This is a genomic window from Paenibacillus sp. J31R34, from assembly GCF_059383715.1.
In genome coordinates this window covers 1-51,470 of the sequence record NZ_JBXENU010000021.1, presented here as the reverse complement: position 1 = coordinate 51,470, position 51,470 = coordinate 1, and the positions used below count along the sequence as shown (strand labels likewise).

47 protein-coding genes are annotated in these 51,470 nt (G+C 42.8%); 9 read left to right on the top strand and 38 right to left on the bottom strand.

Annotation, left to right across the window (positions count from 1 at the left end; genetic code table 11):
- Positions 1–6: 6 nt before the first annotated feature.
- The 8 genes from AC50YG_RS31175 to AC50YG_RS31140 form a co-directional block, all read right to left on the bottom strand.
- Positions 7–774 (bottom strand): flagellin N-terminal helical domain-containing protein, encoded by a 768-nt coding sequence (locus tag AC50YG_RS31175; RefSeq protein WP_494832680.1) that lies wholly within the window; start codon positions 772–774, stop codon positions 7–9.
- A gap of 122 nt (positions 775–896) precedes the next feature.
- Positions 897–1,133, bottom strand: a complete 237-nt coding sequence (csrA, locus tag AC50YG_RS31170; protein ID WP_494832678.1) for a carbon storage regulator CsrA — start codon at positions 1,131–1,133, stop codon at positions 897–899.
- Position 1,134: 1 nt separating this feature from the next.
- Complete coding sequence (fliW, locus tag AC50YG_RS31165) at positions 1,135–1,578, bottom strand: flagellar assembly protein FliW (RefSeq protein ID WP_494832676.1); 444 nt, start codon at positions 1,576–1,578, stop codon at positions 1,135–1,137.
- A gap of 116 nt (positions 1,579–1,694) precedes the next feature.
- On the bottom strand, positions 1,695–2,618 hold the full coding sequence (gene flgL / locus AC50YG_RS31160; RefSeq protein ID WP_494832675.1) for a flagellar hook-associated protein FlgL: 924 nt from the start codon (positions 2,616–2,618) through the stop codon (positions 1,695–1,697).
- A 43-nt stretch (positions 2,619–2,661) separates the two neighbouring features.
- Positions 2,662–4,194, bottom strand: coding sequence for a flagellar hook-associated protein FlgK (gene flgK, locus AC50YG_RS31155; RefSeq protein WP_494832673.1), 1,533 nt, complete (start codon positions 4,192–4,194; stop codon positions 2,662–2,664).
- Between the two features lie 15 nt (positions 4,195–4,209).
- Positions 4,210–4,707 carry a flagellar protein FlgN gene (locus AC50YG_RS31150; RefSeq protein ID WP_494832671.1) on the bottom strand — a complete coding sequence of 166 codons (498 nt, stop codon included), beginning with the start codon at positions 4,705–4,707 and terminating at the stop codon, positions 4,210–4,212.
- A 16-nt stretch (positions 4,708–4,723) separates the two neighbouring features.
- Positions 4,724–5,011, bottom strand: coding sequence for a flagellar biosynthesis anti-sigma factor FlgM (flgM, locus tag AC50YG_RS31145; RefSeq protein ID WP_494832669.1), 288 nt, complete (start codon positions 5,009–5,011; stop codon positions 4,724–4,726).
- A gap of 109 nt (positions 5,012–5,120) precedes the next feature.
- Positions 5,121–5,540, bottom strand: a complete 420-nt coding sequence (locus AC50YG_RS31140) for a flagellar protein (RefSeq protein WP_494832682.1) — start codon at positions 5,538–5,540, stop codon at positions 5,121–5,123.
- A 216-nt stretch (positions 5,541–5,756) separates the two neighbouring features.
- Here AC50YG_RS31140 and AC50YG_RS31135 point away from each other — a divergent pair, with 216 nt between their 5' ends.
- From AC50YG_RS31135 to AC50YG_RS31115, 5 genes are all read left to right on the top strand, one after another.
- A complete protein-coding gene (locus tag AC50YG_RS31135; protein ID WP_494832667.1) occupies positions 5,757–6,044 on the top strand; it encodes a hypothetical protein in 288 nt (95 codons plus the stop codon).
- Positions 6,032–6,640, top strand: a complete 609-nt coding sequence (locus tag AC50YG_RS31130) for a lytic transglycosylase domain-containing protein (RefSeq protein WP_494832665.1) — start codon at positions 6,032–6,034, stop codon at positions 6,638–6,640. Before AC50YG_RS31135 ends, AC50YG_RS31130 begins: the two co-directional genes overlap by 13 nt.
- 190 nt (positions 6,641–6,830) lie before the next feature.
- A complete protein-coding gene (locus AC50YG_RS31125; RefSeq protein ID WP_494832663.1) occupies positions 6,831–7,730 on the top strand; it encodes a sigma-70 family RNA polymerase sigma factor in 900 nt (299 codons plus the stop codon).
- A gap of 77 nt (positions 7,731–7,807) precedes the next feature.
- Positions 7,808–8,134, top strand: a complete 327-nt coding sequence (locus AC50YG_RS31120) for a hypothetical protein (RefSeq protein WP_494832661.1) — start codon at positions 7,808–7,810, stop codon at positions 8,132–8,134.
- A gap of 3 nt (positions 8,135–8,137) precedes the next feature.
- On the top strand, positions 8,138–8,434 hold the full coding sequence (locus AC50YG_RS31115; RefSeq protein ID WP_430160398.1) for a YbbN family protein: 297 nt from the start codon (positions 8,138–8,140) through the stop codon (positions 8,432–8,434).
- 77 nt (positions 8,435–8,511) lie between these two features.
- Here AC50YG_RS31115 and AC50YG_RS31110 read toward each other — a convergent pair whose 3' ends face one another.
- The 28 genes from AC50YG_RS31110 to AC50YG_RS30975 all read right to left on the bottom strand — a co-directional run bounded on the left by AC50YG_RS31110 (position 8,512) and on the right by AC50YG_RS30975 (position 45,221).
- A complete protein-coding gene (locus AC50YG_RS31110; RefSeq protein WP_494832659.1) occupies positions 8,512–8,838 on the bottom strand; it encodes a hypothetical protein in 327 nt (108 codons plus the stop codon).
- Positions 8,835–9,857, bottom strand: coding sequence for a peptidoglycan recognition protein family protein (locus tag AC50YG_RS31105; protein WP_494832657.1), 1,023 nt, complete (start codon positions 9,855–9,857; stop codon positions 8,835–8,837). The genes AC50YG_RS31110 and AC50YG_RS31105 overlap by 4 nt, the downstream gene beginning before the upstream one ends.
- Before the next feature lie 15 nt (positions 9,858–9,872).
- Positions 9,873–10,199 carry a hypothetical protein gene (locus AC50YG_RS31100; protein ID WP_494832655.1) on the bottom strand — a complete coding sequence of 109 codons (327 nt, stop codon included), beginning with the start codon at positions 10,197–10,199 and terminating at the stop codon, positions 9,873–9,875.
- A gap of 105 nt (positions 10,200–10,304) precedes the next feature.
- Positions 10,305–14,858 (bottom strand): DNRLRE domain-containing protein, encoded by a 4,554-nt coding sequence (locus AC50YG_RS31095; protein WP_494832653.1) that lies wholly within the window; start codon positions 14,856–14,858, stop codon positions 10,305–10,307.
- A gap of 35 nt (positions 14,859–14,893) precedes the next feature.
- Positions 14,894–16,015 (bottom strand): discoidin/SUN/FTP domain-containing protein, encoded by a 1,122-nt coding sequence (locus AC50YG_RS31090; protein WP_494832652.1) that lies wholly within the window; start codon positions 16,013–16,015, stop codon positions 14,894–14,896.
- A gap of 15 nt (positions 16,016–16,030) precedes the next feature.
- The gene (locus tag AC50YG_RS31085) at positions 16,031–16,822 is read right to left on the bottom strand and encodes a hypothetical protein (RefSeq protein ID WP_494832650.1); all 792 of its coding nucleotides are present in this window, start codon (positions 16,820–16,822) and stop codon (positions 16,031–16,033) included.
- Positions 16,823–16,861: 39 nt separating this feature from the next.
- Positions 16,862–17,458 (bottom strand): hypothetical protein, encoded by a 597-nt coding sequence (locus tag AC50YG_RS31080; RefSeq protein ID WP_494832648.1) that lies wholly within the window; start codon positions 17,456–17,458, stop codon positions 16,862–16,864.
- Positions 17,459–17,515: 57 nt separating this feature from the next.
- On the bottom strand, positions 17,516–17,977 hold the full coding sequence (locus AC50YG_RS31075; RefSeq protein ID WP_494832646.1) for a hypothetical protein: 462 nt from the start codon (positions 17,975–17,977) through the stop codon (positions 17,516–17,518).
- Positions 17,978–18,130: 153 nt separating this feature from the next.
- Positions 18,131–19,225 (bottom strand): hypothetical protein, encoded by a 1,095-nt coding sequence (locus AC50YG_RS31070; RefSeq protein ID WP_494832644.1) that lies wholly within the window; start codon positions 19,223–19,225, stop codon positions 18,131–18,133.
- Positions 19,226–19,302: 77 nt separating this feature from the next.
- Positions 19,303–20,163 (bottom strand): hypothetical protein, encoded by an 861-nt coding sequence (locus AC50YG_RS31065; protein WP_494832642.1) that lies wholly within the window; start codon positions 20,161–20,163, stop codon positions 19,303–19,305.
- A 12-nt stretch (positions 20,164–20,175) separates the two neighbouring features.
- A complete protein-coding gene (locus AC50YG_RS31060; protein ID WP_494832640.1) occupies positions 20,176–21,258 on the bottom strand; it encodes a cell adhesion protein in 1,083 nt (360 codons plus the stop codon).
- Positions 21,259–21,268: 10 nt separating this feature from the next.
- Entirely contained in the window at positions 21,269–24,031 is a 2,763-nt protein-coding gene (locus AC50YG_RS31055; protein WP_494832639.1) for a hypothetical protein, read from the bottom strand.
- A 37-nt stretch (positions 24,032–24,068) separates the two neighbouring features.
- Positions 24,069–25,886: a hypothetical protein gene (locus tag AC50YG_RS31050; RefSeq protein ID WP_494832637.1), complete on the bottom strand. Its 1,818-nt coding sequence runs from the start codon at positions 25,884–25,886 to the stop codon at positions 24,069–24,071.
- A gap of 59 nt (positions 25,887–25,945) precedes the next feature.
- Positions 25,946–27,361 (bottom strand): hypothetical protein, encoded by a 1,416-nt coding sequence (locus tag AC50YG_RS31045; protein ID WP_494832635.1) that lies wholly within the window; start codon positions 27,359–27,361, stop codon positions 25,946–25,948.
- A 53-nt stretch (positions 27,362–27,414) separates the two neighbouring features.
- Positions 27,415–30,072 (bottom strand): PKD domain-containing protein, encoded by a 2,658-nt coding sequence (locus AC50YG_RS31040; RefSeq protein ID WP_494832633.1) that lies wholly within the window; start codon positions 30,070–30,072, stop codon positions 27,415–27,417.
- 15 nt (positions 30,073–30,087) lie between these two features.
- Positions 30,088–30,474, bottom strand: coding sequence for a DUF8551 domain-containing protein (locus tag AC50YG_RS31035; protein ID WP_494832631.1), 387 nt, complete (start codon positions 30,472–30,474; stop codon positions 30,088–30,090).
- A 3-nt stretch (positions 30,475–30,477) separates the two neighbouring features.
- Positions 30,478–30,891 (bottom strand): hypothetical protein, encoded by a 414-nt coding sequence (locus tag AC50YG_RS31030; protein WP_494832630.1) that lies wholly within the window; start codon positions 30,889–30,891, stop codon positions 30,478–30,480.
- Between the two features lie 83 nt (positions 30,892–30,974).
- Positions 30,975–34,439, bottom strand: coding sequence for a peptidoglycan DD-metalloendopeptidase family protein (locus AC50YG_RS31025; protein WP_494832628.1), 3,465 nt, complete (start codon positions 34,437–34,439; stop codon positions 30,975–30,977).
- A gap of 15 nt (positions 34,440–34,454) precedes the next feature.
- Entirely contained in the window at positions 34,455–35,498 is a 1,044-nt protein-coding gene (locus tag AC50YG_RS31020; RefSeq protein WP_494832626.1) for a hypothetical protein, read from the bottom strand.
- Between the two features lie 2 nt (positions 35,499–35,500).
- Positions 35,501–36,121: an S-layer homology domain-containing protein gene (locus AC50YG_RS31015; RefSeq protein WP_494832624.1), complete on the bottom strand. Its 621-nt coding sequence runs from the start codon at positions 36,119–36,121 to the stop codon at positions 35,501–35,503.
- Positions 36,122–36,199: 78 nt separating this feature from the next.
- Positions 36,200–41,374, bottom strand: a complete 5,175-nt coding sequence (locus AC50YG_RS31010; protein ID WP_494832623.1) for a hypothetical protein — start codon at positions 41,372–41,374, stop codon at positions 36,200–36,202.
- Between the two features lie 71 nt (positions 41,375–41,445).
- On the bottom strand, positions 41,446–41,733 hold the full coding sequence (locus tag AC50YG_RS31005) for a hypothetical protein (protein WP_494832621.1): 288 nt from the start codon (positions 41,731–41,733) through the stop codon (positions 41,446–41,448).
- A 41-nt stretch (positions 41,734–41,774) separates the two neighbouring features.
- Positions 41,775–42,248 (bottom strand): DNA polymerase III subunit gamma/tau, encoded by a 474-nt coding sequence (locus AC50YG_RS31000; protein ID WP_494832619.1) that lies wholly within the window; start codon positions 42,246–42,248, stop codon positions 41,775–41,777.
- A gap of 164 nt (positions 42,249–42,412) precedes the next feature.
- Positions 42,413–43,468, bottom strand: coding sequence for a YomU family phage tail tube protein (locus AC50YG_RS30995; RefSeq protein WP_494832617.1), 1,056 nt, complete (start codon positions 43,466–43,468; stop codon positions 42,413–42,415).
- 160 nt (positions 43,469–43,628) lie between these two features.
- The gene (locus tag AC50YG_RS30990) at positions 43,629–43,922 is read right to left on the bottom strand and encodes a hypothetical protein (protein WP_494832615.1); all 294 of its coding nucleotides are present in this window, start codon (positions 43,920–43,922) and stop codon (positions 43,629–43,631) included.
- 26 nt (positions 43,923–43,948) lie between these two features.
- Positions 43,949–44,191 carry a hypothetical protein gene (locus tag AC50YG_RS30985; RefSeq protein ID WP_494832612.1) on the bottom strand — a complete coding sequence of 81 codons (243 nt, stop codon included), beginning with the start codon at positions 44,189–44,191 and terminating at the stop codon, positions 43,949–43,951.
- Positions 44,188–44,481, bottom strand: a complete 294-nt coding sequence (locus AC50YG_RS30980) for a hypothetical protein (protein WP_494832609.1) — start codon at positions 44,479–44,481, stop codon at positions 44,188–44,190. Before AC50YG_RS30980 ends, AC50YG_RS30985 begins: the two co-directional genes overlap by 4 nt.
- A gap of 311 nt (positions 44,482–44,792) precedes the next feature.
- Positions 44,793–45,221 carry a hypothetical protein gene (locus AC50YG_RS30975; protein WP_494832605.1) on the bottom strand — a complete coding sequence of 143 codons (429 nt, stop codon included), beginning with the start codon at positions 45,219–45,221 and terminating at the stop codon, positions 44,793–44,795.
- Between the two features lie 499 nt (positions 45,222–45,720).
- Between AC50YG_RS30975 and AC50YG_RS30970 the strand changes: the two genes are divergently transcribed.
- The 4 genes from AC50YG_RS30970 (at position 45,721) to AC50YG_RS30955 (ending at position 48,180) form a co-directional block, all read left to right on the top strand.
- Positions 45,721–46,254 carry a sigma-70 family RNA polymerase sigma factor gene (locus AC50YG_RS30970; protein ID WP_494832603.1) on the top strand — a complete coding sequence of 178 codons (534 nt, stop codon included), beginning with the start codon at positions 45,721–45,723 and terminating at the stop codon, positions 46,252–46,254.
- Between the two features lie 204 nt (positions 46,255–46,458).
- Positions 46,459–47,568: a DUF8551 domain-containing protein gene (locus AC50YG_RS30965; RefSeq protein WP_494832601.1), complete on the top strand. Its 1,110-nt coding sequence runs from the start codon at positions 46,459–46,461 to the stop codon at positions 47,566–47,568.
- Positions 47,569–47,577: 9 nt separating this feature from the next.
- Positions 47,578–47,796, top strand: a complete 219-nt coding sequence (locus tag AC50YG_RS30960) for a hypothetical protein (RefSeq protein ID WP_494832599.1) — start codon at positions 47,578–47,580, stop codon at positions 47,794–47,796.
- A gap of 9 nt (positions 47,797–47,805) precedes the next feature.
- Complete coding sequence (locus AC50YG_RS30955) at positions 47,806–48,180, top strand: hypothetical protein (RefSeq protein ID WP_494832597.1); 375 nt, start codon at positions 47,806–47,808, stop codon at positions 48,178–48,180.
- A gap of 118 nt (positions 48,181–48,298) precedes the next feature.
- Here AC50YG_RS30955 and AC50YG_RS30950 read toward each other — a convergent pair whose 3' ends face one another.
- Both AC50YG_RS30950 and AC50YG_RS30945 read right to left on the bottom strand, forming a co-directional pair.
- A complete protein-coding gene (locus AC50YG_RS30950; protein ID WP_494832595.1) occupies positions 48,299–49,177 on the bottom strand; it encodes a ComFC family protein in 879 nt (292 codons plus the stop codon).
- 47 nt (positions 49,178–49,224) lie between these two features.
- The gene (locus tag AC50YG_RS30945) at positions 49,225–50,982 is read right to left on the bottom strand and encodes an ATP-dependent helicase ComFA (protein WP_494832593.1); all 1,758 of its coding nucleotides are present in this window, start codon (positions 50,980–50,982) and stop codon (positions 49,225–49,227) included.
- Positions 50,983–51,470: the final 488 nt, after the last annotated feature.

The following is a 51,470-nucleotide window of genomic DNA, read 5'->3' as shown; positions in this document are numbered from 1 at the left end:
CAACAATTATTGCAGCAAGGACAATACGCCTTGTGGTTGCGAGTTTGCTTGAGCAAGCATCGATTGGGAAGCTTGAAGAAGAATGTTGTTCTTCGTAAGCTTAACCATTTCGCTAGCCATGTCTGTATCACGAATGCGGGATTCGGATGCAGTCAGGTTCTCAACAGTTGTACCCAAGTTGTTCGAAGTATACTCCAGACGGTTTTGAACAGCACCCAGTTTCGCGCGCTCTGTCGATACCGACTTGATAGCAGCTTCAATAGTACCTAGGCTGCTTGTGCTGGACAAACTATTGAATCCACTAGTAGCAATAGCACCAATTGCAATGGTTTGCGCGCTGTCATCCGATTGAATTGTAGCACCGCCAGTAATCGCCATACCGTTGAATTTAGTGTCAGCCATGATGCTAGTGATTTGCGAACCAAGTTCACCCAACTCAACGTCGATGTTTGCTGTATCACCGGAGCTGTAAGTATCATTAAGCTTTTGGACATTCAGCTCTTTCATACGAGTCAGCATGGAGCTTACTTCGTTCATTGCGCCCTCAGCTGTTTGTACGAAAGATACGCCGTCTTGTACGTTCTTCTGAGCTTGCTCAAGACCACGAATTTGTCCACGCATTTTTTCGGATACTGCCAGACCAGCTGCATCGTCAGCTGCACGGTTGATACGAAGACCTGAAGACAGCTTCTCCATGTTTTTGCCTGCTGCAGCGTTGTTCAAAGTCATGTTACGGTGTGTGTTCAAAGCTGTAATGTTGTGATTAATACGCATTGATAGTTCCTCCCTGAAATGGTTATTTAGTCCCACATCCTTGTGGTTAGCTGATTAAACCCTAAGGCTTGATCAACTCTATTATCTTTATCGGCATTTTTATCCAAGAGTTTATAGTGATATCAATTTTTTTTGATTTTTTTGAATTGGCTTTTCAGTTCACTTGCAGTGATGATAGATTGACCTGCCGTCACATTCATATTTTCAATAGAAACATAAAGCTCTTTCCTTAATAATTCAACGTCCTTAGGTGCTTTAATCCCTAATTTTACTGTATCCCCCACAATTTCTAATATTGTAAGTTCAATATGCTCTCCAATAAGAATAGCCTCTCCCTTTTTCCGAGCCAGTACTAACATCTCACTCTCCTCCTGTCGTCAAATCGTTTAAAAACAGTGGGTGTTGTACAGAGTATTCACTGCTTGGCAGTATATACTGCACCCCACACTGTTTAGATATATTGATGACTATAGGGGCTAAGAGATTAAGAGTAGCAGAGGCTAAATCTTCAGGCACTCTAACTATAGTAAAAACCTGCAGATCTTCTCTCTTCTCAACTTCCAGCTCTTCTTTTACCTGCTCAGACAATTCAAACTCATATTCAGGAACAAATTCAAAAGGGGATACAATAATAAATGCTAATGCCCCTTCCTCTAATGATTGCAAATACTGAAATGGACTTTCTTCCACTGTAACGATTATAAATTTCTCATATTGCTTAAATCCAGGGAGACCGGTCACAAAAGAAATGACCTGCTCTGGCTTATAATCCAGCAACCCGAATCGAGTCGTTTCTACTACCATTGCACTCACACTCCGTTTACTGTAATAAAATTAAAAAAAGCTACGGTATCAACGTTACTGATTCCATAGCTCCATTCTATCTATTCTTGAACCTTTACGCTAATCTCAAATATCACCTAGCTTAGAAAATCAACTAATGATTTACTGATTACTTTTGCACCTACAGATAAGGAAGCCTCGTAAATATTTTGCGCTGTCGTCGAATCAATCAGTACTTGCTCCAAATCTGCATCCTCAACTTTTGACTGCATATCTGTCAAACTTAGCTTAAAGTCTGCAATTCGATTTTGCATTAATTCCACACGGTTAACTTTCGCCCCAACTGCAGCCCGAGCATTTAGCATGCGATCCATACTTGCCTCAATATCTGGAATTGCATTAGAAATATCATCATAACTAGTAGTCGGCGGGGTCATCGCGGTCATCAAACGATCCATAACGGAAAAGACATTGGTCCCCGTACCAGCCGGGTCGGCGTCACCAAATACACTGTTGCCCGTTAGACTAATTCCTACCGTTACATTAGCACCTAGAGCATATTCGACACTCTCAGTATCGGTTACGATATTTTTAGCATCAAATCCAGCAGCCGAGGTATCAAACGGAATTTCATTAAACTTCTCACCATTAAAAATATACTTACCGTTAAATTTACTATTTGCAATATCAACTAGTTGACCTTTCAGCTCAACAAGCTCGCTTTGAATCGCATCCAGTGCTTCCTGTGGATTCGTTCCATTTGCGGCTTGTGTAGCAAGTTCTTTCACACGCTGCAAAACGTCGCCTGCCTGATTAATAACACTATCCGTATAGTCCAGCCAAGATAAAGCTTGATCTGTATTTTTCTCATATTGGTCATTGGAACCAAGCTCCGTACGGTAACGAAGGGAATACGTTATCCCTACCGGATTATCTGATGCCTTGTGCAGCTTCATGCCCGTAGAGGATTGGTTTTGAATATCAGCCATTTTGTTTAAATTCCGGCTAATATTACGTGTAAGTTGGGCATGCATCATGCCTTGTGTAATACGAAGTGCCATTACAGATAGCCTCCTTAAAATTAAGTGGTTAACTCATTTCTTTTTAACGTCCTACCACACCTGTATTATTAATCAGCTTATTCAGCATTTCATCAAACGTCGTCATAAAACGAGCAGCCGCACTGTAGGCATATTGGTATTTAATCATGTCGGACATTTCCTCATCCAAAGAAACGCCACTTATCGACATTCTGCTTCCATCCACCTGGGCTAGTTGAGCTTCCGCATTAGAGTTTTCCCTAGCAGCGGATTGACTCTTAACACCGAGTGCGCCAACCAAGGCACTGTAGAAATCACCTAATGTTGCTTCCTTGATACCGCCTCCTGTAGCCGTCTCGTCAAATGAAAATTTAACTTCTGTCATTTGGGACATCAAAAGAGCCAATCCATTGTTTCCTTTTATAACAGTGGTAACACCGGCACCATCTGTCGTTGTCCGCATTGAGGAAGCAATGAGATTTGAATCCGCAGCAATGTTCGAGTTGATTTCCATGCTTGCAGCTGTAAACGTAGTGTAACCTGTTTTGACTGTAAACAGTGGTTGTCCCGCAGTAGCTGGATTACCAAGCGTGTAGCCTAGCTGATGGAGCCCATTAATACCATTTACCGTCATTAATTGATCTGCCGTCGTTGGCACTGTCGTTCCTGGCAAAACAGAGCCTTTAGGAATCGTCACCTGAAATTGACCGTTTACAATTGTATTGGCAAGTGTATCCAGCTGTCCCGCAAACTCGGCTACAATATCCAGTGAAGTAAACATACCATGAACTTCCCCACCAATTAGGGCGCCGTTATTATAGGATTGTTCAAGCGCAATTGCCGTTAGCGGAGTAGTTTCTCCTCCAGTAACAAGATTCGTACCGCCCATATTAATCGTATAACCATCATCCGTATCCGTCACCGTTACATTAACCAGCTTGGATAATTTATCTGTTAAAAGATCACGCTGATCGCGAAGATCATTGGCATTATCGCCCAGCGATTCAATTTTTTTAATCTGGTCGTTTAGCGAAGCAATCGAACTCGTCATTGAATTAGCTTGCTCAGCTGAAGTTTCAATTGTCATATTAATATCTGTATCAAGATCAGACAATTGTTTGCTAAGACCATTAAATGTGTCGGCTAGTGCCTGAGTACGCTCAACCAGAATCGCTCGCGCCGTTACATTTTCAGGATCTTTGCTTAGATCAGACCATGCATTCCAAAAATCTGACAATACCGTCCGAATTCCAGTATCCGATGGCTCATTAACAAAACCCTCTAGCTTACTAAGCGCATCCATCTGAATAGAGGTTGTACCAGCTATATCCGATTGATTCCTATACTGCGCATCCAGAAAAGCATCGCGGATACGTGTAATAGATGTATACTCGACACCCGTTCCGATTTGACCTGGTGCTGTGGATTTCGTCATGCCATAGGCTTCCATTGGACGAGTTGCCACCATTGTTACTTTTTGCCGTGTATATCCTTCTGTGTTGGCGTTTGCAATGTTATGACTGAGTGTAGTCAAAGCGACCTGCTGTGTAATCAAGCTTCGCTTCGATGTCTCTAATGAATGAAAAGTTGAGGTCATCTGCTTGTCTCCTCCTTAAGCTTTACTATCAAATAATCCATTGCGCTTACTGCCTGGATATTGATTCATCGGATGCTGATAGACAAGATCCTCATTCGGGTCATCCATCATCAGGCTGATTGAGAAATCCAGAAAAGACAACGATTGATTAATTAATTGCTGATTTAAAGTACTTGCTTCCTTAAGCTGAGCCAATACCGTATTGAGCTGACCGTGCATCTCCATCAGCTGGGATTTAATGACAGGATCAGTGACGGAGCGAATCAGTTCAGCTAAAATACCGCTGCGGATTCTAAAACCGATATCTTTAAAATAACGGGAGGTCAGCTGGGTTCGCATACGCTCAAGCTCTTCTGCCTTTGAAACAAGCAGCTTCTGCTTCTGAGTGTGTACATTTAATTGCAGAACATCATTCTGAATAATCATGTCCTTCTTACTCTGTTCAATTTCCAACAGGGTTCTATAAAGCTTTAACTGCTGCTGCAGAGTATCTGCAATTAACTCAAGAGACATCTCCGTTCACCTGTCCTCATTCACTTGGATTGTTGCTGAAGTAAGGAAGCAGCTTCTCAGCCAGCTTGCCTGAATCAACGTGATACGTTCCAGATGTTATGGATTGCTTCAAGCTCTCAATTTGCTTAGCGCGTTCAGGGCTATTCGTCTGACTCGTAGAGAGCATCTCCTTCGCGGCGGCTGAGATTTGCACCTCATCCTTCTTCTGCTTCTTATTGGCATTATTCATTGCCATGTCATTCTTCTTCTGGTACTGGTTAATCGAGTGGATACGACCAGGTTCATTTATCTTCAATTTATTCACCTCATTTATTTGGACACATGCTAATAAGCCGATAACCTTTAACAGTATTATCGGCTTATTCCCCAAGAAATTTATAGTTATATCGACGATTGACAAATATTAATAAATTCTAACGATCCTTATAGCGATCTATGCCTTTGTAAATGTTCTGGTTAGCCTTCTGTGCTTCCAACTCCTCAGCCCTTCTGGCATCCTCGCTGCGCATCTTCCCAGTATCGCTAATTAAACGGGATCTACAGCTGTCACACATATTATTATCCCTTATGAACGTCCCGCAAACCTCGCACGGATAGGACATATTTGGCGCATTCATAATCGAAATTCTTCCTTCTCGAACAAACTTCGTAATCTGGCGGACGGATACTCCCGTTTCATTGGATAAATCATTTATATTTGTGCCTTTGTTTTTACGCAAATAATCGGAGCAAAGCTCATACTCTTTATCTATTTCTTTAATGCAAGCCGGACAGACGTCACGAAAGTTCTTGGAGAACAGCTTGCCGCACCGTGGACAATTATCTAAATTCATCATTAATTTCCGACCTCCCTGATCTACCTTTTGAAGATATGATTAGCTCTATTCTAGCTGAAAAAAAGGTAAAATTCACTAGTTATCTTTTAACAATCATTTTACAGGCTGTATCCCGCTAGCTTTCACTCTTTCATTTCTAAACTCTATCATCCGCAACTTCTCATCTACTTATAGGCACTATTCATAATATAAAAATAGAAAGGAGCAACATATATGAATTGGATGACTTCTACTATGGATGATCGAGTGCGAGCTGGCGTTTTACTGATCGAGCAGCCCCTTATGTCAATCAAAGAAGTTTATTTTCAACATGATGGGAAGCGATTGTTTTTGGCCTCCATTACAGAAGCAGGATTAAAGAAGTATAGGATGAACATGATTGAGGAGTGGCTTGAAGAAGTAATAATTAATCTGCCACCATACGAGGATCTCTTAAAAATAGTAGATAAAGAAGGCAAACGGGTTCAAGAACAAATGAGGGTTATCTCATGGCCAGACTAATTTCATGTGTATTAACAATCATTATTTTATGGACCTCGTACCTACCTCATTACAAGAAATTCTCAACACCTGCAACGTCTATCCATAAGGAAGAAAAGGCCTTAAACGTTCCCCCAGTTGTAACTAAGCTTGTAAAAGATTCTGCACCTACGCCTGCTAAAAGAGCAGACCGGACGACAAGTGATCTAATCGCTCATATGCTCAAAAATAAGGTAGCAGAAGCGAATGCTAAAGAATGGGCTTCTCTTATTATGACTAACAGTCAAGCTTATAAAGTTGATCCTTATATCATATTAGCAATGATTCAAGTAGAAAGCCAATATGATTCCAAGGCAGTTGGCAAGTCTAACGATACGGGACTCCTTCAGATTTTGCCCGCTACCCAAAACTATATGAAAATCGTTGGAGATTTGCGCGAGCCCGCAGTCAATATTGAAGTGGGCTCCAAATATCTCGCCTATACCCAAAAACGATTTGGGAAGGAACTAGGTATTGTAGCTTACAATCAAGGGGAAGGCAATGTCGCTAAGGGCACATATAACACTAAGTACCTCGATAAAATAAAAGAAACGCTTGAGACGATCAAGCGACATTAATAATGTTGTTACTAGGCCCTAGCTATAGGGTCTATTTTTTTATGTCCGCAACTCCTCCTTCCGATAGATCGACTATTTAAAGTATAGAGCCTTACAAATTTGGAAGCTAAATAGAAAGTTAGAGGTGAATCCATTGACGAGTCATTGTTATCAAAAGCTTCGAAAATCCGGACTCAAGGATATGCATAATATGGAGCTCATAAAAAAATGTAAGCAAGACAATGAAATTCTTGGTGAGTTTTTGAAAGAAAACCGCGATTTTATTTTCTCCATCATTAAACATTTTAAAGGCAGTATTGAAGAAATCAGACTAAAATTCCGCGTGACGGACGATGAGTTGTATCAGCATGCATGCATCGGCTTCCTTACAGCACTGCAGGATTTTGATTGCAATAGGGGAATTAAATTCACCACATTTGTCGTACGCCCTATTCTGTGGGAAATCAACCACTTATTATATAGCGATTCGCAGTCTGTTCGTTTAAGTCGTGGTGCGGTCGAGCTCATAAAAAAAATGGGGGAAATTGAGCATACATTAGGACATAGGCCTAATGAAGAAACAATGGCCAAGCTTTTAGAAATTTCCGTAGAGCGATATAGAGAGATTGCTACGTTTAGTGACGATCTGGAGCATTATGATGGTATTGCTAATTTCGATATTGCAGAAACATCCGAGCTCAACCTTGAGCAAAAGGTAACCGATCGCGTCTATGTACAGCAGCTATTAAACGATCCCATATTCACGGAGTTTGAGAAAACGGTCATGATTTTAATTATGAAGGAGGCAAGCTATTCGCAAATTGCTGATCAACTAGGCGTATATCCCATGACCATCAATCGCACGCTGACACGCATTCGCACAAAAATTCAGCAGCAAGAAAATAACGCTCCGGCCAGCCAATCGAAGGCCACCTCTAAATATGATCGAGAAATCCATGCGATTTCGCACAAAATAAAAGAGAGCACTACTATTCCGAGTGTAGAGAAAGTGATCGCCCTGTTGAACGAACAAGGATTCGATTGCAGCCTTTATTCTATAAGAGTGTTGTATTACATCAGGCAAAAAGCGATTCAGGAATCCAGCAAATAGATGGTTCTACTTACATTTAGCTTTTTAATTATCTGAATATTCAGTCTTTTAAAAAAATATGAAAGCAGGTATACAAAATGAATAACGCTTCTTATTTTCAAAGTTTACTTGATCAAGCATTGACTCCTGACTCTCGATCATACAACGAGCTAGTTGAACAGTTGGCCTGGGCAGAAGCCGAAGTGACCCATACGCAGGATGCTCTCACTAATCTGCAATTCCGTCTTCAGCATGGAATACTAGTGATGGAAGACATTGCTACCGAGGCAGAAGAAATTATTACTCGCCATCAAGCTGTTCTAATAACAGCCCACTCCCGGCGGAGTGAGTTCCAACAGCAAATGTCGCAAATCGAATCTGTTATCGGCATAGCTGAAGATATGTGGACGTTTGGAGAAGAATAATACATGAATGAAGAGAAGCTTGCTGAAATAAACCTACTGCTGTATACGAATGAAGATTGTTTTTATTGTCGACAGTTAAGCACCACTTTGGCGCAGATTACACAAGAAAGACCCCATATTATTGTGACTAAGATAGCCTATAATCCTCAACTGCATACCTCCATCAAATCTACTCCTTCTGTAATCGTGCAATATAACAACGACGAGCTAGGCCGATTCAGCAGCGCTTTATCCAAAAAGAGTCTGGATAGCTGGCTTGACCAGCTGCAAGACTATATTCGCTCGCATCTCAGCTGTTAGAGTTTGGTTTTCATTAATGCTAAAGTGTATCATTTATTATAAAAGGGAGCTATCCAAAATGGATACTCCCTCATTTTTTATTTATTTGCAGCTGATGCTGGCATGCCAAGCTTCTTTAATAAGCTATTTAAATAATTAGCTCCACGGGAAGCTAGGACGCCTGCAGCCATTGTCGATACAAACTCTGCTGTTCCATTCAGGCCAAAAGGGTTAAGCTGAAAGGCAAAGGCAAGACCGATGCCAATAATAATGGAAAGACCATATGTTGCTTTCTCCTTAACATAACTAGGCAATACCTGCTTGAAAATTTCAGTAATCGCTTCTGTCAGGCCAGCTACTAACAGCCAAATTCCGACTGTTGCTACTACAGCATCCACGGTCGTAGGTAAAGTTGTTATTATCATTTAGCATTCAAACCTTTCGAAAGAATAATCGTATTTAAGAAAGCTAGCTCTGATAGCGTAAGCGTCTTGTTTTTAGCCTTTACAATCCACTCCATACTTTCAAATGTACCCGCCTTTTGAAGCTTCGTTAAAGCATCTACCAGCATATTGACTTGCCATTGTACTAGAAGCAATTGGTCGTCCTCCTTTAATATTTTTTCAGCTATCGAAGCTAGTTCCGCATCAATCTTAGCCATTGTCAATGACCCCACTCGGCCATCCTGGGCCACATCAAATGATTTTTGCAAGGCTCTTACAGCCAGATCTGTCTGTGCTCCAAAAGCACCATCCACAGTCAGTTGGCTGCCTAGCTTATTCAGCTTCACTTGAAGCTTGCGAACCTCTTCCCCGGTGCTTCCTTTACATAAAATCGAATCCGTTGCTTCTTTAACCGGATACGTTGCTATTACTCCCGTACAGGCCTTGTACTCATTTGTCACATCAGCAATTAACTGATTAAAGGTTTTTCCCATTCGCGATAAGGCGTTTGCCGGGTCCACTTTCCGTTTAGGGTCTAAGGTATTATGCCCTATAATGTCCTTTAGCGGATTCAGATTGAATTTGAAGCATACGTAGGCCAAATACCATACATATCTCTTGTAGGACTCTATATTATTTATGGAACCTTTCTGATGGGAGTAACATAACTCAACGCCAATTGCTACATCATTGGCATCCGACCCATAAATGGCATTGTCCACTGTTGTGTTATATAGCACATGCCAGGCTTTTTCCTTCATTCCCATTGTGGCAGGAATACATTCAATAATTTGTTTGTCATCGATAAAAGCATGGGCAGATGCGCTCATTTCATTAGCTGAGTTTATATAGTATCCAACATTGCCAGCGGCTGTACTTCCATCATTTCCAGTATCATGTGCAACAGCAAATCCTACACGATTCATAGTGATACCAGAGCGACGTTTCGTCTTCACAGGAAGCAGGCGTTGTTCAATCAGGTATTTCATTGTGAAAGACAAGCTGACTCCTCCTTTTTAAAATCCAGCATTTATTCTTTCTTCTCTACCAGCCGAAAGCTGATTCACCAGTTCCTCCACCTTTGCATTCAGCAGCCGATTCTCCGTGACCAGCTCCATGTTTTCTTTGCGCAATATAACAATCTCCTGGCTAAGCTTCTGGATTTCTTCTTTATGTTCCAGAAGCTCTGCCCTCAATTCTGCGCGAAAAGCTTGTTCGTCTTTGGATAGCAGCTCACGATCTGAAATTCTATCTTTGCTACGACCGCCGAGATAGCCCATAACGCCTGTAATAACAGAAACAATGGCCCCAACTATAATCGTCAATATACCTTCATTCATCATACTTTCACCCTTCCTTTGCCTATTCAATATAAGGAATTAGGGATAAAAAATAACCCTCTCCAGGTAAGCAGAAGCTCACTCCGGTAGAGGGTTATATGTCGTTCATTACATAATAAAAGCGTAAGATCCATCTTCATCAAGCTCAACAGTAATAAAACAGGATAGCTCCGATCGATTAATAATTTCAATGTGAGAGATGAGGTCTTGTGCATATTTTTCAGCTACTCTAATGGATGTCTTTATTTCTTTTAATCCGTTACTTGGCACGATAATACTAGAAGTAAAAAACGCTGACTTGACCGTGATACTTCCCACTAATGAGGAGGCCGCCCATACATCTATACTAGATGGAAGTTCCTTGATTTCACTTCGTCTAATTGTTATATAAGCATCTAGAAAACTATTTTTCTGAACGGATACCGCAATTGTCGATGGAATAAAATCGGAAAATACGACACTAATTTCACCCATAATTTCAGGTTTACTTACTCCTATAGATGTTAACAGTTCAGAATGGTCATTCCCAATTATGATTACACTAGAAGGCATAGCGTACAAATCTGCTTTCCTTATCGTAATATGTCCAGCCTGAAAGTTCCTGGATACCGTTAATAGGGAATCAATCGTATTCTCCCGTCTATTACGGACCGTTAACTCTGACCGAAACAGGTCCGTTTCCTTCCTTTTAACTATGCAGCATGAATACATATTATCTCTACGGATCGTGATTGAGGACTCTATCATATCGGGATTTAATATGCGTATGTGACTGCGAAAATCCGATTGATCTCTCGTGCTTCTAATTGTAATTGTGCTCTTAAGCTCTTTTGTTTTGTTCTGTTGTACAATAATATCCGTTCGCACTTCAGCATATCCCGTGCTTTTCACTTCAGGATTATAATACTCCACCACTAAAACCGGAGTGAATTTATTGCCTCTTTCCCTCGTTCCAAGCCTAGCTATTGAATCATCCATTTCTTTTTCAGCTTTCAACAAAATGCCATGGTATTCAGCCTTGTTTTCATACCATTTTTCAACATTATCAGTAAGATCTATTACCGTATATTGAGCCGATTCTTCTATATGAGCTTCTTTTATTTTATTATTATGGCTTGGTGTGTTCGCCCAGGTTACTCCGAACTCCGTCCATTGCTCCTGTATTTCGTATATGCCTATCAAATTTCCGATTAAGCTAGTGCCTTCAACATATAACTTCAAAAAAGCTTTCGTTACCCGTTGCCGATCTGGAATGCTAGATAGATCAAACTGAATTAACGACCTAAACTCCTCGCCATCGACTGTTCGACCGACTACCATCTCTTGCTCTTCCCCATAATTTAATCGAGGTACCTTCGACCTTACAAAAGCATCTTGAACAGAAGATAACAGTTGCTCGATCTTAGCAGGGGGAATGACCGACACCGTGCCGCGCATTCTGCCACTAACAGCTACAGCTATACTGCTAATGAGAGGACTAGTATGTTTAACTTCGAGCTGTGAAGGCAATGGGTTCAAATAAACGGGTCTAACATTTACAGATGCGACCATTTCCCCATGCGGCTTGACTATCACTGAAGCAGCGAGGTCTTCCCTAATAGGAACAGTTAAAAAGCTTCTTCTCTGGTCAATACCTTCCATTTGGTCAGCTGAATAAAGTTCAAATTCCTGTATGCTAAGCTGAGTTATACTGGAAGAGTTACTTATTTCCCACTTAAAAAAGCGGAATTCCTGTCCTCTGCGATCCTCGGACAGCATATATTTACGTAGTTCACCACTACCCCAATTTGGCTCACTGCCTTTAGCATCCAGAAACGTCCAATTGGCTTTGTCATTACTGCCGTAAAATATCCAATCTCTTGGAGTCTGCGCTTGATCAGTTGGTCTAGCACCGACTCCATAACCCGCAATCGCTAAAGGAGCGTTGAATGTGAAAATCAGCCATGCATTTTGATGACCAGAAGGAGCTGCCCACGAGTATGTGGCCGTCATCGAGTTATCAAAGGCTCTCCATTCTCTATAATTGGTATCATAATTCCCAGAGACCTCTATATTATACCCCTTCCAGTCTGTTGCTGTTACCGGCAACGTAACATCAGTCATGGAGGAGCCCGGAATTTCAAAATGATCTTTATAGACGTGCATACTAGCTTCTACATCATTTATTGTCCTAACGTAAATACTCGAAGTTAGATCCATTAAGTTTGTTGATTTGCTTAACAGAGTAAACATCGGTCTAAATCCTGTGCTGGTAAGTGTCGAAGAGGTGGCAGCTACACTGCTGAAACCATTGACTGTATTTCCCCTGACCGCGCGGCTTGCTATAGTAGATATGGTATTAACCGTGTGGGACCAAACACCGGACCAATTCCAGACTCTATTATCTCCCGCCTCAATCGTTTTCTCCAAGGAGTTGCCCACAACATATTTATCCCAATCATTTGACTTATCATTTGCAGAAACGCCGCCTGTTGGAAGTTTAATTGTTGCATTGGATAACGAACGTTCTTCTTCATATAGCTGCATTTCATCTAAACTAACAAAATACCCCGTATATCCATTTGTCGCTGTTACGTGAAGCCTATAATGAAAATAGGGCGTATCATTGTCAAAAGAAAACAATAATCTAGCCAGAAGCCCCGACTGGTTCAACTTTCTATCTAAAGTGGTCCAATTTAGACCGTCGTTGCTCGCCTGTATAGTCCAATCTTTTGGAGCTGCAGCATTATAGGTATTGGAACGCAGAGCATAATGTTTAATGATTTTGGCTTCCGAAAAGAATACATTCAACCAAGCCGGCGAAGGATTACTTGCTACCCAACGTAGTGTATCACCTGTCGATTTGTTTCCATTAAATACCTTCCACGCATCATAATTTGCACCTGATTTCGAACTAACTGATACTATGACATTGCCATCAGTTGACGCATTGGATGTGAGTATAGGAATGGACGGTATTTTCTGTTTGCTCAATACAAGACCCGCCGAAAGACCTGCATTATTTAATGTTGTCCATAAAACTCCGCCTTGAATATTACGATCAGCCAGCAGCATCATATTGCCTGAATTATCATGATCTACAGCAATTAAATAAAAATCGCCGTTGGGATTAGCAGTGGGGATCTGAGGGAGAAACTCCTTGTTCTCTTCCCCTAATCCACTAAAGTATCCAAATTCATCAGGTAGAGATTTATAATTACAGCGTATGCGTTTTCCAATTTCAAGCTCGCTTGCATCTAAAACTTCTTGTGGGTGTAAAATACGCCCCTCAGCATCAATGTCGATGGCATCCAATCTAATATCATTGCCTGCCGAGTTCGCTGGTTTATTGATAATTTCTACTTGAACACGATGCCTTCCGGAAAATAGACCTATTTTCTCATAAGCAATAACTTTATGATAATAATAGCTATCAAGTGCACTGAAGTACTCTACAATTGTTCCATCTATCGTTACTTTTATTTTATCACTATACGATATCGCTTTAGAAGTAATTAATCTGAATTTCGTGCCTATAAAGTCAAAAGCAAACTTATTTCCTGCAACGGTTGTAACCGAGCCCGTTGCACTTCCACCATAATGGTCTGCCAATGCAGATGAGGTCCAGCCACTCATGGGAGAATATTGGATAGCAGGGTGGTTGTCATCAATTCTTTTCCATCCTGGCTCCGGTATAGGAGACACGGCATTTAATTCCCCTAAAATATAACCATCCTCATCTATATCAATGGCATCAAGATAAAAATCACCATCTTCTGCAGTTTCATCTATTGTTATCTGGACATCATGAATGGCTTTTGTAGGTAAGTGTTTCTCATATACTAATATTTGTCCTATATTTGCATTCTGATATCTGGAAGTAAAATGATCTAAATGAATCCCATCTATCTCAATACGCATCTTCTGCTGCCGATCTGGGTTCGTACAAGCGAGCAGCCGAAGCTTAGAGCCATAAAATTGAAAGGCAATCGTATCAAAAGATCCACTGGATACTGATTCGCTCTTTCTAATTATTCTGGAAGAACCACCATACATAGAAGAAATTCCCGTACCATTATATGAAATATATCCATTGGGATAGGAAACCTCAGAGTCGTCATTTCTCTTCCAACCTGGCTCTACACTTAATTTCTGTGTACCTAATGAGAAATCATTATAGCCTTCGTCCACATCGACCACTACTTTGATCTCATTGAGGAGCACTCCCCAGTTACCTGATTGATACAGTTCAATCCTAACATATCTGAAATGACCCTTAATACCATGTTCCCTTATGGTTCCGTAAGGACAGTTGGCATAAGTATTCGATACTCTGCTCACGACTTCGGTCCAAGTCGTTTTATTATTTGATACTAGAATTCGATAATCGGAAATGGAATCATCCCGACATCTTGGATAAATGATAAAGCGGTCTATACTATTGATTGCTCCTAAAATAGCGTTAAAATCAAAATCAAGCGTAGATGGTCCACCACTTGTCATCCAATAGGAAGTAGCCGCACCCGAATTCGTTATGCCATCGAATAAATACCTCATATAATAATAATTGCTATTTGTATATACGACTCTGCTGCTTGTCACTGTAATACCGTTCGGGGCTGTATAAACAGCCTGTCCTGATAGTCCTCCAGAGCCCCCGCTAAGATTTAACTGATAAAGCATTTTCACACCTGCCCTCATTGTATTGAGTATTGGGACTAGAAGGAATATTCAATAACGGGCCTGAAGCCTATTTTGATGGGTGTTGAATACGTTGCTACAGTACTCCAATACCCCATTAAATCTCCATTTCTACCCCGCACTGTTCTTCCTGATGCGCTTGTTTCAAAACCTGCAGCAGCAGGAAAGCCCGAAAAGACCGTATCTGATGCCCAGGTACAGGGACCATCCGTTCCATAGTTAAAGTGCCAAACATCATTACCATCATTCGTTTCAGGTACGGTATAAGGACCAAATGTCATGTAAGTATCCCATTCATTATTTTCCGGGTAAGCTCCTAATCTATAATCAATATTTGATGGATTTCCTGATTCAGATAAATAGGCTATGCCCCCCGTGATGGATCGAACCTTACTATATACTGCTTCAGCTGATAAAGTTAGCTCATTAATTCCGGTGTATGAGGCATGTCCATCATTTTGCGTAATATTTAATCGATATTTGCTATAGCTTATCTGATTATTCAGGAAAAACACTTTTTCCTCATTTGCTGTCCAACCCGAATAATCTCCAATGTGTAGCAGAATCCAAGCCTCCCCATTAAATGCTTCTAATACCCATTGTCGAGGGGCCGCTGTAGGTGCAGTAATTGGCGCTTTAATACTGTATTTATTCACCAATACAGGTGCCGGAAATTCATAGGCAAGCCAGCCTGACTTTGTACCATTAGCTGTAAGCCATCCGTAACTATTTTCTGTCTTATCAAAAGCAAACCATGAATCGTAGTTGGCAGTGTTGTAGACTGTGCTAGCCGTGACTTTACCTGAAGGAGCTATATTAGATGTCATTTTTGGAATAAGCGTATCGTTAAAGCTAGTGCCTTGGGTATACCCTGCCATATTTAAAACAGACCAGGCTACATTCGTTTGTACAAGTCGATCGGCGATGAGGAGACCTTCTCGTACCTTAATAAAATAAAAGAAGCCGGAGGGTATACTTGTTCCTTGCTCAGGTAATTCGCTCCCCTCTCCCTGGTCACCAAAACTATGGAAATGTCCAGCTGCTCCAGACGCTGCAGTGTAGCCACAACGTATAAAATCACCTATTTTCATCGTGCTAATATTCGCACATAATGTTCCGCCAGTAGGTGGAATTGGCATTAGGTATCCTCTCCCTTATAGTGGATCAGCTTTGGCATAAATATTAAAATCTCCTCCCGCCATTGTATCTTCCTGAGTTACAGCCCTCACATAAAACGTTTCACTCTGGCCATCCTCGATTATGCCATTAAAAATAATCTTATCTTCCGCGATAAATGGACTATTATATTTACTGATTTCAATAGCAAGTTTCTCGGGAAACTCTGGTTCTCTAACATAAACTTGCATGTTAATGACAGGGAACCCACTGTAATTAAATATAGTCACCTTTTGAGGCAATGCTACCTGCCCGGCAATGAGTGTTCCAAAGTCCAAATTTTTTAAAATCTCACCTGTTGGATTGTGATACGGATATCCTTGTTCATCAGTAAATAATAGTGTTGGGTTTTCAATATTAAAAATTGGAAATATAAAATCATCAATAAAAAAAGCATCTAATCCTCCGATTCTTGAACTATCCTTTACATACTGAAATACAAGTTTATGACTCCCTGCAGCCAGATTAGTTGAAAACTTCGTCCAAGCAACTGTCCCGGACTTCTGTAACATTCGGACTCCATCTATATAGAAGTTAAAAAAATCTCTATTAGCTTCCGTACTCACCATATACATAAAAGAACATAATGAATCCATTTTAGAGTTTATAGAAATTTCAAAAGCTGTAGTTGCACTATTCCCTATTGTCTTATTCTTTATGGATCTTGTTCCACTATAAAATCGATCAGAAGAATATTCATAATCCCCCTTAATCTCAACCATTCTTACGTTAGACTCGAAATTTTCCAATGCAATAATAGATCGTATCATTTACTCTTCACCCTCCTAAACGATGTTTCCATCTGTTTATTAATTCAATTGCCATGTAATCGCCCCTCCTCTATCTTTTGCTAGAGGAGCATCCACCGTCCCCACATGACTACCATTTTGTCTAATTTCCAATCGACCATCCAAGTCTTCACTGGACACTAGCTTAAATTCCAGCCTCGCCTGTTCATTTTTAGGAATTTGACAAATAGCCTGAAAATGAAACATGACCTCATCTATTAAAAAGCTTGTTTTATAACCAAAATTAAATTGTGTGATAGACGATTTCCCAGAGCCTGCAACGTTAGGATTGAAAATAAATTCTGCATCTTTAAAAGAAATAATATCCTTATACATCGCGGGTCTTCCTGTTAATTGATACGTTTTGCTATCCGTTACATAGCTGACATCAATCATCTGACCAACAATTTTAAAAATACCTCCATAAACTTCAAAATACATAGATGACCCGCTACCTACTAATCCAAACCGCAGAAGCTTCTCCCTCTCAATGCTGTAAAAGCTATTTTCATTGCTGGTCTGCTGATCAAATTCGCTCAAGCATGCTCCATCCAAATATTCAGCTACCCACATGAATGGTTGATTGACAGGCACAATAATCCCTTGATTTCCGAACATGTATATTCCCCCATTGTATTGGTTGACAAGAAGCCCCACTTCGCAGTGGGGCCATAATTAAGTAAATTGATAAGCGACACGAGTCAGAAAGGAAAAATTACCTGCAGTCGCCGTTGCTGGAACATTCGCTTGAAGCGTTACTTTTGCAAAATTAGCAACAGCCCCGATGGAACCATCATTTGCAGTTCCTTTAATAATTCCAGCACCTGCAGCCCCACCTGCCTGAATTGCCTTCATTGTCATCCCGCCTATTGGTGTAAAAAGGCTCTCATTTAAAGAGTCTACTCGGGCTTCAATCCACTTATTAACGACAACCTCACCTGTGTTGCCTCCAAGCACGTCTTTCGTCGTTATGGTGCAACCGGTCATATCTGATACATTATTGGTTATACCTTTATTATTCCAAATTAAAAAGGTTGTCGCTTTAGATACACCGCCCGCATCAACTACTCCTATTGGCCATTCTGTCTGCTGCTGCGTATTCGTTAAATCAAACCATTGTACTAACGGGCTTGCCATTAGAAATCCCTCCTTGTTTTGTTGCTATTCTCAATATAAGCAGCACGAGCCTTTCTTTAACCGAAAGTTTGGTAAAAAAATACCCGATGCTTAATGGCATCGGGTTGACGAATTCAACTAAAATGTGTCTTTGGCTTTTATTCGGATACCCATTTAGAGTACTTTTTTATAACTAATATCCAGCACATCCGGCACACCCTCAACGATTTGCAGCGTATCAGGAGCAAAATTAATGCCTGTGTAATCACCCTGGCTATCCTCTAAGTTCACATAATGAATACCTGGTGACTGCAGCTGTCCATTAATATAGACGAATAAAGTATCTTTGCGTGCGCTGCCTTTGGCTAGCGTATAGGAGGTTTCTCCGCCAACCGCTTCATAAATTTCGCGGGTCGCCTCTTCCTCCACTTTACCGAGGCTTAGTTCCGCTGCTGCGAGCCTTCCTGCCAAGTGGCTAAGTACAGCCTGCACATGAAGCCCCGCGTAGTTTGGATCCGTAATAACCCCCACTAGTTGAGCGCCTTTGCCAGCTGCAGTGGATACAAAATCGCTGCGAATAGCTGTATCAGCATTGACGCGAGCAGTCGACTCAGCAGCGATTTGCTGGACAATCGGTGTAGCTAAGTTAGCTGCGCCATCATTATCCAGCGAACCTGTGCCACCGTACAAATCCTTCATCAGCTGAATGAGATTCATATACGCTTTCGCATCAGTCGCCCCTTCAACAAAACCGGCTCCGCCTTTGATAATAGCATCTACCGGAATAACCGAAAGGTTTGTCCGTACTACATAGCGGAAATCAATATTCTCCGCTTCGGCCGAGAAGCTGTAAGGCTCTTCAGCGTCGTTCACTACGCTATAAAATTTGAGAACAAACTCTCCTGAACTTTCCTCCAGGCGGCCATATACAACATCAGAATCCTCATCTCCAATAGGAGAATCCGTACCAGTAACACGAACTTGTACCTTTTCTTCCAAGACCACCCCTTCAACCGCTACTGAAGTGGCTACTGGCCGGGAGCCTATAAGGTTCGTTACCGTCAACTGGTTAAAGCCCGCTACCGCCTTATCATTAACTTGAACAAACACATCCAATTTTGTGTCTTCCAATACATCCCGATGAGCTGAAAAATCAATATCAATAAAGTTTTCACTGATTTTGTTCGCCTCATCAAAATGCTGATTCCGCATAATTTTGTTGTTAAACTGCTCTCCACGGAATCTAGCAATCCCTCTTGTACCTGCCATATTTCCTCATCTCTCCTTTCTCTTTCCCAAATCATTATAAGGAGACCCCACTTTATTCTCACAACAGAGCGTAATATTTAAACCACCTGAATGACCAACTCAACGGTTAAGCCTTCAATGCCTGCTCCCGCTTGAATGATGCGGATTCGAAAGTGATCATTCGCATGGACATCAGCTATTTGCAAATCGTAGGGGCTTGTGCTCGCGTAGCTGGAATGTACGCCTCCAGCAATCGTCAAACCTGAACCCAAAATACTCGTCCAGCTAGGGCCTGTATCCAGTTGTTCCTGCGAGCATTTCTCTATATCCACTAAGGTAGCTTCGCTGCCCGCTGTGGAGCAGGAAGCATACACCTCCGTAATCATTCCTTCATATGGAAAGCGAATATCCATTTTAGCGATACCATTCTTTACCTTATTGAGCACAAAGACCATCGTCTTGCTTTCAGCGCGGCGCTCGATAGAATCCAGACGAGTATCCAGATCCAAATGAGGCGTATCCTGCTCCTTATATTTTCTAGCTTTAATGATCTCCTGCTCAAGCCTCCTAAGAAGCTCTGCATCCTGTTCCCAGCCAATAGTCGTACCTTTCTCAAAATACTCTAGCTTCCAAATCCGAATATGAATTTCGTCCCCTGGTTTTAAGGTAACCGATTGTCCGGCTAGAGCAGCTTCACCATAATCCAGAGGATAACGGCCCAAATCCAAACGAATGGTCCGTTTATCCACTTCCTCATAACCACCGCCCGAAAGCAATTGCTGCCCATTAAAATGAACTTCAATTTGCCCAATATCCGGAATGTACGTGTATGGATCAAGCATAATAAATAAACCTTTGCCGCTGTCCAAATATGCTTGATCTACTATAAGCTCCAGGCTATCCCAGTAAAGAGTCTCCTTCTTGCCATAACGCTTCAACGTCATTTTAGTTCCGGCCATCGTTCCACCTCCCTATACATGATTAATATCCAAAATAAAATTCAGCGGTTTGATATCAAAATGCTCATTTTTCCGTTCAACCTTCATCCAAAACTTTCTTCGACCTAAGGGAGAAACTTCAGGCAGCTCAAGCGTCGGGGAAAAATCCATTGCTGGCTGGTCCGTATCATCATGGCATAAATCCACCCATTCGTAGCCAAACTTATCGAGGTACTGGAGAATACCCAATTTGACATTTTTAGCTGTTTTATTGGCCGAAGGATTGACTAGCTCCATTTGAACGACCGTCATATTGTCATACATCGTACCCAAATACGTATCTTTCGTTACGTTAAGCTCCTTGCCTTGCCAGTGTACCTGCAGCTCGGTACCAAATAGGAAGGTATCCCCTCCATAAATAGGAAAGGCACTCAAGCTCGATAAAAGAACGCCATTGCTGTCATAAACTTTAATCATCCCATAATAAGGAGCTGTAGGAACCTGGAGGTCTACTCCTGTCCAATTTCTCTCAACCGTTGACGATGCAATAGAGTTGCCGAATTCATCACATAAATACACGGTGCAGCCTTCAGCTAAATTACCGACTGATATTTTATCGCTTTTGCAAAGCACTAGTCGATCTAGCTTCAGAGGAGCAAAACCAGAGTTATCCTTACTCTTTAGTGCGACTCCAAGCTTATTCGCGGCCAAAATATCGGTATCAAAAAGCTCCCATCCACTACCGCGATCCGCATAAAATGTCCATCGGTTCCCTGTTCGGAGCGCTCGCCATTTGCTATACTCCCGTACGGCTGAATCCAAACTTTCCAAAAATTCAATGCGGGACTCGCCATCCTTCCAGACGATAATTCCCCCTTCGTCCTTATGCTCCGTAGGGACATAATCTGCTGTTACCTCGAAGAGCAGGCTGTGTTCTGATTCTGGAATATCAAATAGCAGCATATTGTCTTCTTCCGAATGATTTAAAACGAACTGTTGAAGCGAATGGTCCAAATTCCCTGCATGGAGAGGGGAGAGCGTGTAGCGAGCATGAACACTCTCGTGTTCAAATCCATCATCAAACAGAAGTCCACTCGTTTTTTTATAAATACCCAATTTTCATCACCTACCTTGTTTTCTTCCAGTTCCAAATGCTCCACGATGCAATCTTTCCAATAATGAGCCAAATTCTTGGTTTCTTCTGTTCAGGATGCGTAGTCATCCGGCCTTGTTCAGCTTCATCAATTGAAACTTCAATCGTTTTATGACGTTTCCCACCTATTGGCTGAGCAATCTCCGTCTCCAAAATACTTTTCCGGCGTTCTCCCGCTGATGGGGAAATTGGCTGTGTTTGATGTATAATGCGTTTCCGTTCAGCATGCTCGGAGCTTTCAATATCCACTTCCAGCGGTGAATGCTTGCGGCTTGAGTGCGTATGCCCCTGAATCTCTATTTCTGTGAGTCGCCGTTTGCGAATTGCTTCATTCGCCTCCGCCACATCGCCGCCATCAATCGACAATACGTTATCAGATGAAATCATGTCATCGGCATTCCCGCCATTTACGGATAAGATATTTTCTGCCGAGTGGCCTAGCTGCGTAACGGCTTGAAGAACGGTTTCACTTTGGCCAGCAGCCGTTTCATCCAAAACAGCCGGCATAATGACATCTCCAAAATGAGTGGAGCCTTCTTCATGTCTGACCGCATCAAGCACGGTTTCCCCTCTTCCTACTCCATCCAACTCCATGATGACCTCATTGCTATTTATAGCTTCGGCCCTCTCATCCTGATGAAGAATATTAAAATAATCAGGCGCGAACAAATCGGCCAATTCCACATTTTCATAGAGAGCATCTTCATTGGAAACTTCAATTTCGGCTTGGTCCGGGCGATGAAGAATAGAGCTATAGTCGGAGGCGGACTCGGCCAGCGTCGGATCTGAGATTAACAATTGTGTATCCTTATCTTTAAACTTGGATGTTTCCATAGGCTGAGCCGTTCCTTCAAACTCCGTGACATAGCTCGCTTCCGTGCGGTCATTTTCACTCTGATAAGTGAGATAATCTTTGTACTGCGCTTGCTCCGTCTCCTGCATCACATAATCCTTCATCCTATCCACATACTGGGCCGTTTCTGACAGCTGCAGATTCGTTTCCTCAAGTCCAAGCCCATTGGCGGCTGTCTGAGTTATATCCTGTACGCCTTCTGCCTGCCCTGCTTTATCGGCATATTCAAAATCAGGTCTTTCCGCAAGCTTGCTGTTAGCATCAGTCATGGCTTGTCCAATACGATGCAGCAATGCTTCCTGGCCCCAACCCGACTGATTGATTAGAGTTGTTTCATCCATTAGGCCGCTATAGGGTGAGCGAGTATAAGCATGTTCCGGAATTTCCGCAATACCCGCTTTATTGCCGCTGGCCTCCGCAAGTTCGGTTTCGCTTGTAAAAGAAAGCAGATTGCTGCTTCCCGCAGCAGTCTCCGTAACATGCATGAATCCATCTGCCCGTGCATCAGTAACCATCTGTTCCAGTGAGTCGATGATCGCATCTGCAGCAGCCTGAGCATCCGCCTCTGAAAGCTTTTCAGATGAAGCACGAATGGCTATTTGTTCCATTCCCGATTCAATCATCTCAAACACAGCTGAACCATACATAATTTCCATAAGTCTCGCCACTTTGCTCACTTGAGGATCGCTGGATAAAATGTGCTTTATATTTTCTGAGAGGGTGTCCGCAGCTATTTCTCCTTTAACTCCAGAATGGGTGGAAGAAGCTTCGAGTAAATTGATTTGGGCATCTGCATGCACATTCTCGACACGGCTATAAGTAGACCATGCAACGCCCGCTTCCCTGCGGCTGCCGTCAACTGCCTCTGCGAGCTGCTCCATAATCCCCTCTTCCTTATTTTCTGTATAGGCGCTCTCCAGATCGACTCGCATAACCTCATCCTTGCTTGCATAACTCGCGTTATAATGATGAGCTGTATAAGCCTCATGTGTGCCGTCTGTAACATTTGAAGTGTTGGAGAAAGCTTCAATCTCCCCATCTACCTCTTCGTTTTGCCTAATTGAATAGGAGAAGGATTGTCCGATTGTTCCGTGTAAAAAGGGATTATTTTTTTGAGCCGCATGAAAAGCTTCCGTTTCGATCTCAAAATCCTTAGATTGATTAATGACCGGACTAAATCCAGTTGGCTGATTTACTATATGTTGCCGCTCATTTTCATAAAAGGAAGCGACCTGCATAGGCTGCACCGATTCGGGAATAACCTGATCAACATCAGAGAGCCTAGTTGCCCTACTAGCATTCACAACATCGAACACATAACGCGCTTGAATGTCAGATTGATTTTCAGCCAATGGTGATTGCTGCTCTCCTAATTTGAACTGTTCGACTAATGAGTCTGTATCCGTATGGGCAGCGGCCATATTACGCGCCACATCACCCACTTCAGGGATCGTTTGAAAAGCGGCTTCATTCCCTTCACTCAAGGCTGCTTCAAAAATGTCCGCATGATTAGAAACTTCCGTTTCATTCATTTGTGCCAATGGTGATCTTATGACACTGTAATCGGCGCTTAAATACTCATGAACCCGGTTTAGGTAGTTGACTATGTTGGCCAGAACGGTTTCCATCTCTTTCCCTTCCGGTTCAGACACATAGCTGGCTTTATAGCTTTTCCCGAACGCCCCGGTTGCCACATTCGGTGTTTTCCCCGCTTCCTTCATCTTGTCTTCAATTAATGCCTGATACGTGCTGCTCACTGGAGCAGTCAGATGGTATTGGTTATTCACATCAACCAAGTAGTCCAAACCGAACGTCAGTTCATAGCCCTTTTTTGAAAAAAGGGCGGTGAAACTGAGCAGGTAAGATTTTTTACCGTTCAGCATTTCACCGCCTACCTCCCTTGCTTATTAAATTAAGCTATTACCCCTGATTCTTGATTAACGTTTCTTTCAAAATACCAAGACCGATTGGAGCAAATGGCGACATATTGGCCAGTGTAAGCGGACTTACAGGAGTATCAGCTAGCGTGTAACGATATAGCTGTTTATAGTCATAGGTTGCAATAACCTCTTCGCCATCTCCTGGAATGTAGTCTGCTGCAAAAGTAATGGCCTTCGTCTCCATTTCAATCGTATAATCCGTACCATATTCCATTTCGACACAATCCACTTTAATTTTAATGTTGAAAGGCGTGCCGTCATCCTTTAATGAAGGACGATGTGACAGATGAAATACCTTCTTCGTGCCGTCGCCTTTGCCTAAATCTTCATTTTCAGCCGTTTCTACGACCTCCAGCTCATCAAGCTGGGAAATATTTTTCGGATGCACAGCGTAGCATTCATCCAATTTACCAACAAAGCCATCATTTGGATGCACGATATACATCGGAGAAATATGATATTTTCCGCTGTATACGGATGGATTAAATCTCGCTTCACCCTCATCCACCTGCTTGTCATGTGAAATAAAAGCAAGATAATGATGCTGGTAATAGGTGCCGCCAATCGACTGCTGCAATTGTACAGAGCTATTGCCATTTGAGGTATTGTTGCCATAATCTACGAATAATGCGCCAAGCTTCATATTCGCTTTCCATTTCACTTCATCGGCTGCGCGGCAGCCAGAGATAATAACATGGTTCTTCCGCGGCGCTTTGCCCAAAGTCGTCAAGCGGCCGATATAGAGCGGTGCATAATACGTATTTTCCGGCCCTGGTGTAGGGTCCGGGCGGAGAAACATAACAATGCGGTCTTTGGTGATATTGCCCCAATAATAAATGGTCGAGTCCCGCTGCCAGCCGCGTGAAAAATCATCCAGCGGTGTAAAGGACATCGCTGTTGGCAGAGATGGGTAAAGATAATAAATGGCGGTATATGCTGCATTAAGCAGCTGATCCCCTTTATCTGGATCGAAGCTCTTTACTGGAATATCGCCGTAATCGAGCGTATCTGTACCGTTTCCGTTCAATACCTTAATGTAAGAAACGTTCATCTCTGCGCCAGATTCTGGAGCAGCACCTGTCATTGTAATCGTATTGCTAGCATAATTGACCGTATATAAATCAGGCGATACCTCAATTTTATTCTTATAGAAAGTCACCGTACCCGCTTTAAGTGTCGCCGTTGTAGGAATAGGAAACGATTTGCGCGAGCCATCGCCGTCTGGAAGAATAGATTCCGGATCTCCAATGTATACAGCATCACTCATAGCTTGTACAATTTTTTCTCCGCGCACATCATCAAAAGTAAAGAAATACATGCGTTTAGGCGGCCTAGGAGCAATCTGCGCAGGTTCGTAAGATACTGTATACTTATCTCCCTCTACCGGCGCCTCCCCCATAAGGACTTGTCCTTTAAAATCATCGAGCGTATAGTCTGTTTTAGGTACCTCAACACCGTTTCTATAGATAATGACCGTATCCTTAACGATAGGATACACTTTAAATTGAAAACCCCTGTCAGTGTCCGGAATACGTACTAATTGCCCTAGAATAGAGTTTTGAGAAATAAAATCTGCTTCACCAAGCGTTGCAGTATTTTTAGTGCCATAGCCGTAAACCATACCGAAATTTCTGACTTGCCCGTCGCTGCCTCGCGAACGGAACAAACGGACATCGGCAAATTTCGTATTTTTGTAGACAGAACGGTACTTAATGAACGTATTCCAGCCATTGTTGTTAAACAGTTTTTCCATATCTAATGGCAGCTGTTGAATGTTAGAGTCTTTATCGAACCACATAATGTGACCACCTCTCGTTTAAATAGGCAGGCTGCCTGGTCAGGCAGCCTGAGCCTTTATTACGTAATCTCATTTCCTTCTTCATCTACTGAGTTGACATACAAACCTATACCTGCCGGACGATATTGTGTGCCGGGCTTTTTCGTGAAAGGTGAAATTCCTTCTACCATGAAGTAGCGGAAAACATCATACTCATTCGGGCAAAGCGCCTTGCGCACACGAAGCTTATTCGCATTAAATGACAATGCCGACAAAGCAATGGTATCTTTCAGTGAACCACGGACACCTTCCTCAGGATGAATCAGATACACTTTGGAAGTATGCACCTTCTGGCTATAACGTGAAGGATTAAATGAGTATTTGTACAATGGATTTTCTGCATTATTCCAGGCTCTTGGATAGTCCTTGCCATCTGATGTGCGTTGTGGTGGAATCGCGTTTGGCGGTGCGTTCCATGACAAGTAATACGCTTGATAGCGGGCACCCAGCTTGGAACGGCTCATCATGACATTATCCAGCCCATTGGCCGGATATTTCGGATAGCTTTTCAACAATGGAAGAATGCTCGGCATTCTTGTCGTATTATCGAAATCATATTTCGCAATTTTATCGATTGTATTCTCTCTCGGAACGGAACCTACAAACATCGCATAAGCATCGTCACCTTCTTCAATCGGATCGATTTTTCCAAAATAAAGCGGAATGGATGGAACCAGATTTCCTTCTGGTGCCGGTACATTGTCGGACTGAAGAATTAAAAATAAATTCGTAGAATTCATATGTCCTTTAATGGCAATTTCCGAATCATGCCACCAATTCGTATACTGGGCGGGTGCACTCAAGGAAGAGGAGTAGTAGCTATCCAATAAGTTAGTCCGCAGACCTGCCGTCATAATAGGAGATTGCATGCGATCCAGGAAAGCCCTTGTAATCGTGTAAACGCCAGTAGAAAGGGTTTCTGTTTTCCACATAGCTTCCTCTACCTCTATATCTAATGATGCTCGTAGTTGCTCGCTTGCATCACTGCTGTCCCAAGGAAGGACAATATCGGGTGTATTCGGACCTAGTCCAGATAATTTCTCTAACATGTACATATAAAGAGTATGCGGTGCTCGATAATTTCTAAATTCATTACTTGCCCATTCATGAAACTTATCCTTAATCGCAACCTTTGGATCCATTTTAAGTTCCCTCATGGTTCCTACAGACAGTTCCCAACTTCCCACAATAGCTACGCCAAACATTTTGCCTTCTGCATTTTCATAAATATAGTGCTCTGCAACTGTATTTCGTACCATCAATCTTTCATTGGATGGTCCAGATGGTCTTGTCCAGATTGCATCATAGATAATCTTTTTAAAATTAGCAGCGACTTTCCAGCCTGCTGTGGCGAGCAATTCACCCAGTCTCCACTGCAAATTCTCTTCCGTTACCTTATGGGTGAAGGAAGCAGGCGTTGTATCGATAAATGCCATATATTTAACACTCCTTTGCTTATTCTTTACTTATTCAATCGACGATTCTCCTTCTAAACAGGGCAGTGAACGGTATAACTCCAAGAGGTCCCCTCTGATTGTGATTTCATGACTACCTTGATCTGCGTAATTCCAGCCAAAGGATTGTAAGCGAAATGCAAGGAGCCACTGCCAGATACATAATCATTAGAAGAAGCTATTAGCTGATCCCGGTAATAAACGTCTATCCGATCAGGCACAACCTCCATCGAATAATCAATTCTCACATTGCCCGCTCTTGCTCCCATTTCATGATATTTCTCTGTTAAAACCCCTCCACCACTATCATTTAAATGACCACACTGCATGGTACCAGAAGGAGGCGGTGGCGGTGGCGGTGGTGGAACCGGCTTCGCCTTGACCAGAACCGTTGCCGTGACAGCAGCATGCTGCTCCCGTTCATTCCAAATCTTAAAGGTTACCGTATACTGTCCGGCATGACGGAAGGTGTATTCCGCATCATTAACGGTATAATCTCCTTTATGCACATCACTGGATACCGCCCACTGGTAGTAAGCAATGGGTGAGTGCCTGCTATATAACGAGGAAAACTTAATCGAATCTCCTTCATCAATGACAGATATACCCGGATTAATGGTGGCAGTGAATGCTGGCGGCGGCGGTGGAGGCGGCGGAATTTCGGGCAACGTATAGCCACCTTTTAAAATGCCAAGTCCTGCCGGTCTAAATCCGGTAGCTGGCCTTTTCGTTAATGGTGAAATACCTTCGACCAAATAATAAGCGTATACCTCGTATTTGTTTTCCGCATCACAGTGATTTTTGACAGCTTTTAGCTCGTCACCATTCATTATAGATAAGGGAGAGACGAGAATAACGTTGCGCAGCGTACCATATGTGCCATCCTCAGGATGGATTAATAACGCCCTTGATGAATGGGCTTTATCACTGTACCTTGATGGATTAAACTGATATTTATAAACATCATTCTCATAGTTGTTCCAGGCACGAGGATGCTTCTTCCCATCCTTATCCTCGCGAGACGGCGGCATCGCATTCGATGGAATATTCCATGATAGATAATGAGCCTGATATCTTGCGCCATATTTTGTTCGTTTGACCATAACCGAATCAATGCCGTTGCTTGGATAACTGGAGTAGTCCTTCATAATGGGCTGGAGAATTTCTTGCTTAAGCTGCACATCGTCATAATCGAGCTCAGCCGACCTTTTTAATGACGCTTCCAGAGCAGCCCCTTCCTTGTAATAAGCCGTTCCAGCAAATAAAGCAGCAGGAGCCATGTCGTCAGATGTTTCCGTTTGAATCGTAAATTCCAGCCACATCCGAGCTGCAACAGGGAAATAGGCACTTACACCCACATCGCTATACGCTTCAATCGTAACGGCGCTTTTCCCATCAATATTCGTAATATCAAATTCACCCATGTACTCAGCATCTTCACGATTATTGGTCGGCTCTACTGTTGCTGTGGTCGTAAAGTGACCTATTGTTTGCCCCGCTATCGTAAGACGTACAAACTCATCCTGTCTTCCTCCGTCCGCATCGCCCATAAGCCATACTTTGACTTTAGAGCGGCGACTCACCATAGGTTTATTCGAAATAATGGTAGAGCTCCGCGATGTTGCACCCGAGAAATCGAACTTGATTTCCCTATTTACAACTTCATCCACTGAGTCACCCATATCAAAATCACCCATATACAATGGAATTGCAGGCACTGCGTTGCTATCCCATATTGGAGCTGTGTCCGCATGAATAATAAACATGAGTGATTTGCCATCGATAAAACCCTTTAAGAAAACCTTGCTATCTTCCCACCAATTTGTATATAACACATCGGCAAAAGCAAATTTCTCCGTATGCTCCAGCTGTGGAATACGTGTACGGGCGGCAGCAATCGGCGACTGGTATAGCTGTGGAAATTTGTGCGTAATTTTAAACTGTAAAGCTTGGGTCTGGCTAGTCAGGCCCCACATTGAGGTCTGTACTTCAGCATCCAAGGCAAGACGCTTTAGCTCCGCCGGATCATCCCATCCGACAAGCATTTTTCCCGTGCCGATGAATTTATCCAGCTGGTAAAAGTAAAGCGTATGATTTTCATAAAGCTTATCTTCCTCCGCCTTCTGAATCGCCCACGAAAATATTGCTGTACTCTGCGGTGTCAGCTGTGTTCCGTAATCCGCCAAAGGCTCATAAATAGCAAAGGGAACGCGGCACTCCGTATTACCAACCTGTACAGTTACCTTTGCCAGCTTAGCCATACCAAAAATATTGCCTGAGGCGTTCATCAAGATGTAATGCTTAGCCACATAAAAATCAAACGTATCATCAGCTTGTACAGAGCTGTAGTAAATTGCGCATTGACCAGAAACCCCAGGCTCAAAAGTAATTCGTGTCGTACCGTTCGCATTTTCGCTTTTAGTGTAGTAAGTGTAAGGCATAATTCTGCCGTCCAAATAAATGAAATAGTCGTTATTTAAAAGCTCTGGCAAATCGACTACTGGGTTCGCCAAAGGCAAATACAGTCGCCTAATTGTAGGCTTGGTAAGCTTATTGGAATAAGCGACCTTCGTGAACTCTCTGATTTTCGTCCAGCCATTATTTTCACAAATGCCTACTAGTCCTTCTAGCAAATGCTCTTCATTAAGCATCGTATCCAGCCAAGGTGTCGGCTGGTAGGCTGTATCGGCCATATGTTCACCTTCTTTCTATTTGAGAGTCTGATAATTCACCCATACATACTTAGGCTTTCCGCCCTCATTAAAAAATTCAAAATGCAGCTGAGTCCCGCTTGGACAAGGGATAATTGCCGTTAAATACATGCCTTCCGGAATGTCCTTTGTATAAATATTTCTACATACTAGCTTCTCTCCAACATAGAGATTCCAATAATCCTTTGCTTCGTAGTGGGATACCCCAACTGCTACTGAAAGCAATTCACAATCATCTGTAAGCAGCAGCTTGCTTTCCACTTTCCCTGCTGACTGCGCCTCCACCATAACTCCCTCAATATAAGGGTTGGTTTTAGTCGGCATAAAAGGAGGATCGAGCCGTCCCCCAACGACATAACTAGCAAAGTTAGCACCGCTGGACATCTATTACACCGCCTTTATATAATCAAGCTTCAGATTCTTGAATATACCGTTCTCTCTAGTAATAGTGCCTCTAACCGTACTAAAAGTTGCGATATTCGTTTCCGACTCTAATTCCTCGTTTAAAACAGCAGCCGTTGCAATTTCGATTTGGAAGGCTATCACAATTAACTGCTCATTTCGTTCCAACGTCAAAATCTCAACCGTCCCATTATCATAGGTGTAAACGACTGAGGTCACTAAAGCGGGATATCCAGCCATCTCCCTAAGCACATCTACACTTAAAACATTTGGTTCTTCAGCAGCACGATCGACGATACTTAGGTCGTCCCCGCCCTTGTATAAACCAGATTTTTTTATTTCTCTACGAATCAGGTCGAGAATCGGAAATATCTCATTCGCATTAATAAAATTATTCAAAATAACACCTCACTCTCGCTTGCATTATAAGAAAAAAAGGAAACAATTAACGTCTGTGACGTAACTGTTCCCTTTGCCTTGTGCTATGAACCGACATTTGAGAGCGTCTGCCAGGTCAGTTCCAAATTATTAATAATACCCTGGTTGTTGCCCACCAAACGGTTGCCTTTGACCAAATAATAATTGGCGGTAAACGTTTTTGCATCATATACATATACGGCATCCAGAATCTCGATTAATGGATTCCCTTTTACTACTACATTTTTCGTACGAGCCTGGCGCTTAAGATCAAAGAAAATTTTATTCGCTACCTCTTCTTTTAATCCCCGCATGGTAGCCCCATCGACTTCTTCAATCCACTCGAGCTGCGAGCCTGCCGTACGAATATTTCCTTTAGTAGCTACAAGCAGCGACTTATCAAAGAAATGCTCCACCATTCCTGTAGAACCAGATATCATTAAATGGTTGCGAACGCGAGAATAATCGGTTGAGGAAGTGACACCTAGCAAATTGTTTCCATCAATAAACTCCCACTTCATTCCTGAAACGACCATCCAATCGGGAGAATCGAGAAAATCCATTCGTTCCATCTTAAAAGTGCCGTAACGGTCACAGTACACACGGTAAGGAATATCTTGAATAAGGGATTGGAGAGCATCTGTTGCCCTTGTCCCGATGGGGAAAGATACGGATGCGACAAAAGGATTTTGCCAGCCGCCAACTGTCATAATGGATTCTTGGGAGACAGCCTCCAGCTCCCCTGTTTCCTGATTAAACTTCATGAATGTGTGTTTGCCTTTATTCACATCAATATACACCGTATCCTCAATCTCATAATCCGCGTGACGCAAATCCTCAGGATGTGTTTTCCAGTCAGTCATGCCCGAGGCAACGACGATATCCTCCACAATGCTTGATTTAATCCATGAAAAAGCTCCACTTTCCGCAGCATAAGCCTCCTCCGGGGGATACTGCATGGGCTTATAGAATACGAATTCCTCCAGCATATCAAACCGGTCTACGCAGCTGAATGAAATCGTCTTATTTTCCGAATTCTCTTGAATTTCCCCTTTAATCATGCCCGTAAATACACGAACGACCTCATCTCCATAGCCGGCGTAAATACGAATGGGCGTTCCTTCACTGACGACATGTCTAATTTCGCCCTCTTCATAATACGTCATAGGAGACTCAATTAATCGGTAGGAATCAGGAAACTCCGGCTTCCTTTCCCAGGTCGGCGAATAGATGCCGGAAGCATTATTGAGCGTCACCTTGGCTGTTCGCGAAGACATATCCATATGCGAATTAACTTCCCATTGCATAACGTCAGCATCCACAGTGAACATTTCTTCAAACACAAATTCGCCTACTTCATACCACTTCTCTTTATAGGCATCAGCAATATGAGTAGCAAACTGTTCAATAGCATAGTCATTAGCTGAATAATTCACCTGATCCAGGTACATCGTGCCTGCACCTACAGCGAATAATATTCGATTGGCTGTGTAGCTCATCGCCGTGCCTCGAACACCTGTATTTTTCCACACATCGTCGATCTTTACGTATACGTCGACATCCGTTTCATCATGGCATACAACGGTATATTCGACAAAATCGCTTTTATTATCTACATTGTAGCTTCCTCCGCCTTGAGCTGACACGCTGCTGTCATTTATGCGGATAAGAAACGCTTTCGTACCGTTGCCCACATATAAACGTCCCGTTGTTCCCGGCTCGACTTTGACATTAAAGTTCATCGTAAACGGAAATTTCTTCACCTTGCCCAATCGTTCAATGCCCGCTTCTCCTCCCGCTGTGGAGATCGCTTGATGATCGCCTTTATCGATCTGCTTGACCGTTCCATAAGGTGTCCAGTTGTTGGCGCTATTCATGCCGTCTTCGAAATCCCACATTTGCTTGCGCTCAATGGTCTCCACGTCAAACTCCTTGGCCCTGATCCAAAGCAGACCGAACTTTCCAACAGAAGCTTTCGATGGATTGGCAAAAGAAATCTCAACTTTATGATGGCCTTTAGGAATGGCAATGGATGCCGGATAGGCAATGCCATTTTTGGCGCTGATTCCTTTTATTTGAGTGATCAAATAATCATCGACCTTTACGTTAACGATATCCTCCAGCTCCAAATCGGCCATGTATGCCCAAGCCAAATTCCCTGCTTTTACCCAATCATGCTCAAAAACAATCGTTTTGACCGAGCCAGCCCGGCTTGTCCCTTTAAAACCAAGCACATTGAACTGCGTACCGTCATCCTGTGCCATAAACTGTTCTGCACCAGTTAATTCCGTGTATTTTTTCACGTCGAGATCTGTCCGTTTGGCTGTAAAATCTTTATAATACGTTTGCTTTGACGTTGTTTTATTGACCTGATAGGTGACCATTTCCTTGCTCAATTCCTGATTAGCAGTTCTCGGCTTGCCATCTCCATAGCCTTTGACCCGGACGACAACCTGTTTCCGACCAAAATTCAACGCTTGCTGCTCGGTCTCCATTAATATATCTATACGGTTGCCTTTAATAGCTCCACCCGTATCATCTGCTAAATATTCGCCCCAGCTCACACCATCTACAATGAGTTCCACCATACTTTTTAGAGGAATAACGGAAGGATCGACGGCGATAATTTTCCAATCCTTCCATACCCGCACATCCGTGCCGCTCTTCGTAATTCCGGAACATTTGTAGCATTTTGCAATGTAAGCCGTCGCTTCCATGTTGTATTCCTGAATGGTCGCTGCGGCCTCCTGCAGCAGAGGAGTATCCGTTGCTGAAAAGTCTCCCACCGGAACAGACTCTGCCTTTGAGGGAATCTGGATGGTTTGCGTACCACGTAAAAAAGGCTCCGGGTTCAAATCATTGTTGTTAAGCCTGACTTCAAAATGAAGATGCGTACCATCTCCACCATTTGACCTAGAGGTTCCTGTGTTTCCTCCTAGTCCAATCAGTTCGCCTGCCCCTACTCTTTGCCCTACACTTGCGACAAGCTTGTTTAAATGAGCATATCTTGTTTGCCAGCCATTACCATGGTCAACGTAAACCACATTTCCGTAGTTCCCATTATACTTTGAAAAGGTTACTTTACCGGCCCATATTGCGTACACAGGATCATTCATTGCTAAGTCAAGATCAAGCCCCTTATGTTTCGGCCTTGTTACATTAGCTGATCTATGTCTCGAAGTAATAACCATCCCTTGAATCGTATTATTATCCGTTGTACGACCTCTCATTGTCGAGCTTTGCAAAATGGGCATCGACATGTTCGCATTTCTCAGCTCGGTCGGAATATCTATCGGCTGGCCGTCAACATAGCTGGTCAATTGCTTCGCCGAATCAATAGATATAAGCTCGGACACAGCACTCTCGACGACATATTGCACAGCATCATATTTCCTACGCATCCCTGGCACATAGGTCATTTTATCAAGCTCGACAATGACTCTCGGTTCGTTGCCAAGCGCATTAACCTTCTCCATCATATCGCGCATCAATTGATCCGTAGGATATTGCACATTAGATACTTTAGTCAAATTTATCACCTGCCTTTATCTATATTTCTCTGTTATCCATTCAATGAAACGATTCAAGTAGGTTACTGCCTCGGCCCGAGTTATGCATGCTTCCGGTTCAAACTTATCATCCGCGTACAAGGGAAAAACAAAGCAGCCATCATGAAAACGCTCATTCAGCAGCGTCAAAACATCATTTCTGTACCAATTCTCTTCTATGTCCGCCCGATCCACAATGACGCGATCAGGGGAAACATTGTATGAAAAAGCCCGATCTGTATAGCGATTATGAAGATTCTCGTAAAGGCGGCCCATAAGCGCAAAGAAGTCCCCTCTTCGAATCCGTACAGCAGGGAAAAAACGATCATTCAAAGCTATACAGCTTGAATCTACAATTACGGTCTCGGCCGTCCGTCTATTCACTCCATCGATTTTCGCATTATAGCCAACAACAGCCGGGAATCCATTATACATATAAGGCAAATAAACTTTACCCTTGTGAATAACAAACACATCCCGTTTAAAATTAACGGCATTTCTTATTTTGAGATCCGCATCCTCGCCCGTTTGTATCGTAATGATTTTGCGCTTCAGCTTAATGCCCATCACCGTACAGGTTTCAGGCTTATAGTTCATGCTGAAAAAATAGGTCGACTTATGCTTCAACTCCGCAGAAGGCAATCTAAAATCCGAGCAGCCTGTATAAGGGGTATCCAGACAGCCAATTCGCTTCATCTCTGGTCTGCCATAAGCGACACATAACACTTCAATCCCTGCAGTCATTGGATTGGACATCGTAACCTTGCCTGTTTCCACCTTCTCAGGCATAATTTCGACGCCACCTACCAGCACAAATAAAGGATTATCCACATGGTATTTATAATCGGGCACAAGAAACTCCTGCTGTCCTTCAATGGTTATAAACCGCTTGATCATTCTTTCATAGCCATCCACAAACTTGTTATAGGTCATCCCTGCCAAAACATCCACTTCTCCTGTAGCATCTGTCTTCAGCCGGGTGGCTACGAGTGTATCCCTGTAAAACCAGTCAAGCGGATCTACATCTATCCATCTTTTCATACCTAGTACCCCCTCAGCAATTTATCTATATAGCTGTAAGTTCGCATGAGCAAGGAAACCGCCTCTGCTCTAGTTGCAGGGTCGTTAGGCCGGAAATACGCGACTGCTTCGCCGTCACTTTCCCAATTCGTAGAAATGAGCCCCATCTGCTGCATTTCATCAATATAATCTTTTGCCCAGTGGCGGTCTGTATCAATAAATTGCGTCTGGTAACGATATTCGAACTCCTGCTTGCGGATGAGAGAAAGCGCTGCGGTTACAATGTACTTGCTTTCCATCTCGGCTGTTTTGACATCCGGTTCTCCAGTTATAATGCCTAAATAAATCGTACCTTTTTCATCGTAATACTTATGCTGTGTACCTACATATTGAATCCAATCCGCATACTCTTTTTTGGAATAAAATAAGAGGGTCAGCGTTGCACTATAATGCGAGGTGCCATTTTGAACAAGTCCGGATGAAGAAGCCAGCGTTTGATTCACCTGCGTTTTTAGAACAGGCGTTGGCGGCTTATACTCCGTAATAAGCTTGGCTTTAACCTCTGTAAAACGAATGCCATTATCGTAAAACAGCTTTTTCTTATATATGGAATCCTCTGATAAGAGGTTATTCTGTTGTGTCATTTCTCCGCCTCCTTAAAATAAATTTCCCCACCTCATTATAAGGCGGGGAGCGCTTGTTCTAACGGTAGCTGCCGTGATTTATAGCAATCGGTAGTTGCCAGGATTCATAGCCATCTGATTGCGCAAATTACCAACGCGTCCTACAGACAAACCTTGGCCTAATGATTGCCCAATTGCCTGCAGCTGGCTTGCAGTCGTACCGTTTGTTACATTTGGAAGTGTAATATTAACCGTGACATCTCCCGTTCCGATTGTCGTGGAATTATGCGTATTACCTCTGGTGAGATATTCATATCGTGACATGGCTTGAACGCCATTTGGCATGTTGAACGTGCCCGCCGAGGATTTCATTTCATCCAATATTCCAAGCTGCGCTTGCAAAGATTGTTTTTGCAAATCGCGAATCTCTGTATTGATTTTATCTGTTTCTTCTACACTGGCACTTGGCAGCCTGCCCTTGAGATCCGTAATGACATTCGAGATTTCTGAAATCTCAGTTTTGGCATTAGCAATGCGCTTATTGCGCAATAGGGCAGAATCATCCGTTGGATTTCCTAGCTTAACTTTAAGCGCAAGCAAGTCATTTTCTCTTTGCGAGCTATTGTCGTTAATATTTTCTCTGCCAATGCCGATAGAGGCGAGCGCATATTCTTTAAGTTTGACTTGCTCACCGCTAATCGAGTTTTGCATTTGCAAAATACTGGAGGCCAGTTCCTCAGACTGGTCACCCGTTGCTGTAATTGCTTTTAGCTTAGCCAATTCTACTTTTAAAGAGGCTATTTTATTTGAAGTGATTTCCTTCATTTTATTCAAATAGCTTTGTGATTCGGTATCCATTTGAAAAGCAGCTTCTAACTCTTTTGCCTGAGTTTTCAGACCAATTTCCTGGACATTTCGGTTTACTTTGCCCATCTTCTCACGAACGATTTCTTGCTCCTGATTTTTCAGTTCAGTTTTTATAATCGGTTCAAATTTCGCCTCTATAGCCACTTTAATTTCTTCTAAATTATTTTTATTTTTCAGAGCCTCTTGATACTCAAATGAATTTTCATTCGTGCTTTCTAATATTTTTTGAGCTGATTCAATACTTTCATCAAGAATATCCAATTCTTTTTTATATACATTTTCAAGTCTTCTAGCTTGGGCTCCCTTCTTATACAGATAGCTATCAAATTTTGTTGTTTTGAGTTCTGGTAACTCATCTATTGTTTCAATTGCATTAAGATTTTTCTTTTCCTGTAGACCTTCTTCTATTCTTCTTGCTACACTTTCTTCACTGATGGTCGCTATATCAGCAGTACCATTTATTAGTTCAGCTTCGTAACTCTCCTTATTTTTTCTTTGCAAACTCTCTTCTTCCGCCTGACTTACTAGGTTATTCTTGAAATCTAAATTAGATGCAGCCTGACGAATTTTATCGGTTTCATCCTTTCTCCCTGTGTTTACATTCCACTCTGCAACCGCATCTTCAACTGTTCTACCTTCTTGTTTTAGATAGTCAAAAAAACCTTCAATGCCGCTAAATTGCGCTCCTTTATTTTTATAGTAATCAGTTATACTCTTCATATTGCTATCAACACCATCGTCACCCTTAAATCCACTGTGAGAAGGAGTTGCCCCAAACATTTTATCAATCGTGTTTAAAAAATCCTCTATTCTAAGTGCAGCAGCGACTCCCCTAGCTTTCATACTATCATTGCCTTCCTCAGTAGCATAAATAGTATTAATTAATGCCTGTTCGTTACCATTGCGAGTATCAATAATAGCCTGTTGTTTCTCCCGAGTGGTTGCAGTAGCCTCCCAGGCTACTGCCTTCAAGCCTTCTCCAAACACGACGGCGGCAAGCATTTCTAACCCCATACCCGCAATATTCGCAGCTAAACCTGCAATAGATTTACCTGCACCCTTAGCCAAACTTGGAATATCTTTCAGAAAGTTTTTAAGCCCATTACCCATGCGCTGTGATTTCGTCATTTCAAGATTTAAGCCGCGCAACGCATGAGATAAACTGCCAAAAGCGGTGCTCGACTGTCTTGCAGTAGCTTCTACTTGACGCTGCTGCTGATCAAACTCACCCAACACTTGAGTCAATTCACTATAATTGTTAATTTGGGGCAATCCATTTCGACTTCTCTCGCTAAGATGGCTCTCAAACGATTTATATTGTGTTGGTGACATAGATGTCATTCGGTTAGTGGCTCTTTCAAAATCAGGTGACCAAATTCTCGTACTATTATAGCGATTCTGATCGCTGGTACTAGCGTTCAATTGATTTAGGAAGTTTGAATTAAATTGGCCGGATAGCTCCGGGCTATTTTTAATGCGATTATTAATCTGTCTCTGACGCTCGAACTTTTCATCATCCGTTAGTGGAGTGTTGGCCTTCCAATTTTTCGCTTCATCCATCGCCGTAAAGAGTGTTGGAATATCTTTTACATCTATTTTCATTTCCGTAAGATAATTTTTAAAGTGCTGTTTTTGGCTAACTGTCATATCTCGAACACTTCGAATGTAAGCATCTAATTCTGGGCTTTTTTGCATTAACCCTATATTTTTAAGACTCGTTTTTTTTAAATCGTCACTTATAAGCCCACTGGCATTCAAATCTTTCAGCATGTAGGCCATACTTCCTTTTCGTTTCTGAACGTTCATTTCCTCGCCTATGCCAGATTTACTAGCGCCCCATTTTAATCCTTTAATCAACAGCATTCCCAACAAAACACTAGAAAGTACATCGCCAAACTTATGAAACAGTTCTGCATTTTTAGAAACATTATTGGCTAAATTCGTAATAACCGTTGATAACTTTTTTATACTCGGTGCCATTCCATCAATCACCGTACCAAAAGCTATAGATATACTTTCCATCGCTCGATTTGCATTTACTAATGGATTATCTAAAGATTGCTGCAGCATTTGGTTATATGCTTTACTATCTGGATCACTGATAAATTGCTGCGTTGTTTCATCAAGTTCAAGCAAACGATTCATAACCTCACGCATCATATCAGCATCTGAGGAGCTGCCTGTCTTACCAAGAATAGTATCCAGGGTTTCATTCCTCACAGTATCCCCCTGATTACGCAATGCTTCAACGAGTTCTTCAAAAATTTCCTCGCTCGTTTTGTTTATTATCTCTCCCGACTTTACATCCTTAACACTCGTTCTAACTCCTAGCTCTTCCAGCTTGAACTTCGCCTTATCTGATTGCAGTTCATTGAAAATCGTGGTGTACACATTATTCTTATTGTTACTCGCAAGTAAATTAGGGTTATAGCCCGTATTAAGCCCTTTAACCAGGTTGGGTTCCAATGCTGCACCTGTCATTAATAAAGCCAATGCAGGGCTAATATCCGAATTATCTTTGTTAATCCTCGAACGCTTGGTGATATCCAGCAATTGATCAATAGGAATGTTAGTTTTGTTTGAAATCACTACAGCCGGCTCAGCAATTTGCTTCTGTGCATCTGCAACCTCCAAACCGAATTGCTGGAGAAGTGATTCCATTCCCGCCACATTAGTCTTTCCAGTTCCACCTGCAATACTTTGCATGTCCCAAGCTATTTGGCTCATTTTCTTGATTTCTGCTGGATCAGAATAATAACTAGCAGCAGCACCAACCGTTTGGCTCACGTTTTCACGACTAATACCGTACCTAACTGCGGCAGCATTAATAAAAGTATTCATTTCTTTCATTACATTATCTATTAGCGTCTTGTTTGCCATACCAGATGGATTTCCGTTATCATCTACCCGAAAATTATCTTTAAGCATGAAGCTCTGCATAAGTTTCATTTGTTCTACTTGTAAGGTTTTATAGGTTTCAATAGACTGGTTGAATATTTTCATCGGGTCTTTTAGATTCGCTAATGTTAAGAAGTCTGTAGCATTCCTAACAGGACTACTCGGAGCTGCTGATACTGCCGCCACAGGAGCAGCTGTTGTTGTCGTTGCTGCAGGAGCAACAGCAGGCTGACTAGTTGAAGGATTTGCATTTGCATTCCCTGTTGGGTTCATATTAAGCGGCTGATTTTTACCTGAAGATGTCTCTATCTCTCGAATAATAGAATTAACCTGTTCATCAAACTGCTCGCGAATCTTTCGAACAAGGCTGATATTCAGCCTATTCATTTGCACGGTCAGATAACGCTTCAGCTGCAAAGACGGCTCTACCTTTGCTTCCTCTGTATATCCAATGATACCCTCAATGCCTTCTCCTACTATTTGCAGCAGCTTGCGGTCAAGTGCTTGGGTCACTCGATCCAAATAGGTTCTGAGCGCAAACCTTGTGTTTCCTCCATTGCCTGCCGCTTCGTATTGATTAATTTGACTAAAAGTCGCGCTAATCTCTCTGTTTAAAATAGACTGCAGTCGCTTGCCTAGCTCGCCAGCAAATAGATCTTTCCCCTCTTTAAAAACCTCGTTTATGCCAAGAATAATTTCATCAACATATTCTTCTAATCCCAGCTCAATCTCCTGCGGGATCTTTGACAGCTGTTCTTTTATTTCATCGGTATCCAGAGGTTGATCCTCTATTTCTACCGTATTGAAGGCCCGCTTTAATCTCTCAGCAGCCTTCACAATAACCTTATGCATATCAGCAGCAGAAATGCTAATACGCGCGCTTGTTCCGGCTAACACAGGGTTGCTAATCATACCAAGAATCTGCTGTTTAATCTTCCCTATGACTACGCGCAATGTCTCTTGACTAATCTCCATTTCCAACCCGTCTAATGCTGGTGCTGAAATTAGATTTTCTTTGTTTTTATCAATCGTGGCTGCCAATGAATCAAGCTGCCGCTTCAACAATTTGGCTAACTCTTTACTTACTTCATCAAAATCATTACTACTCAGCGACATCCGTTGCCCCATGGCATAGCCTGGATCCATTTCAACTTGAATATTACGCATAAGCTTCTGAAGCTCACTATTCAGCTCTTTCTCCACTTTGTTGAACGCTTGACGAACTTTATCCTGGCTTAAGCTAACAGGGTTGCTACCACTCTGCTTTATCGCGGATACATTATTCGATATAAGAACATTCATTTCATTATCCAACTGCTCACGCAAGCTGCTGCCTGCTTGTTTATTAACCTGACTATTCAACGATTTAGCAGATGTCAGCAGTGACTCAATTCGTCTTTCCACCCGACCGAATCTTGAATCTAGCGATTCCAGTTCCTGTCCAAACCGCATCATATGATTGATAGACTTGTTTAACTCTGAAACTATATTTAATTGGCTATTTTCCACTGGCTTTCACCACCTTTATAAAATAAAACTCCCGCCCCTCCATGAAGGAGCAGACAGGAGACTAATCGTGCTTATAGCAGTTGGGCAAGAAAATTCATATCTTCTGCGTCAGCGACTTTATAACCTTCTACATAAGTACCATCTTTTTTGACTACTTCCCCCTGCTCGTCGTTATCAGAGGAACCTCCCCCGCCGAACAGTCCGCCAAGGGACATCGTCGATACTTTGATGGTGAACTGTATGTGTTCATTGCATTGCTCAAGGTAGTAACCCAGCTGTGGTAGGGTCAGCTTCCACACGTCATATTTATCCAGCTGACAATAGTGTGCAAGCTTGAAGAAAATGTTCGCCCAATCCACTGGCGGCTTATTGTCGTACTCTTCTTCCTCTACCTCAGTAGTTACATGGACTTTTTTAAACCATTCAGACCAATCATGCAGTCGATAATTTTTTTCGCGTTATCTAGATCAACGTATTCTTCCAAATGCTCCACAGTCATTGAACTGTAGTAGGGCTTGAAAGCCATTAGCAGAACATTCAAAAGCTCATCATAACGATCCTCGTCATCGTCGCCATCCGGAATCAAATTCGCAATAATGACACCAGATTCAATCGTATTCAGCTTCTTCATCAGCTTGCGCGCATCTTTAAGTCCGAGTGGTGGAATCGAATAGGTTTTGCCATCACGCAGCCGAACCTTCTCGTCCTCCTCAAAAAAGACTTTCTCGCGAATATCTGCTTCCTCTTGCGTAATTGGCTTTTTCGCCGCTTCTTCTTTTGCTTCCGCTTCAACCTCTTGTGCTTGCTCAACAGCCTTCGCCGCTGCTTCCGCCTCTTCATTTGCTCTTGGAATTACTGCTTCACGTTCACTCATTCAAAACGCCCCCTTTAATTTCTCCCACGTTTGATAAAAGGTAGATGATCTGCAAGGAGGGAGAGGTTCTTGCAGTCACCTCATCCATCATTCTAAGTAAATGAAATGCGAATTTAACAATCTGATTGTAAAAAAAAGACCCTCCGAGGAGGGCCTTGAAATTATTAGCAGTCAATACCTTGTACAGAACCTACTTCGTAGCGCTTAATACTTCCCAGCTTGCCGTCCGTACGTTCAGGATCGATAACGGTCAGTGTTACACTATGAGTGGAAGCTTGTTGACGCTGGGCATCAAGGGTAAAGTTGGATTTTACGCGGCATTGGAACAATTCGGTTTGAAAACCTTGAATCGAGCCATCCTTTTGCTCAAATTGGCCGTCATGAACCACATGAACCGTTAGAGGCATGTCCTTCGTTGTAATATCCAAAATATCGACAACTTCATTGCGTTTGTAGTTGACATAAATATCTACATCTTTCAATGCCGAGTTAAACGACAGCTTGCCGCCAGATACTTTATACTCGTATTCGCCAGGGGAGGCATTAGTTGTTTTCTTAAGCAGCTTATTGCCTGCCAAAGTACGAACCGAAATTTGCGGATCCACATTGAGGGAGGAGCCGAATACCAGATCAGCCTCAAAGCTGCTGCCATTTTGCTTCACGGTATGTTTTTCTTCCAGAACCCAGATGAAGCCATCTGCATCATGTGTCGTGCCTGGCAGTGCAGTTGCATATACGATGACAACCACTTTGCCAGCAAGCGCCATATCGAAATCAACATCTTTGCCCGATACCGTAACGTCAATTGATAGATCACGGCCGTTTACAACCGTTTCGTAGGCTTTAGGAGCAGGAGAAGCTACTGCAACTTGAGACAACTGCGCTGTATATGGCGCAGACGATGGCACCGTAATCGTTTCTGTTACCATGCTATAAGCTGATCCTGTCACACCTTCACGCAGCTTGGAACCAAGGACGAGGCGGACAAGGTTAAGATCGAATTTAGCAGACTCGGCTGTAATATCAATCGTTTTCTTACGAAGCAGGGTGTCGAGCGCTACACTCGAATCTCCACCTTCAATATCCTGCATATCAAGCTGGATGTCCAGCTTCATGTTATTTAGCGTGCCGATTGTAACGAGATCATCGCAATTCGGAATTTTCGCCATAAATTTGCCGGCACCCTTAATCAACATCTTCTTGTTTTTTGTAATTCCCATTTTAAAAAACCTCCTTCTATTTTCTCCCTCAATAGATCTAGCTATTGGGGCGTCACATCCTATTTCGTGATGCTTCGTGAAACAATATAAGCTGTTGCAAGCTCCTTTATAACCATCATGCGTACAAATCGACTAAATATGATTATTTTTCAAATTAGCGTCACATTACTTCAATAATAGAAACAACAGGCTGGCTGTTGGACGTTAAAAATAACTTGTTTGCTCTAATCGCAAGCTGTTCTCTAAACAGTAAGCGCATTGAATCGGCTCCAATCCTTATATCTTCTTTGTCACTTACATACACATCTCCAAAACCCAAATTCTCGACAATAAGGCTGGCATTTGGATGATGGGCATTATAGATAAATAAACCTGAACCGACCAGCTGCTGAGTAAACTCAGCGACTACTTCGCCATCTAACTCATTCATATCAATAATGCTGTTCGTTGCCATGTTACTCACTCCTCCATAGCAGGCTCCTAAAATACATCCATATTTTTCATACAAACATCTACTTGTTTGCGGACGCTATCCAGATTTAAAGTTAGGCGAACGTCCGCATTGTAAAGGTTCAAGTAGCTCTGACGCATGGCGGAAAGTTCATCTGAAAGGATGCCTTTGCCTTCATCCTGAAACATTCGCTCCAAATCTACATCCATATTGCTTACACCCTGCTGCATTTCTTTCAGCACATGATAGATGTCTCCAAAAGTCATCGTCATACGATTCTAGTCCTCCCAATATAGTCTTTTTTATCGTTATAGGCGGCATCAATGCAGCTTTGCAAACACTGTCGATGCGCCTGTATGAGACCATGTAAGCTGAGCTGCGAACTGACCGTTTGCTCCATAATAAAGGCTAACAAGCGTTCAAGCTGTTCCTTATTTCTACGAAGAACATCAATACTGGCAGGAGAAGCATGATGCATCGCCTGTTCGATACGCTTAACCGCATCAACAATTCGGTCGACATCACTCACAACCACTCCAAGCGTATAATTAAAATCAGCCATTGTTTCCCTCCTCTCTGCAAAAGCATTTATCCGCCCCTCCGCTTCATGCATGGCCGACAACCGGTCAACGTTCTAGGTATAACCTGCGTTCTCGTATGTTGACTCTCCATATCCTCGGATCTGACGAGATATCCCATGGCATTCATCATTTTGCCGGTTAATTCCCCGATACAGTGAAGACATAGCAGCGCATCTCCTTGCAATCCCTCAGCCACAAAGCTTTCCCTCGCCTTATCTGTCACGTAGCGAAATTCGCATTTTATGCATTTGACGTACAAGTTCATAAGTACACCTCTTTATTTCCATTACACTCACCCTAAACCTAGCAGCTTTCTGCGTAATTCTTCCTTCTTCTTGTCTTGAGCACAAGGTCTGCAATCGTATATTCCCATATATTGATTTAAAAGCTCCTCATAAGAGATATACAGCACTTCCGACAAACAATGAATGCATTTCTCCGGCGGAGTCTGATACACTCGGGCCAACACTCGGGCCTGCTGTGTAATAAATCGACCACACATGCATTTCACTACAATCCCCCCTTCTTTCAATATAGGGAAAATAGCTTCCTTCCGAACAAAATAGAAGGAAAACCACTCTATTGACCGAACAAACGTTCGTGTGTTAAAATTAATATAAGAACATTTGTTTCCAAATTGAGTTATTTCAATTTCCTTAAAAGTTGGATAAAATCCATTTTTATTTAAATATATTTTTTCGGTATCATATACAATTTTCAAACAGACCTTCCGATATATAAAATAGTAAAACCATGACCTTAGAATCAATATTGCGTTTTGGCTAGATACTAAGACTTACCTTTCCTCTTTTTTTTAAATAAAAAGGTATTTAAATTACCCAACATTTTATAATTAGATATTAAAAGTACTCTTCACATAACACATCCTATATTTAAGAAAAGAAAGAGGGGGAAATTAAAGAAAATACTTATTCATATTTATAAGTTTCAAATCTACTTATTTGGAAAAATAAATGAAAACCAGACGCAACTATTATATAACTATCTCCGACAACTAATAATAAGGAGAAAAAGGGAGGAAAACGCAAAAAACACAGCCCTCATTCTGCTGCGTACATCTTTATACCTATAAAAGGATTCAACCAACATGAAAATATAAAAATTTCAAGGATCAGTCATGGTGCTGCACACACCAGAACTGCTATCCCTAGCTTTGCTGCGCTCGAATACACAAATACGAATAGCTGGAGGATCTACTAATGAACATGATTAGCATACAGAACTTCGATATTAACGCTCTCACACCTATTTTTAACCATATTTTAAAAAATGTACGCTACGAGGACAGAGCTGATGTTAAAAGTGAGTCTATCGTGCGTATATTGAATGCAATCCATACAGGAAAAATAAATAAAAACCTGTTCACTTTTGCTCACACGGTTGTTCAAAGAACGGTATTTGACTACTATCGCAAAAATAATAGAATGATCGTCAAACATAGTACTTTAGTTAACTTCTGTGATGGTGCACATGAAGAAAACAATACTTCGGTTGATAGCTTTTCATATAAAACAGAAGAAGTGGGTTATGACTTATCAGATGTGAAAAATGATTATTTCAATAACAAGGTTCGCTTCACTCCACAAGAACGCAAAATTATTGAATATATGCTATTTACCGAAGAGGGTATGGACATGAAGCCGACTGAAATTTCTAATCTATTAGATTTGAATAAGTCCCATGCTTCTCGTGCGATGAACAAACTTAAGAAGATATGCCAGGAGTATGCCTAACTTTTTCAGAAAGCTATTATTCTAGGTCATATAGCATAAATCATCATAATGATTGCTTAAAAAACTTTAATATTTACCCACAATACACATAGCTTTGTTAACTATATTCATTATGTTACCACAGGTCAAGGGTTGTTGCAACTTTCGGCAATGGATGTTGGGCTTTATCAAACGTGTCATCACTATTACAGAGGGGGAATAACCATGTTCGCTCAATATATAGTCGGCGGAAGGCTGGATCCACCCTTTCATCCAACCAAGCCTTCATCAAACTTCATCGGTAGAACCATAAACATACCGTCAAAGCAAAATGGCGCTAGAGTGATTAAGGATACACTCTATTTTTCCAACGACCTTGAATTCTATGCTATTTCTATTCGCGCATCAAATGCTGACCCGAAGGATTACTGGAATCTTACAATAGGCGGGAAAACGCTAGCGAAACGTATTTACTGTAAAAGCTATGAAGAAGGCCTATATCTTCAAGTAGCATACCCCGTTGCGGCAGGCACTACCTTCGATTTCGAATATCATACAGCACTAGGCAAGTCAAATACGTTGGATATTATGTTTCACCTTCTTACTGACGAGCATGTAAACCTGGTGCTCAATGGCACAACAGATTTAGGTGCTTATCCTGACCCTCTTCCAGAAACACCGAATCACCCAGAGCCTGTAGGAGGAGAGATACAGCTTCCCGTCACCTGGCAGCCCTTTACATCGGTCGCTGCTGCCGAGGAGTGGGCACGGAATCTTGGCATCGAAACCAACTTTGCCCGCAAGCTTGATGCAGCCAATTATGTAACAGAAGCTCTGGCTATGCTGTTAAATCAATGTGGAGAGTTTGCTACCATGATCAAAAGATTTCCGCTTACCGTAAATATTAAAAGCGGCAGAGGTGCCAATGGCTATTTTAATTCTTCAACTGGCGAAGTTGTCATTAGTAATACCTATGACTTTACTAATGCAGCTACCATTACACAGGCAGAATATGAAGCAGGCCAAAAGTCTTCGCCCTTTCGGTTAAGAACCATTATGCACGAAATGGGCCACTGGCTGCATTTTCAAAATGTAGGGGAAGCGGACTTTTACCGTATAGCTATGCTGGACCCTGATAATTACGGCGCTCAGACGATTCTATCCAATAGAGAAGCCTCCTATATCGCGAATAATTTAAGCAACTATGCTACACAATGGTTTCCCATTGAATTAATAGCAGAAACATTTTCAGCAAAAATGACTGGAGTTCCTGTAGATCCGAGAATATGGGAATGGTATGAACAATATGGCGGATATAAATGTTCCGGCTGGTAGGAGGCCCTTATGGATATAACGATTCCTTGCGTGTTTTGCAAACATTTTAATAGAGATGATCGTTCAACGACATCATGCGCCGCTTTCCCAAGCGGAATACCAAAAGATATTCAAGAGCTCAAAGCTATTCACACTCAGCCCCATCCGGCTGATAATGGCATCCAGTATGAACCGATAAGCGCTCAAAAAGATTACTTCAACTTTTTCAAAGCAGAACTTAGGAAATAAGGTGATAAAATGGTAGGATTCATGAACAAATGTCCCCACTGCGGATACAAATCTTCTTTCACACCGGAAGAAGCTGAATGTGATAAAGCATTAATGTTATGGTGCAACCATTGCGGCCATTTTATTAATCAGTCATTTACGATTCAGACATTCGAAAAATGGTGGTCACGCTACGATGAAGGAGAAGAATTGTTTAAGCCTCCAATCAGCAAACAACTGCTAATCAAGCTGAAAGCTTTAGAAAATGAAATCCAAGCAGATCAAGATTGTTTTTTAGATCATGTGCAAATTCATTTTAAAGATTTTACTGATTATTTGTATATTGAAGAAGGAACAGAAGAAGAGCGGATTTCACAGCCTCCTAAAGCTGAGTCTGAGAAATAATGCGATATCAATAAGGTCATTTGTACAGCAAAAAGGGCTTTACAGCGTGTATTGAAAAACAAAGGTACACGCTGTTTACATTGGATTAGATTGGCTTAGAATACGTTTCTAATAGGCTTCAGGAACGCGCCCAAGTTAGAGCGTATATTTCTAAAGGGCAGGATACCCTTCTAAGAATGGCCTCCGAGCAAGCTTGAATGGTGCTTCCTGTCGTATAGATATCATCTACAAGCAACAGCCTCATCGATGCGTTTTGTGAGACAGACTTGGACAAGGATTGAACCCAACATTCCAGCCCTTCCCGCTCAACTTCAAAAATATTTTGCATATCTCGCATTCTCTCCGAGCGTGTTTTAAAGCTTTGCTTGGCTGAATGCTTTTGGCGTGCCAATAAGTTTACTAGCGGGATCCCACAGCTTCGAGAAACCCATGCTGCCAGCCTTTCCGCCTGGTTAAAACCGCGTTCTTCGGCCCTCTCGCCGCTAACAGGCACATAAGTAATGGCGTGCCACAAATTAGACCACGGACTTCCCGCTCGGATACCAAGCCTTCCTGTCAGCTCACGAGTCATCTCGGTGAGAGGATGCAGCAGCATTTCTCCTAAATATGGCTCCAGCAATTCATTTCCCCGATATTTATACTTAGCTAAAAGCTCTCGCATCTGCTCGCTATATTGTACCGCGCTCCTGTTGAGAACAAAGGCAGCATTACTGCGCCTGATGCAGTCAGGGCACGCCACAGCCCTACCACATACTCGGCATTTTACACTTCGTATCCAAGGAATTTTTTCCAAACAATTTCCACATAGCAGCTTTGTAAAGGATGTCGACAATATTCTTTGTTTCGTTAGATCTTTAGCAAATGCCCCTGACTGTAGCGGCTTTGCGATTTTCCCGCATAATGGACAGAGCTCGGCAGATGGGCCGAGCAAACCCAAAGTATTCCCCATATAATTAGCAAGTTTCTGCCCTAAACGATATATTGTGATACTGTTCATCTCAACTTACGCCTCCTTTACAAAACTTCCCCATCATACTCAATCCCCTAACTGAGATAGCCTTTTGCTCGTGCGATACGATTCATCTTTTTAATATGATGGACAGCCATCATCTGTGAACGGGTGCGTTCTTTGGCGCAAAAAATAACATTGCCATTCGGGTCCTCACTGGATCTTCCGGCTCTCCCCGCCATCTGCACAAGCGAGGCCTCATCAAACAGCTGACCGTCTGCATCCAAAATAAAAACATCGCTTCTTGGAATGGTTACCCCGCGCTCCAAAATTGTAGTCGTCACCAGAATACGAATTTCTCCTGCTCGAAAACGCTGAACCTTGTCGGCCCGCTCCGCATCCTGCGATGAGGTGCCCGCTACTTCGGGTTGCTTAAGCACCGTCTGCAGCAGCTTTGCCATACGTTCGACCTGCGAAATACGCTGTACAAAAACGAATAGCTGGGCTCCGCGTTTCAAGGAAAACAGCATCGCTTCTTGAAGCCGCCTCGTAAGCTGAAGCCTTGCCAGCATTTGTCCCACTCTTGTTGTTCGGAGCAGCCTCGGAACGGGGAGCGGGTGGCGATGAAAACGTACAGGTACTCTCGCATGGGCAAGCTTTCCCCGCCGTGCAAGCTGCTGCAGCTCGGTCGGAGGTGTTGCGGAAAGTAACACGCTTCTTCCTGTTGGGGAGCAGCTTTTATCCGCAGCATAATGAAGCTGGGGATCATTGTGGTATGGAAAAGCATCCAGTTCGTCTAAAATTACTAAGTCGAATGCTTGGTTAAACCTCAGCAGCTGATGCGTCGTCGCAAGCGTAATATCTCCTTGCTCCCACCGCTGCTCGCTGCCGCCATACAGCGTGACCACGCTGTGTTCTGGAAATGCCCTCCTAATGCGCGGATTGAGCTCCAGCACAACATCCCTTCGCGGCGTAGCTATTAAAGCTTTGCCCCCGCGGAGTAGAATCGATTCCACAAGAGGAAAGGTCATTTCTGTTTTGCCAGCTCCAGTGACCGCCCATAACAGGAAGCTGGTTTGATAGGCGTCCGGCATGCGGGTTAGGGCATCGCGAGACGACTCAGAATATGAGCGGCTTGGAGCAGGACGCTCAATAAAATGAAGCGCGGACTCTGCTGCCGCTGCTTGAGCGGGGCTTAGCCCCCAGCGCGCGAGACGCTGCTTTGGGGGCGAAAGCTTGGAAGCGGAGCTGCTGGCGGCGCCAGCTCCGCCTAATATAAGCAGCTCGCATTCGCGGCTGCGCCCCATTGTGAGGCATGCGGTGCAATACGCGCATGACTCTCGCCCGCAGGCTGCACAGGGCGTCTTGTGCAGCTGCGCTTCTCCGCTGCCGCAACGCAGGCAGCGAAGCCCGCGCTGTGCGCGCTGTGGCCAGCCTGCTTCGCGGCTGGCCCTCATTGATACAGCGCTGCGCAGCTGTATCAAGCCCCGCAAGGACGCTAGCTGCAGCGCAGCGTCCTTGTCCACGGCAGGGCCAGCTGCCGCAGGCGCTGTCCCTTCAAGCAGTGCGTGCGCTTCGCTGCGCAGCAGCGCACGGCCTTGCAGCGCCGCTGCCGCCTGCTGTGCAGCGGCGGCAAGCGCCTGGAATGGCGCGCGTTCCACTCCGCGCGCCATTCCCCCGCGCTCGCGGCTATCCGCAGCGAGCGCTTCGCGCATGTCCATGGCGGGTATTTGCTCTGCCCGCCCTTCCTGCTCAAGCATCAAACCAGCAGCTTGACTGATTATCTCCTCTAAGCGACTCATCATCACCTGTCGCTCATTCTCTCTTCCCATACCCGCTCCCCTTCTCTTCAAAACAGCCCCACTCCTTTTGCCGGCTCCCTCCCTTCCCCCGTTCCACAGACGTACTCTGTTGCTATCAAGCCATGCTCTAAAAATATTCAACACTGAATATCGAGCACTTCTCCTTGACGGTCTCATAACTCCCCAATTTTCTATTTCTTCTCCATTCCTTGTATCTGTGACCGCTCCATTAAAGCGTTCAGCGACCTCCAAGGCAATACCCAGAGGAAGCGATATTCTCCATAAAAGCAATCTCTCCGCATCCTGCCAGAAGGAAGAGTCCACCTCAGGCTTAATGGTTACATGGCATGACCAATGTGCGGATTTCAGCATAAGATAGACATAAGCTTTCATTCAACTCATCTCCTTTCCAAATAAAACACAAAAAAGGAGTCTGTAAAATATTCTGTGTAAACTCTCAAACCCGATTACAATAGAAGAAAGGCTGGTTTGAGAGGATGGCACCGATGGCGAGATTCAATAAGGAACAAGTGAAGGCA

Coding starts and splice junctions, on each gene's coding strand:
- AC50YG_RS31175 (WP_494832680.1), bottom strand. CDS start 774: ATGCGTATTAATCACAACATTACAGCTTTGAACACACACCGTAACATG.
- csrA (WP_494832678.1), bottom strand. CDS start 1,133: ATGTTAGTACTGGCTCGGAAAAAGGGAGAGGCTATTCTTATTGGAGAG.
- fliW (WP_494832676.1), bottom strand. CDS start 1,578: ATGGTAGTAGAAACGACTCGATTCGGGTTGCTGGATTATAAGCCAGAG.
- flgL (WP_494832675.1), bottom strand. CDS start 2,618: ATGGCACTTCGTATTACACAAGGCATGATGCATGCCCAACTTACACGT.
- flgK (WP_494832673.1), bottom strand. CDS start 4,194: ATGACCTCAACTTTTCATTCATTAGAGACATCGAAGCGAAGCTTGATT.
- AC50YG_RS31150 (WP_494832671.1), bottom strand. CDS start 4,707: ATGTCTCTTGAGTTAATTGCAGATACTCTGCAGCAGCAGTTAAAGCTT.
- AC50YG_RS31140 (WP_494832682.1), bottom strand. CDS start 5,540: ATGAATTTAGATAATTGTCCACGGTGCGGCAAGCTGTTCTCCAAGAAC.
- AC50YG_RS31135 (WP_494832667.1), top strand. CDS start 5,757: ATGAATTGGATGACTTCTACTATGGATGATCGAGTGCGAGCTGGCGTT.
- AC50YG_RS31130 (WP_494832665.1), top strand. CDS start 6,032: ATGGCCAGACTAATTTCATGTGTATTAACAATCATTATTTTATGGACC.
- AC50YG_RS31125 (WP_494832663.1), top strand. CDS start 6,831: ATGGAGCTCATAAAAAAATGTAAGCAAGACAATGAAATTCTTGGTGAG.
- AC50YG_RS31120 (WP_494832661.1), top strand. CDS start 7,808: ATGAATAACGCTTCTTATTTTCAAAGTTTACTTGATCAAGCATTGACT.
- AC50YG_RS31115 (WP_430160398.1), top strand. CDS start 8,138: ATGAATGAAGAGAAGCTTGCTGAAATAAACCTACTGCTGTATACGAAT.
- AC50YG_RS31110 (WP_494832659.1), bottom strand. CDS start 8,838: ATGATAATAACAACTTTACCTACGACCGTGGATGCTGTAGTAGCAACA.
- AC50YG_RS31100 (WP_494832655.1), bottom strand. CDS start 10,199: ATGATGAATGAAGGTATATTGACGATTATAGTTGGGGCCATTGTTTCT.
- AC50YG_RS31095 (WP_494832653.1), bottom strand. CDS start 14,858: ATGCTTTATCAGTTAAATCTTAGCGGGGGCTCTGGAGGACTATCAGGA.
- AC50YG_RS31090 (WP_494832652.1), bottom strand. CDS start 16,015: ATGCCAATTCCACCTACTGGCGGAACATTATGTGCGAATATTAGCACG.
- AC50YG_RS31085 (WP_494832650.1), bottom strand. CDS start 16,822: ATGATACGATCTATTATTGCATTGGAAAATTTCGAGTCTAACGTAAGA.
- AC50YG_RS31080 (WP_494832648.1), bottom strand. CDS start 17,458: ATGTTCGGAAATCAAGGGATTATTGTGCCTGTCAATCAACCATTCATG.
- AC50YG_RS31075 (WP_494832646.1), bottom strand. CDS start 17,977: ATGGCAAGCCCGTTAGTACAATGGTTTGATTTAACGAATACGCAGCAG.
- AC50YG_RS31070 (WP_494832644.1), bottom strand. CDS start 19,225: ATGGCAGGTACAAGAGGGATTGCTAGATTCCGTGGAGAGCAGTTTAAC.
- AC50YG_RS31065 (WP_494832642.1), bottom strand. CDS start 20,163: ATGGCCGGAACTAAAATGACGTTGAAGCGTTATGGCAAGAAGGAGACT.
- AC50YG_RS31055 (WP_494832639.1), bottom strand. CDS start 24,031: ATGCTGAACGGTAAAAAATCTTACCTGCTCAGTTTCACCGCCCTTTTT.
- AC50YG_RS31050 (WP_494832637.1), bottom strand. CDS start 25,886: ATGTGGTTCGATAAAGACTCTAACATTCAACAGCTGCCATTAGATATG.
- AC50YG_RS31045 (WP_494832635.1), bottom strand. CDS start 27,361: ATGGCATTTATCGATACAACGCCTGCTTCCTTCACCCATAAGGTAACG.
- AC50YG_RS31040 (WP_494832633.1), bottom strand. CDS start 30,072: ATGGCCGATACAGCCTACCAGCCGACACCTTGGCTGGATACGATGCTT.
- AC50YG_RS31035 (WP_494832631.1), bottom strand. CDS start 30,474: ATGTCCAGCGGTGCTAACTTTGCTAGTTATGTCGTTGGGGGACGGCTC.
- AC50YG_RS31020 (WP_494832626.1), bottom strand. CDS start 35,498: ATGAAAAGATGGATAGATGTAGATCCGCTTGACTGGTTTTACAGGGAT.
- AC50YG_RS31015 (WP_494832624.1), bottom strand. CDS start 36,121: ATGACACAACAGAATAACCTCTTATCAGAGGATTCCATATATAAGAAA.
- AC50YG_RS31000 (WP_494832619.1), bottom strand. CDS start 42,248: ATGAGTGAACGTGAAGCAGTAATTCCAAGAGCAAATGAAGAGGCGGAA.
- AC50YG_RS30995 (WP_494832617.1), bottom strand. CDS start 43,468: ATGGGAATTACAAAAAACAAGAAGATGTTGATTAAGGGTGCCGGCAAA.
- AC50YG_RS30990 (WP_494832615.1), bottom strand. CDS start 43,922: ATGGCAACGAACAGCATTATTGATATGAATGAGTTAGATGGCGAAGTA.
- AC50YG_RS30985 (WP_494832612.1), bottom strand. CDS start 44,191: ATGACGATGACTTTTGGAGACATCTATCATGTGCTGAAAGAAATGCAG.
- AC50YG_RS30980 (WP_494832609.1), bottom strand. CDS start 44,481: ATGGCTGATTTTAATTATACGCTTGGAGTGGTTGTGAGTGATGTCGAC.
- AC50YG_RS30970 (WP_494832603.1), top strand. CDS start 45,721: ATGAACATGATTAGCATACAGAACTTCGATATTAACGCTCTCACACCT.
- AC50YG_RS30965 (WP_494832601.1), top strand. CDS start 46,459: ATGTTCGCTCAATATATAGTCGGCGGAAGGCTGGATCCACCCTTTCAT.
- AC50YG_RS30960 (WP_494832599.1), top strand. CDS start 47,578: ATGGATATAACGATTCCTTGCGTGTTTTGCAAACATTTTAATAGAGAT.
- AC50YG_RS30955 (WP_494832597.1), top strand. CDS start 47,806: ATGGTAGGATTCATGAACAAATGTCCCCACTGCGGATACAAATCTTCT.
- AC50YG_RS30950 (WP_494832595.1), bottom strand. CDS start 49,177: ATGAACAGTATCACAATATATCGTTTAGGGCAGAAACTTGCTAATTAT.